This is a genomic window from Pantoea sp. WMus005, assembly GCF_013415305.1.
GTDB lineage: Bacteria > Pseudomonadota > Gammaproteobacteria > Enterobacterales > Enterobacteriaceae > Pantoea > Pantoea rara.
On record NZ_JACBXU010000003.1, the window covers coordinates 173,015 to 228,747 of the forward strand.

A 55,733-nucleotide genomic window follows, 5' to 3' on the forward strand; every position below is an offset into this window, starting at 1 on the left:
CGGTGGCGGTAAAAGATATCTTCTGGCGCCACTGAATACTTCGCTGGCGTAGGAAAGAACGGGAGCGGCTACAACATCCACGATCACCTCCCCTGTTCCGAGGATCGGCGGCGGGACATCCTGAATACGCAGTGGATTACCGAATGATTCGAGTACAGCTGCTTTCATAGTGTTACCTCTCATCTGCTGTAGAGAAGACGACTATAAAAGGGCTTAACGGTGGCGAAAATAGACTAGTTTTATAGGGGTATAAATCACGACCAGGTTAACTCATGCAGCCAAAAAGTGAATTAAGTCATTTCCTGCGTTCGCGCCGCGCCAGGCTCAAGCCTGACAGCAGGGATTTAAGAACCCGTGAAAGGCGTCGCACGCCGGGATTACGGCGCGAAGAGGTCGCAGCAAGAATTGGCATCAGTACAGAATGGTATACAAAAATCGAACAGGGCCGGGTAGACACGCTCTCAGACCGGATCGTCAGCGCGCTGGGCCGGGCGCTGGAGCTTGATAAGGTCGAGGTGCTGCATCTGCAGTCGCTTACTCGCCGGAAAACAGAGACTGAGAACGACGGCGTTATTCCGGAGGGCGTAATCAAACTGATTCGGAGCTTAGCCGAGCCCGCTTACGTCACCAACGCACACTGGGATGTGCTGATATGGAACAGCGCTGCTGCAGAGCTAATCACCGACTTCGGCCAGTTATCGGTCAAAGACAGGAACATCCTGATTTTCATGCTGACAACAGCTGAGGCCCGTGCCCTGTTCGGAGACACCTGGCATAAAGAAGCCCAAAGAATGCTGGGCCTGTTTCATGCTGACTACGATCGAAATGCGCATAACCCCGCATTTCCATCGCTCATTAGCCGGCTTGAGCGAGAGTGTCAGGAATTCAGCGAATGGTGGAACGAGCATGTGATAGCTGCCCCCGTCTCCGGGACAAAATGCCTGACAGGCAAGGATGGCGTGAAGCGAAATTTCAGTTATTCCAGCTTCATGTCGAATGATGCGCCCGCGCTGAAGATGTCGATTTATGTGCCTGAAGGATAATGTTCATCGCGACAGCGGAATCAGGCCGGTCTCCTGATAGGTCATAATCAGGCTATCGAAAAGGTTAATATCCTGACGCGTGCGGGCAATTAATTGCGCACCGGCCACTGCGGTGTAGATCGCAAGCCCGCGCTGAGCATTTTTCCCGGTATTATCAGGTTCCTTTTCATTAAGGACCTGCGTCAGCCACTCAACGTTTGCCTCAACGAAACACTGCACCTCGCGCTTCACTTCCTCCGGCAGATCGTCATATTCCGCTGCCATAAAGCTGGAGAGACAGAGCCGGTTGGCATCTTCCAGCGATATACGGAAAATCTGCGGATAACGCTGCAGCGCCTCATCCGGTAACGCACTTTGTTCGCGGATGGTTTTTAAATTCTGCGCCGTGTCCTGCCAGTATCGGTTAGCGACGGCGGCCCCCAGGTTGGCTTTGCTGGCGAAATGATAATAGATACTGGCATTCTTAATCCCCACCTCATCAGCGATGCTGCGAAAGTTAATCCCGTTATACCCATGATTCTGAGCAGCACTCTTTGCTGCTGCCAGGATAGCTTCACGTGCGTTCAGGCTCATCAGTCGGTTTTCCTTATTGAGGTTTAAACCCATTATAAAGAAAAAATTTTACCTGCCAACTGGTAGACAGAGCTTGACAGGCTAAAAGTCTGGCGCCACTATTTACCTACCAATTGACAGGTAGGTAATTTAATCATGACTGATATCAACAATGCATCTGCAGCTTCTTCACTCCCCTCGATGAAAATCTATGACTGGTATGATGGCCCTTATCCTGCACGGGTAAGAATTGCCCTGGCGGAAAAAGGATTACTTTCTCAGGTGGAATTTATTCCGATCAATCTGTGGAAAGGCGAGCACAAAAAGCCTGAATTTTTAGCGATCAATTATTCAGGAACCCTGCCAGTATTAGCGCTGAAAGATGGAACGCTGATCGCAGAGTGCACCGCGATTACGCAATATCTGGACGTGCTGGATGAAAACCCTGTTCTGACGGGCGTCACGCCGGTAGAAAAAGGCGTTATCCATATGATGACCAAACGGGCTGAAATCGAATTTCTTGATGCGGTCAGCGTCTATTTCCACCATGCCACCGCAGGATTAGGGCCAGAGGTTGAGCTCTATCAGAATGCGGAATGGGGTGAGAAGATGCGTGAAAAGGCCATCCGTGGCATGCACTATTTCGATGGCGTTTTACGCTCACAGCCTTATGTCGCGGGCAATACGTTTACGATGGCCGATATCGCCGTAACCGGCGGCATGATCTTCGCGGCTCTGGTGAACCTTGTTGTACCAGACGAATGTACTGCTCTGAAAGCGTGGTATTCAAACATCCAGCGCCGTCCCAGCTATCAGCAGTGGCAGGCACTGGTTGAAGCGGGCCGCCCTGTTTTCAATCCTTAATTTCAGGATATTGCGTTTACAGGCTCATCTGAATCACCCAGCCTGGCTGAAAAAAACCCCGGAAATGCTTCCGGGGTTTTCTGATTTTAAGACACGCAGATTAGCGGCTTAGCGGTAATACGTTCCCCTGCTGCTCTAGCCTGCATTACGCTCAAAGTGGCTGTTCACAAAGGTTCGGCAGCGTGGCGAGATGGGGTCAAGGAACACCTGCTCCGGCGAACCGGACTCCTCAATCATGCCCTGATGCAGAAACACCGCTTTGTTCGACACGTCACGCGCAAAGCCCATTTCGTGCGTCACGATAATCATGGTGCGTCCCTCCTCTGCCAGGCTGCGTATCACTCGTAATACTTCCCCCACCAGCTCCGGATCCAGCGCAGAGGTCGGCTCATCAAACAGGATCGCTTTCGGCTGCTGCGCCAGCGCCCGGGCTATTGCCACGCGCTGCTGCTGTCCGCCAGAGAGTTGCGACGGCCAGGCGTCGCGTTTTGCATAGAGTCCCACTTTATGCAGCAGCGCTTCGGCTTCTTCAACTGCCTCTTTATGACTGCGCCTCTGGACATGAACCGGCGCTTCGATGATATTTTGCATCACGGTTTTATGCGGCCACAGGTTGAAGCTCTGAAACACAAAGCCGAGCTGCATCCGCATCAGCTTGATACGACGGCGCTGCTCGCGACTTAGTTTTTCATCGGCGTTATCCAGCCTAACGTTGACCTCCCCGACCGCGATTTCGCCCGCCTGCGGCACTTCCAGAAAGGGAATGCAGCGTAATAACGTACTTTTACCCGACCCACTCGCACCAATCAGCGAAATCACATCGCCATCCTGCGCGGTCAGGCTGATGTCGTGCAGCACTTCATGTCCCGCATAACTCTTTCTGAGATGACTCAGCATGATGGTGGGTGCGGTCATGAGTGTGCTCCAAAATAGTAAGGTGATAAGCGTCGTTCCAGCATCGATACCCCTTTGCTGACCAGCATGGTGAGTATCAGGTAGATCACCGCCGCGCTCAGGAACACTTCAAGCGCGCGGAAAGTGGAAGAGACTATTGAGTCAGCAATACCGGTCATCTCCATCAGGCTGATGGTGCTGACCAGCGACGTCGCTTTAATCATCGAGATGATTTCATTGCTGTAGGCCGGTAGCGCCTGTCGAATCGCAATCGGTAAGGTGATGCGGGTAAAGATCTTACAGGACGACATGCCCGAGACTTTGGCAGCCTCCAGGGATTGCTGACTGACCGCGCGCAGCCCGCCACGCAGGATCTCCGAGGTGTACGCCGCATCGTTGAGGATCAGCGCCAGCAAACCACACCAGTAAGGATCGCGCAGCAGCGGCCAGAACAGGCTTTCGCGCACCGCCGGTAAACTGCCGAGGCCGTAATAAACCATAAAAATCTGGATCAGCAGCGGCGTACCGCGAAATAGCCAGACGTAGAAACGACAGAAGAAACTGCCGACGCGCGTCATGCGCAGCAGATTAAGCAGCAGCGCCAGCACGCCCCCGCCCAGTAGCGAGAGCAGCGCCAGGTTGATAGTCAGCGGTAATCCTTTCAGCAACGCCACCAGCGTCTGCTGTAAAAACATCATATCCACGTGGACTCCTTACCCCTTCACGCGCTGTTGACCGCGCATCGCAAACTTTTCCACGTAGCGGAAAACCATATCGGAACAGGTGGTGATAATCAGGTAGATCACCGCACCCACGCTGTAGAAGAAAAAGGACATCTGGGTGGAGTTCGCTGCAGTAGAAACCTGGTTCATGGTTTCCACCAGCCCGGTGACTGAGACCAGCGCCGACTCTTTGATCACTGATTGCCACTGGTTGCCCATGCCCGGCAACGCGGTCCGTAACGCCTGGGGCACGATGATGCGACGAAACATCATCAGCCGACCCATGCCGGTCACGGTCGCGGCTTCCAGCGTCCCGCCCGGAATGGCGTAAAACGCGCCTCGAAACACGCCGCTCTGATAGGCACCGGAGATCAACCCGATGGCGATCGCGCCCGCCACAAACCCGTTCACATCGAACGGTCCCTGCAAGCCCAGCGCGGTGCCCATCGTGGAAACGACCTGCCGTCCACCGAAGTAGAACAGATAGATCACCAGCAGTTCCGGCACGCCGCGAAACAGCGTGATGTAACCTGCCGCCAGTCTCTGCTGCCAGCGCGAACCGGCGATTTGCATCCAGCAGAGTACACTACCCAGCATCGCCCCCAGTAACCAGGCACAGAGCGACACGCTGACGGTGACAGCGGCGGCGTTAAGCAGCACGCCACCCCAGCCCTCATCCCCGAAACCCAGTATCTGCCAGTCAATATTCATCAGCATCAGCGGTTACGCTTTTGGCGCGACATCTTCGCCAAACCATTTCATCGACAGTTTGCTCAGGGTTCCGTCTTTGATCATGGAATCCAGCGCCTGATTCAGCACCTGCTGCAGCTCACTGTTGCCTTTACGCAGACCAATCGCCGATCCTGCACCCAGCACGCCACCCGAGAAACCATATCCGCTGCTGCTGATCGCCTCAGCATGTTTTTTCACAAAAGCATTGAGGTTAGTGCGTGAAGCCATGACAGCATCGACCCGGCCATTCATCAGGTCAGCGAAGGTTTCCGGACCAGCCTGATAGGTGCGGATGGTGGCGACATCACCCAGGTATTTCTGCAGGAAGTCTGCCTGGATGGTGGCGACCTGCACCGCAATCGTTTTGCCTTTGAACGTGGTTTTCAGCTCGTCGATCGCTTTTTTCATGCCGGCGTCGTCATCCGCTGTCACCACCGTCCCGCTGCCAGGTAGCGTGGCCAGCGGGCTTTTTTTCGCGGTCACAAAGCTGGAGATGCTAACGGTGTACTGATGAGTGAAGTCGATCGCTTCCGCGCGTTTTGGCGTTACGGTCACCGCATCGACTACCGCATCATATTTACCGTCAATCAGCCCAGGGATCATGCCTGACCATTTCTGCGCGATGATTTCATATTTAAAGCCTGCGCGTTTTGCCAGTTCCGCCACCATATCCGGTTCATAGCCGACGATTTTGCCGCTCGGGGTGGTCTGGTTAAACGGAGGATAGGCCGCTTCGGTGGCAAACTTCAGGGTGCCAAAATCTTTCGCCTGGCTGAATGCGGAAGTGGCGAGCAGCGCCACGGTCAGAGAAGCCGTGAACAGGTGGTTGCGCATCATCATATAAACCTCATTTAGTTATTATTAAGAGAGTAAATCAATTGCAAGGCGGGTCAGCGCCTGTGTCCCGGCGGTAATGCTGCGTTCATCCGGCTGATAGTCGGAGTTATGCAGATGATCGTCACGGCCCGGCGTGGCCGATCCAATATGAATCTGGCAACCCGGTACCCGTTCCGTAAACAGTGAAAAATCTTCGGCACCAAAGCTGGCGCTGGGCTGGGCTGTGATCGCCTTATCAAACTGGTGCGACAGAATCTCTTCCAGAGCATCAATCAGGCGATCGTCATTCATCAGAGGTGGCACACCACGCTGGAAATTAACCTCAACCCGGACGTTCTGTGCCAGCGCTACGCCTTCGCACATGCGTTTAAACGAGGCTTCCATGGCGGCGCGCACTTCCGGCGATTTGGTCCGGATGGTGCCCTGAAACAGGCAGCTGTCAGGAATGATATTGTGGGTGGTACCACCCTGAATGTGCCCGATGGTCAATACGGCGGAGTGAGCGGGATCGCGTTCCCGCGAGATGATGGTCTGTAGCTGGCTGATGAGATGCACGGTCGCGATGATCGGATCGGTGCCCATGTGCGGACGTGCCGCGTGGGTCGATACGCCATGCACCGTCACGTCGAATTCGTCGCTGGAGGCCGTGCTGGCCCCGCGCGTGAGAGCGACTTCGCCCGCTGCCAGTTCAGGCTTGTTATGCAGGGTTACAGCCCAGTCGATACCCTCAGCCACACCGTCGGCGATCATCGCCTCAGCGCCACTTTCTGGCGTTTCTTCCGCAGGCTGGAATATCAGCCGGACGCGCCCTTTGAGTTGCTGACGATAGTGCGGCAGTATTGTTGCCACTCCCAGCATCGTGGCCGTGTGAATATCGTGACCACAGGCGTGCATTTTTCCGGGATAGCGGCTGGCAAAGGGTAAACCGGTCTGCTCATGGATCGGCAGCGCGTCCATGTCGGCGCGTAACAGCAGTGTTTTGCCCGGCTCTGCGCCGTCAATATCTACCACAACACCAGTGCGGCCAACGCCGGTACGGGGACTGAGTCCCAGTGCCTGTAAATAGTCAGTTACCAGACTGGCGGTGCGCAGCGTATCAAAGCCTAATTCCGGATGCGCATGGATATCACGTCGAATCGCCACTAACTGCGATTCAAGTTCATTAACTCTGGCTTTTATTTCCCCGGCCAGTCGTGCTTTTTCCTGATTCATAGCAGCCCCGGCAATATGCGATCGGCACTCTGTTGCCGACCGTTATTTTAATCTCATCCTGACACTGGATGGTGATGACCGTTTATTTATTCACAGCACGCGACAGAAAGCAACGCATGACAGCCTGCTCTACATACTTAAAAATCAATAAGATAGTGTTATTTATTGGAAACCTGTATGAGATAACAGCGGATCAGCAATAATATTAATAATCCGCCACACGACATTACTTTCCCTACTGTCACTAAGCGGATATTTCGCTTTTATCCGAATAGGAAATAAAGAAGTTTGCCAGTATTTCAGCTAATTTCTCCGGTTGTTCTTCAGGAATAAAATGGCCGCAGTTGAGAACAGTTTCACTGCTGACCTGCTGCGCCACGGCACGTAACGGCGTGGCCATATCGGGTATCGATCCCTGGTCGGCGCTGACGGCCAGCAGCGGTAACGCCAGTTTACTCTTTAGCAGACGCTGGCGATTCTGCTCTGCTGACTGCGCAAATGCGCGGTAAAAAGCCAGTCCCGCCCGCAAGGCGCCGGGTTGCTGAAAAACGCGCAGATATTCACGACGAGCTGCCGCATCAATGCAATGGGGATTGGCTGCTTTGCGGTTAAAAAACCAGTCGAGGTAGATCGCCTCTCTGCCGTTAATCAGCGCTTCCGGTAAATCATCTACGCAGTGAAAGCCAAAATGCCAGGTTTTCCAGGCGCTATCCCCCACCATCGGCAGCCGTTCAGGCAGGGTGATACCGGGAATGCCAGCATCCAGTAACGCGAGACGGCAGACCTTTTCGGTATTGCCCGCTGCCAGTGACCAGGCGACCCACGCCCCGATGTCATGCCCGACCAGATGAAAGCGTTCAATACCCAGCGACTGCAGTAATGTCAGAATGCACCCGGCCACGCTGTCGGTGTCGTAGCCACTCGCAGGAAAATCAGAATCACCCTGCCCTGGCAGGTCAGGTGCAATGACATGGAAATGGCTGGCAAGCGAGGGGATAACCTCCCGCCAGGCGTAACTGCTTTGCGGGAAACCCGCCAGCAGGACCACAGTCTCCTGGTGTTCAGAACCTGCGCTCAGGTAGTGCATTCGCTGTGAACCAATATGAGTAAAGTCGCGTTGGTAGAGTGGATGTGGCTGCATAAAACCTCCGGATAATAGGGAAACGATCACTTCCTTAATAAGTAAAAAATTTAGTCGAGCATTTTCAGTGCCAGGGGAATGATGCTGGCATCGGGCCGGGTAGCCGCAACTTTACCGGCCACCCTCATCCCCAGCACGATGCAGAGCATCAGTGAAGCGGTGGCGTCCCGGTCCAGTGCAGAATTGACCGAACCATCCTGCTGACCCAGGCTGATTATCTGCTGCAGATTCTGCTGGTTGCGTATTAGCGCCGCGCTGACGGCCCCGGCAAGCTCCTCATCCATAGTCTGCAGCTCCACGGCGCTGACAGCCACCAGACAGCCGCGCTCACCTTCGACATCGCGCACGGAATCCACATAAAAATTCAGCAACGCCGCCAGTTGCTCACGGCCATTTTCACATTGCGCCAGCCGCGCGGCTAAAGTGCTATTACGCATTGAGAGATAGCGGTCAAAGACCGTAGCAAATAGTGTGCGCTTGTCGGTGAAGGCTTTATAAATGCTGCCGGTCGTGAGTTGCATAGCCTGGCCCAAATCGCCAATGGAGGTGGCGTGATAGCCCTTTTGCCGGAATACCAGCATCGCGCTGTCCAGTGCCGCATCGGTATTAAACGCCCGTGGTCGTCCCCGCTCTTTATAACGGTTATCGTTCATCGCAAGCACCTTTAGAGAATGATCATTTCCTTTAATATAGACTGATTTGTCCCGCAATCAAAATTTTTTCCCTGCAGCCAGACATTGTATTCAGGTGCGGATATCCCGTTTCAAAACCCTTCCCCATGCCCGGCGTCAGTAAGCTAATCAGCCTGAAGCCGCAGGGCAGCGCGTTCGGTTGCCGCACGGCGCGTGGCGAGAAAATCCGCCATTTTCGCCCGCGCCTGCTCTACTTCCTGTGGCGGTGCGGTCTGCGGCGAACCGCTGGTAAAGGGCGGTTCAGGATCATATTCCATCTGCAGCTGAACCGCTTTAGCGACCGCCTCCCCGGCGATTTCAGCCACCAGCGTCAGGGCAAAATCGATACCCGAGGTGACACCCGCGCCGCTGATACGATTGCGGTCCCGCACCACCCGCTGACTGACCGGCTCAGCGCCCAGCAAGGCCAGCTGATCGATGGAACTCCAGTGCGAAGTCGCACGATATCCCTTCAGCAATCCGGCCGCTCCCAGCACCAGCGAGCCGGTACAGACCGACGTTATCCATTGCGCCTGAATGGCCTGTTGTCGAAGAAAATTCAGCGTAATATCGTCTGACATCAGGGCGATCTGCCCTGGCCCGCCAGGCACACAGATCACATCCAGCGGCGGGCACGCATCAAACGTGGTGGTAGGCAATATCGACAGGCCGCGATCGGAACGAACGGGCTGACGATCTTTCCAGACCAGATGACATTCGACGCCGGGCGTGCGCGCAAATACTTCCCACGGACCGGTGAGATCGAGCTGGGTGACATCAGGGAACAGCAAAAGGCCAATCTGTAGCGGACGATGCATGGGGAAACTCCGGGCGGATGATGAACCCTCATCATGCCGCGATGGACGGTCAGATATCAATCCTGAGCGCATCGGGACACATCGTCTTCACGGCACGCCAGAGAAACGCAGCAGCGCTGTCATGGCCGCCGCCCCCAGAATAACCACAATCAGCGGCGCCCGACGCCAGGCCAGCAACAGGGCAAAGCCTACGCCCGTCACCCTGGCCACACCGGCAAAATGCTGTCCCTCAAATAGCGTGGTAGTCGCTGCTACCGCCAGCAGCAGTATCGTGGCGGCGTCGGAGAGCATCTGCTGGGTGCGCTCGCTGATCGGCAGACGGTTTCCCAGCCTGACGCCAGCAAAGCGCATCAGATAGGTTCCGGCTGCCAGCAAGGCAATCCCGGCGATAATCATTCCCTGATGCGTCATTTGCGCGATCTCCATGTCAGCAGACCCAGTAGCGAGAAGAGTACCGGCATGCCCGCAGGAACCAACGGCGTCGCCAGTAAAGAGAGCAACGCGCCGACGGTCGCCGGGATGCGGGCGCGCCGCTGTCGCAGCGCCGGGAAGATCAGGGCGATCAGGATGGCCGGGAAAACCGCATCCAGACCAATCACCGAGACATCCGGAATAAACTGCCCTATCGCCGCCCCGGTCATCACACTCACCGGCCAGATAAAGCCAATACCGATGCCGCACAACCAGTAGGCGCAGCGACGCTGCGCCAGCTGTGGCTGAGAGATACCGAACACCACGCTTTCATCGTTCATGATGTGACAGCCAAACCAGCCGGACGGGCCTTTTCCTACCAGATCTTTGACCGCAATGCCAAACGGCAGGTGACGCGCATTCACCAGCAGGCCCGCAGCGGCGGCGGTAAAGGGACTGCCGCCACCGGCCACAATGCCGATAAACAGGAACTCCGACGCACCCGCCAGCACCAGCGTTGACAGCGCCAGTGGCACCCAGATCGGAAACCCGTCGGCGGAGGCCAGCGAGCCATAGGATAAACCGACAATTCCATCAGCCAGGCAAACCAGGAAAATCGCTTTGATCACCCCTTTGTCCAGCAATTGCATTTGCGGAAAAAACATCACCCTGTCCCATAATGAACGTATAATCCGATATAATGAACACCGCGACAGCGTTTTACAAGGCGAACGTTATGTTCGATATAAAAAACATTTTGAGTTTCAGGAGTGCGTTTGAATACCCCTATCAGCATTATTGCCAATGCCTTAGTGCGTGAACGTCAGCGAGCGGGTCTGTCATTGGCTGAAGTGGCACGCCGCGCAGGAATCGCCAAATCCACGCTGTCACAGCTGGAAGCAGGTAATGGTAATCCGGGCATTGAGACGCTGTGGTCGCTGTGCGTGACGCTGAATATTCCGTTTTCGCGGTTGCTGGAGCCGGATGCGCGTCGTCTGCAGGTGATCCGCCGTGGAGAAGGTCTGTCGGTTACCGCCGATCTGGCCGATTATCAGGCTGTTTTACTGGCATCCTGCCCGCCCGGCGTCCGGCGTGATATCTATCTGCTGGAAGTCCAGCCCGGCAGCGAGCGCATATCACAACCCCATATTCCCAATACCATTGAGCATATTATTATGGCTAAAGGCCGTGCGCTGGTGGGCCCGGTCGACAGTGCGGTGGAGCTGGACGTGGGCGATTACATTACCTATCCGGGTGATGAGCTGCATATCTTTCGGGCGCTGGAAGCCGATACCCTGGCACTGCTGGTCATTGAACACAGCTGATTACTGCTCAGTGAACTTCTGTTGCGTTTCGGCGGGCGTGAGGTGAGTAATCAGCTGCACTTCACTGCTCAGCGTGATCTCCGGATAATGCTCGCGCATACCCTCAAGCAGCACCGCATCCGGCCATTCAGCCTCCTTCCCCAGCCGAGCGGCCACCTCATTTAAGCGCAGTGTTTCAATACACGTCACCCATACAATGATCGCGTCTGCGGCATCCTGCTCATTCACCAGTTTCAGCGGGCCAGTGACGATATCGCTTTCATGCCAGCGTATCGTTGAGGTTTTCGCGCCGCTTCTGACATCCGGCACAAGACGTGGCACCAGCGTGAGGTGTTGCATCTCTTCTCCTTCTTTCTTAACTCTTTTCATTAACAGACCCGGCAACAGAAATTCCAATTGAAAACAGAATCAATAATGTTATGTTATAACATATACATCATTCACTACTGACAGGTAACAGTATGCCACTCTCCCTTCTGACATCCGAGGATCCCCGTCTGCCGGTTGCGGTTCTCTCTGGCTTTCTCGGTGCGGGTAAAACCACCCTGCTCAATCATATCCTGAACAACCGCGAAGGACGTCGGATCGCGGTGATCGTCAATGATATGTCTGAAATTAATATTGACGCGGCGCTGGTACGCGATGGCGGCGCGCAGCTGTCGCGCACTGATGAAAAGCTGGTCGAAATGAGTAACGGCTGCATCTGCTGCACGCTGCGTGAAGACCTGCTACTGGAGGTGAAACGTCTGGCGCAGGCCGGTCGCTTCGATCATCTGGTGATTGAGTCAACCGGCATCTCTGAACCTCTGCCGGTTGCTGAAACCTTCACATTTGAAGATGAAGAAGGTGAAAGCCTGTCGGCTTATGCCCGTCTGGATAGCATGATTACCGTGGTGGATGGTTTCAACTTCCTGCGTGATTACCGTTCAGTCGATGATCTCCGGTCTCGCGGCGAATCGCTGGGCGAGCAGGATGAGCGTTCAGTGGTTGATCTGCTGGTGGATCAGATTGAGTTTTGTGATTTGCTGGTGCTGAATAAAACTGACCTGCTTAGCCAGGCGGAACAGCATGAACTACAGGGCATGCTGCAAGCGCTTAATCCGCACGCGCTTATAGTAAACAGCGAATTTGGGCAGGTTCCTCTGGACTGCCTGCTGAATACCCGTCGGTTTGATTTTGACCGGGCAGCACAGGCACCCGGCTGGCTGCAGACTCTGCGCGGTGAGCATCACCCGGAATCGGAGGAGTACGGCATTCGCAGTTTTGTCTATCGCGCCCGCCGTCCATTCCATCCGCAGCGTTTCTGGGAGGTTGTTAATCACCAGCTTGATGGAGTTATCCGTTCTAAAGGCTATTTCTGGCTCGCCAGCCGGCCCGACTATGCTGCGATATGGTCGCAGGCGGGTGCTGTGGCTCGCCAGGGTTACGCCGGGCGCTGGTGGGTCAGTGTGCCGCGAATGGACTGGCCACAGGATGCGGATTCGCTCAACTTTATCGCTGAACAGTGGCAGGAGGGCATCGGCGATGCGCGCCAGGAGCTGGTATTTATCGGCATTGAAATGGATGAAAAGCGCATTATTGCTGCACTGGACCACGCACTGCTGACACCCTATGAGATGGCTGCAGGACCTGAACAGTGGCTTACCCTGGCCGATCCGGTGCCCGCGTGGTTTGATGAGGTTGGTGCATGAAGCTGCGGTTGACGTCTTTCTCTGACTTCGTAATAGTGAAGCGAACCGGCAGGTAGCATTTTTCCACTCATCCCTGTTCAGGAGAGACCAGATATGCCACAACGTATTGCCGTAATCGGTGCAGGCGTGCTGGGTTTAGCCGTCGCGCAGTCATTGTCGCGACGGGGCGCACAGGTCACCGTCTTCGATAAAAACTATCCTGGCAGCGGAACCAGCCAGATCAGCTATGCCTGGGTCAATGCCAACGGCAAAGAACCCACCCGCTACCATGATCTTAACGCCCATGCGATAGACGAGCACAAGCGCTGGCAGGCCAGTCACCCGGCATCGCCCCGCTGGCTGCTGGAAACCGGCACGCTGGAGTGGGCAGCCGATGAAGCCTCCCTGCGCCAGCTGGCGCAGCGCGCAGCAAAGCTCACGACACTCGATTATCCCGTAGAGAAACGTAGCCGCGCCGCGCTGCTGGATGCACTGCCCGAGTTGCGGCTTGATCCCCGCGTTCAGCACGCGTGGTTTTTCCCGTCGGAGTGTCTGCTTTATCCCAGCCTGTTTATCGCCTCTCTGCTGGCAGACCTGCGTGCCAGTGGCGGGCAGTTAGTCTGCAACAATGAAGTGACGACGCTGACTGAATCGGCTCAGGGTGTGCATATTACGCTGGCCAGTGGTGATGAATGGCGCGGCGATCAGCTGGTGCTGGCAACCGGCCGCTGGGCACCGGAACTGATAAGCCAGTGCGGGCTTGAACTGGCGATGACCGATGCGAACCGCGCCGATCCGGTTGCCTGCAGCTTTCTGGCCCAGACGCAGCCTCTGCCGGTTTCGCTCAAACACAATCTTATTACTCCGGAACTGAATGTGCGGCCAGATGGCGGCGGCCGCCTGATGCTGCAGGCGCTGGATCTTGATCATCATGCCGATCCGGCGCGGCCGGTCTCGCCGGATGGATTGATCGGCAAAGAGATGCTGCGTCGATTGTATCGGCTGTTTAAAAACACGGAAGGCGCGAGAATTGAGCGGATTGAAACAGGACAGCGATCGCGTCCGGCAGATGGCTTGCCTGCATCAGGCTATATCAGCGCATCATCACGCGTTTATCTGATGGTCAGCCATAGCGGCATGACCCTTGCCCCGTTGCTGGGCAGGCTGGTCGCTGAGGAGATGCTGAGCGGCACAGCGTCACCGATGCTGAGTGCGTTTGCACCGCATCGGTTGCTGCGTCCGCTCAGTGCGGCCGCTAAAGCCGCGCCCGCTTATCTTCCCGCGGCGCAGTAAGAACTAGCGGCGATTCTTCCACACGGTCTGCACGTTACAGAATTCGTGCACACCAAAGTGCGACAGCTCACGGCCGTAGCCGCTTTTCTTCACACCACCAATGGTAACGCGCGGATCGGACGCGCCGTTGCCATTGATAAACACCGCGCCAACTTCCAGCTGCAACGCCAGACGATCGGCAATCTCTTCGTTACCGCTCCAGACGGTGGCGCTGAGGCCGAATTCGCTGTCGTTGGCGATTTCCAGTGCATGCTGTGGATCCCGTGCCACGGCAATGGCGGCGACCGGACCAAACAGTTCCTGTCTGAATGCAGTCATATTGCTGGTGACATCCGCAAGGATGGTCGGCGCATAGTAGTTACCCTGCCCTGCCACTTTCTCGCCACCCAGCACCAGACGCGCACCTTCATTCAGCGTGGCTTTAACCTGTCCATCCAGTTCGTCACGCAGATCGGCGCGAGCCATTGGACCCAGGAAGGTCTTTTCATCCAGCGGATCGCCCATCGTGAGTGCCTGAACAGCTACCGTGAAGCGCTTCTCAAATTCTTCCGCGATGGGTGCTTCGATAATGAAGCGTTTAGCAGCCATACAGACCTGCCCGGTATTCTGGAAACGTCCAGTCACGGCGGACTTAACTGCTTCATCAAGATCGGCGTCCGCCAATACGATAAAGGGATCGGATCCACCCAGCTCCAGCACGGTTTTTTTCAGTGCTGCGCCTGCCTGTGCGGCAATGGCAGCGCCAGCCCGAACGCTGCCAGTAACAGCGACGGCCGCAATACGATCATCTTTGATAGCGACTGAGACACCCTCGTTGTCAACGTTGATCAGGTTAAAACCACCCGTCGGCAGATCGGTTGCGCTGAACAGCTCAGCCATCAGTGTGGCGCTTCCCATGACGTTAGGCGCATGTTTCAGCAGATAGGTGTTACCCGCCAGCAACATGCTCACTGCGCCCCGCAGAACCTGCCACAGAGGGAAATTCCATGGCATCACAGCCAGGATTACACCAATGGGACGGAATCGCTGCCATGCATCGGCAATCTGAGTCGGCTGATCGGCCAGCATCGCAGGGCCATATTCCGCATACCAGTCGCATAAATTCGCGCATTTCAGAACCTCAGCGCGGGCCTGTGCAATGGGTTTACCCATCTCCAGGGTAATCATGCGGGAGAGATCAGATTCGCGCTGCCGCAACTGCTCGCCGAGCTGACGCAATACGCGCACTCGATCAGCCATGCTGCTGTGTTGCCAGACTGCAAAAGCAGATGCGCTTGTTGCCAGCGTTTGTTTCAGCTCTGCAGGGTTCTGTAGTGAATAGCGTGCCAGAATTTCACCTGTTGCGGGGTTACGTGATAGGGCATGTTCAGTCATTGTGCCGTTTTCCTCATTCTGTCAGTGATAGTGAGACGATACGCGCTGTAGTTAATGATGGAAAATGAATAATAGTGAGGAAGTTGTTTATTAATTGAGAATCAAGGTTGTCAGGATTTGTTCAGGCTGACAAATTACAGGAAGCTTTCATGAGGCCTTTTTGCTGGCGGTTGATTCATCTGAAGATTACGTTCTGAAGGAGTTTTCCACTTATACAGTGACCAGATCCTAATAAACGATCCTTAATAGATCATAGAGAGATCCTAAGAGATCCCCGATCGTCGCAGGCCACGCCCCACAAGGGCTGAAAGGGTGATCGTGTTCACTATAATCAGTAAAGTGTTCACTGTAATCAGTACTTTATTCACTGTACCAGGTAGAATGTTCACTGTAAACAGTGCTAATGTTCACTGTAGTCAGAAAACGATCCCTTTCATCCACAGAATGAAGATCTTACGCCATGGCAGATAAAGACAACGAAAACAAAGCGTTACTAGAACCTTTTCTGTCAGTGACAAAAAACAGTGGTGAAGTTATTCAGCTTCATCCCAACAAGAATAATACCGTTCAGCCCGTCGCATTAATGCGTCTCGGACTCTTTGTGCCGACCCTGAAATCGACTGCACGGGGTAAATCCGGTGCAATGGCCTCAACAGATGCGACGAAAGAGCTGAAGAACCTGACGCTGGTAAAAGCGGAGGGCTACGAAAAGATTACCATTACCGGCGCGCGGCTGGATATGGATAACGATTTCAAAACCTGGGCGGGCATTATTCAGTCGTTTTCCCGTTATCCGACTAAAGGCGATACGGTCACCCTGCCGTTTATCGACTTTGTGAAGATGTGTGGCATTCCCTCTGCCAACTCTTCTGCCGCACTGCGTAAGCGCCTGGATGCTTCTCTGCGCCGTATTGCGACTAATACCCTCTCCTTTGAAGGCAACGGCAAGGCGTATCATACTCACCTGGTTCAGTCTGCCTATTACGACCGCGAAAAAGATATTGTCCGCATTCAGGCCGACCCTAAGCTTTTCGAACTCTACAACTTCGATCATAAGGTGCTGCTCCAGCTTCGTGCAATCTCACGCCTCAAGCGTAAAGAGTCTGCACAGGCGCTCTACACCTTCCTGGAGAGCCTGCCGACCAATCCGGCGCCTATCTCGCTGGCTCGCCTGCGTATGCGCCTCAATCTCGGCTCCAAGACCACCACGCAGAACCATGTGGTACGGCGCGCGATGGAGCAGCTGAAAGAGATCGGTTATCTGGATTACTCAGAAGTGAAGCGTGGACGCTCAGTCTTTTTCATCATCCACAGTCGTACGCCTAAGCTTGATGGTATCGGTAATCTGGAGAGCATCGATTCGCTGGATGAGATCGAGTTCGAGGATTAACTCCCCGCGTTCACTGTAGTCAGCAATCCTGCGTTGCAGTGTCACTTTACTGAAAAAGTGACATTGCGGTGTTATGCCCATTCACTGTAATAAGTACTTCTCAGACATTCACTGCAATCAGTAACGTTCACTGTAATCAGTGACTGTAGCGCTGTGATAAAGTCGTTTTCCTTCACCTGCAGATATTCTTTCGCCTGCTATAAGGCCTAGCCAGTAAGTGTGTGCTTACATACATAATTGCTGGTGCTCAGTCTGATGTGGTTTGCTGATTACAGTGAATGTATAGATTACGTTTCCCAACGACGTCTTCTGCTGAATACAGTGAACACTACTGATTATAGTGAATGTCAGTGCTCTGCCCTGTTCAGAGATCAATGCGGTTCGCTGTCTGAGCGCTGGGGCGTGTGACACTGTTACTGATTACAGTGAACGTTTGCTGGCTCCCATCGACATACCCTCTTCATTCCGACGTCTCAAAGGTCAGCCATATCGATTACTGATTACAGTGAACGTTGCGCTGTGACGCTCTGTTCAGGGGAGATGCCTTACTGATTACAGTGAACGCTCTGCTGACTACAGTGAATATTTACTGCGATATGGCGCAATGTAAGGTGTCTGATACTGATTACAGTGAACGTTATAGCGAAGCTGGTGAGTACATGGCGAATATGCAAAGGCTAATCCTGATGTGCCTGTGTCTTGCTGCTTGTATCAGGCTTGTCAGAGTCTGAATCAGCTGAACGGTCATTGTCTGATAGCGACAACTCGGACTCACTGTGGCGCAGAACAGAGCCTGATTATTCTACTGACTCCAGTGAATGTTTGTGGATTCACTCCTCATCTACTGACTACAGTGAACATTATCACCCGCCTGGTTTTACTGATTACAGTGAACGTTTATGGATACGTTATACTGCACTGAGCACCAGTCCCTGTATTTAACAGACCGTAGTCTATTTTCTCATCTGTTCCCGATGCTTTCCTGAACGGATCAGTGTTAATCCGCATATCATTACTGACTATAGTGAACCTTTAACCCGACCCGCTTCCTTATCATGATACTCCGTAAACATGACTACTGATTACAGTGAACGTTGCTTCAACGTGTACTGAACTGAGAAGCACTACTGATTATAGTGAATGTTTGAAGCAGAAAGAGATAGAAATCAGCGCTGCGCCCTGTGGCGCTTGCCTTAACACCCATTAATCCGACTATCTTTAACGCTGAGATCCTTCCCGTAAAATCACCAGATACCACTCTGACTTTGCTGATTACAGTGAACGATTGGTTCTCTCAACGTAGTCTCCTGAGTCCGTCTCCCCTGCTCTCTATCTGTATCCCATTTGTCTGATCGTTTTTAAACCGGTCAACTGACTACAGTGAATGATCTGCTGATTACAGTGAATGTTAATCGCAAATTTTCTGCCTTAATTCTCCGTTTACAGTGAATAATGTGATGAACCTCATCAAAACCCATGTGATTACATAGAAACGCAGATCATGTTGAGAGGATAAATTATTGCCTCATGTGCAGGATTTATGTATAAAGTCATAAATCCTACATGTTTGGAGCAACTATGGCTAACGATGACAAGCAGGTGATGAAGGTTGCACAGCGTTCAGAACGCATGCTGTTAAGCCTCACTGACCAGATTCAGGCGCAAAAGCAGGAACTGCACGAAAATACTTACTATCAGGTCTATGCCAAGGCGGCGTTAGCTAAATTGCCGAAACTGACACGAGCCAGTGTGGATTACGCAGTCAATGAGATGGAGGAGAGTGGCTATCAGTTTGATAAACGCGCCGCGGGTTCATCTGTTAAATATGCCATGTCGATTCAGAATATTATCGATATCTATCATCACCGTGGCGTGCCGAAATATCGCGATCGTCACAGCGATGCCTATACCATTTTTGTCGGTAATCTTAAGGGCGGTGTCTCCAAAACGGTTTCAACCGTTTCACTTGCACATGCACTGCGTGCCCATCCTCATCTGCTGTTCGAAGATTTACGTGTTCTGGTTATTGACCTCGATCCGCAGTCTTCAGCAACCATGTTTTTGAATCACGAGCGCTCAGTCGGTCTGGTAGAAGCAACGGCAGCGCAGGCCATGCTGCAGAATGTCTCCCGTGATGAGCTGGTAAACGAATTTATCGTTCCATCGATCATTCCGGGTGTGGATGTACTGCCCGCCTCGATTGATGATGCATTTATCGCCTCAAGCTGGGATCAGCTCTGCGCTGAGCACCTGCCACAACAGAATGTCCATGCTGTGCTGTACGACAACGTCATTGCCAAACTGAAAAAAGACTACGACTTCATTTTCATTGACAGCGGCCCGCATCTGGATGCTTTTCTGAAGAATGCGATTGCCGCTTCTGACCTGCTGATGACGCCAGTACCACCAGCTCAGGTCGATTTTCATTCGACGCTAAAATACCTGACACGCCTGCCCGAACTCATTGCGATTATCGAAGACTCTGGCGCAACGTGTCGCCTGCAGGGCAACATCGGCTTTATGTCCAAGCTCTCTAATAAAGCTGACCACAAACTCTGCCATAGCCTGGCTAAAGAGATTTTTGGTGGTGACATGCTGGATGCAGCCCTTCCCCGCCTTGATGGTTTCGAACGTTGCGGCGAATCCTTTGATACGGTTATCTCCGCCAATCCTTCCACCTACGTCGGCAGCAGCGAAGCGTTAAAGAATGCACGATCCGCCGCAGAGGACTTTGCGAAAGCCGTCTTTGACCGTATCGAATTTATTCGCCTGAACTGAGGTTTGTATGAGCGCAAAAAGAATCACGATTGGCAGAACCTTCAGCCAGACTCCACTTGAAAATGATACGACTGACAGCCAACACAACCAGACCTTCGTTCTGGCAACGGGCAAGCGCGCCTTGTTTCGTTTTGAACGTATTGCTGCCAGTGAGGTTGAAAGCAAAACTTTTGTCACGATGGAAACCAATGGACGTGACCAGGCAGGTCTGACACCCGACTCACTGCGGGACATTATCCGCACCATCAAGCTGCAACAGTTCTTCCCGGCCATTGGCGTGATGCGCGAAGACCGCATTGAGATCCTCGACGGCTCACGTCGTCGTGCCGCCGCACTCTACTGTAAAACCGGATTGGACGTGCTGATTACCGATGCCGCCATCACACCTGATGAAGCCCGCAGACTGGCGCAGGATATTCAGACGGCCCGGGAACATAATCTGCGTGAAGTGGGCATGCGTCTGTTAACGCTAAAAGACGGTGGACTGTCACAGAAAGAGATTGCTGAGAACCAGGGTCTTTCCCAGGCAAAAGTGACGCGTGCCCTGCAGGCCGCCAGCGTGCCGGCAGAGTTAATCTCCCTCTTTCCTAATCACGCAGAGCTGACCTATCCCGATTACAAAGCGCTATTGCAGGCTGCTGACAAGTTGAATGAGTCTGGACAAAGCATTGAAGCGCTAATCCAATCCATATCCCGCGAAATTGATGTGGTCTGTGCCCGTGAAGGTCTGGCAGAGGACGAGCTAAAGAATCATATTCTGCGATTGATTCGGCAGGGTAGCCAGACGCTGATGAAGGTACCGGAGAAAGACAAAACGCAGGCAACTGCGCTTTGGTCTTTTGCCGATAAAGATCGCTTTGCCCGTAAAAAGGTGCGCGGACGTATGTTCAGTTATGAATTCAACCGGCAGTCGAAAGAGCTGCAGGAAGAGCTGGATAAAGTCATTGCGGAGACCCTTAAAAAATACCTCAACCGTTAACTTGTCACTATTCAAATCAGCCGGCGATGAACGCTGGCTTTTTTTTCTCTTTTTTCAGCCAGGAATTACATACGCGGTAGCATGGGGCCGAATTTCAGGGTGAAATCGCCAGCCTCTTACGGGGTTAATTAATCATAAATTTATGATTAATAAGGATTATATCGACTATCCGGTGATGAAAGAACGATGAAATCGCCATTCAGCGAATCCTTGTCGCCAGATGCTGAAGCAGTCTTTAAACCGCTTACGTGCTGATGACAATAAGTCGCACGGTTCATCTGATGCCATCGCTGACACTTCGCTTAGCTGCAAGCCACCATTTAGCCGCCGCAATAATGCAAGGTAAAATTTTTTGCCGCTGGTTTATAAGTGACCAGTCCCTTCTGGATAACCTGCACTAACTGCGTGCATGCTTCAGACAGGCTGCAGCGCCCTATGAACACCCTGTCATGGAAAACACGTACGCCAACGAAATTTCATATCTAAATTACTGTTTAATAATGTAATTAAAAAGAAATTTCAGGCTGAAATCGCCACGATTTAAGATGTTTAAGCCCCCCGTTTTTTCTTCAGGGGGGAATAAATACGATCAGAAAAGAAGCACAACTCACCTACAATCAGGCCGTGAATAGAGTGTGCAAGAAGATACTCAGAAAATATCCCTCACTTATCCACAGAAAAAGTGGATAACTTTTTTCTCAGGATAAAAATTATTTTATGAAGACGGCTTAGACAGCGTGAAGCTTTGATGGAGAACGCTCTCAGGACCTTGTAATAGAAAGCCGCTTCCAGCGTGCTGGTTTTGTGGCATTGAGAGCGTCAGCTAAAAGGAGAAAGTGCCGACCACTGCAATCAGTAGACAAAACGTCTGGAAGCGAATGCATGTACTTATGAACGATTTTTCAGACCGGATTGTGTGAATGAAGAAGAAAATCGGGCTCTGCCCGGTTTTGCCAGGAGTCAGGCCTCAAGCCATAATGTGATTTGCCTGACCAGGGCATCGGCTGAGATGCCATAGCAGTTATGCAGTGTCGGCAAGTCCCCTGCGGCAAGAAATGCATCCGGCAGAGCAATCGGTTTAAAGCGAGGGGGGCCATATTTATCCGGCACCAGCCGGACCTTACCGCGCAGCAGACGTAGTTAAACTGAACCCTGTCGTTCCGCGATAGCCGTGATCACCAGGCTAATCTTCAGAGCACCGCAGGAATCGATGATTGTCAGGTTCGGCATGCCCTGGATGATAGCCAGATCGTGAGTCGCCTGATGACCTGATACATAACCTGTCGTCAGACCCGGCAGTGCGCAGGCAGTTTTGACATCGTGATTTTATTCGGCGCTAGGTATGCAGATAAAATCATAGGCCTGGCGGGAAGCAAACACGGCATAGGGGTGACAAAAGGCATAAAACCTTCGCGCGCCATTCCTGCTGCAGCGCTCATGAGTCGCTGTTCCACCAATCCTTCTGATAAAAGTGCTGCTTCAAAACTGTGCCCGGCCAGCAGCATAAGGATAATGACACACAGATAAGCCAGACTGGTCAGCAGGCCGTTATGCAGTGGTTCACTGACGCCTGAGTTTCGTAGCAGCGTGAGTAACCAGAAGGTCAGTGCATACTGGCCCATAACCACACAGAAGCAGATCAGTCCCGGCAGCCAGAAATGACGATCGGCGACAAATGCAGGATCAGGTTGCCCGGCACATAGAATGCATAATGCGAATAATACTGGCGTGGCCGCAGTGGTTTGCATCTCAGCAATGACCCCAGCCGGATAAAGAATGGATATTTCATTTTGATCGCCTTTATATGAGTCCTTAAGCGGCAATCTCAGGTCCCGGTCTTATATCTGTAAGTGAATTGCTGGCTCAGGACTATCTGCGCAGTGGGAAACGGGTCAGTGCCCTGTCAGAGCAGGCAACTCTGCCCGTCAGCGCGCGCCATCTGGTCTTGCCGCGCATTGCCCATTTTCTGAACTGGATTCAGAAAGAACTCAAAGCGTGAATTTAATGTTCAAATAAATTTATCCTTGTCACTATTACGCTGGTTTATTTCTTCGGTTGATTATTCCTGCCATAAAAATCGCAATGCTAAAGCTAACTTTAAAATACCGTCTACACTTCTCTTCCCAATCGGTAAATATGTTCCATTTCTATTCCGTATGAAATTTAATCAAACGGATGTTTAACTTATTAATGGCAGGAATATTATGAGTACGAATACACCAGACTCTGGTGAAACGGGCGATCACGCGCCTGCGGATACGGTACGCCAGCGCATCTTTTTAGTGGTGCTTGTCGCCACCATGGGCGCGCTGGCTTTTGGCTATGACACCGGGATTATCTCTGGTGCGTTACCTTATATGACCTCACCACCCGATCAGGGTGGACTTGGACTCAACTCCTTCACTGAAGGGCTGGTCGCCTCTTCGCTGGTGTTCGGTGCCGCTATTGGTTCCTTCCTGAGTGGTTTCTTCTCTGACCGTTTTGGCCGCCGCATTACACTGCGCAGCCTGGCGGTCATTTTTGTGCTGGGTTCTCTGGGAACGGCACTGGCACCTTCCGTCAACGTCATGGTGGCCATGCGCTTCCTGTTGGGAATTGCTGTCGGTGGTGGCTCATCCACTGTACCGGTCTTTATCGCCGAGATTGCCGGACCGCGCCTGCGCGCGCCACTGGTCAGCCGCAACGAGCTGATGATCGTTACCGGACAGCTTATCGCTTATGTCGCCAGTACGCTGCTGAGCTATCTGCTGCATGACGAGCATCTGTGGCGTTACATGCTGGCGATTGCGATGGTGCCGGGATTCCTGCTGTTCCTCGGCACATTCTTCGTTCCTGCGTCCCCTCACTGGCTGGTGGCGGAAGGGCGTCTGAAAGAGGCGAAAAAGATCCTGAAGTATCTGCGCGAAACGCCGCGCGAAGTGCGTCATGAGATGGCGCAGATGAAGAAGCAGGCGAGAGCCGCAGAGCGCGGGCCGGATGCGAAAACCCTGATTCGTGAGAAGTGGGTAATCCGCCTGATGGTGATTGGCGTCGGGCTGGGCTTTGTCGCGCAGTTTACCGGCGTTAACGGCTTTATGTACTACACGCCGATCATCCTGAAGTCGACTGGCCTGGGTACCAGCGCTTCAATTGCTGCCACCATCGGTAACGGTGTGGTTTCAGTTCTCGCGACCTTTGTCGGAATCTGGGCAATCAGCCGCTTCCCGCGTCGCACCATGCTTATCACCGGGTTATGTCTGGTGATCACCGCGCAGATCATGCTGGGCAGCGTGCTGACCTTTATGAGCTCCAGCGTGATGCAGAGTTATCTAGCCCTGGCCTGCATTCTGCTGTTCCTGTTCTGCATGCAGATGTGCATCTCGCCGGTCTACTGGCTGATGATGTCAGAGCTGTTCCCGATGCAGTTGCGTGGCGTATTAACCGGTGGCGCGGTTTCGCTACAGTGGATATTTAACGCTGTAGTGGCGTTCGGCTTCCCGCCGGTCATGGAATATGCCGGTAGCACTACCTTCTTCATCTTTGCCGCAATTAACGTTGGGTCGCTGATCTTCGTGATGGCGATGGTGCCAGAAACGCGAGGCAAGAGCCTGGAAGAGATTGAGTCACACATGAAAGAGAAATTTGGCGAAAAGCCGATAGAGGCTGAAGCCTGATAAATTCCCACCGGATTCGGCCCACCGGCTGAATCCGGTTTTACTTCTTTGACTCTTCGCACCAGGCCCCGCCTTCTCAGTCTCATACCTGACTTAACCAGAAAACATTCACTGTAATCAGCAAATTCCCCGTTCTTTTATTATCCAGCTTTGGCGATTTCAGGCTGAAATCGCCAAAAACCCGCCTGAAAATTTGTCCTACACGCTGCTCGGGATGGAGCATGAAAATATCAACCACGACGGCAGTTGTTGCTGCAATGATGACTGCTGCGCCACTGCATGCTGAATGCACGCCCATCTCTTACTGATGGAATGTATTTACTGACCATATTGCGCAGACCTGGAACAGTCCTCAGCCCACCGGCCTCTGCCTGCCGTTTATCTGCTGGCTCGCCCGCTTCAGGTATGACTTCGCGTGGTTTCGCTATGCATTTTAATTTTTCAGGAAAGGACGTATGACCCGTAAGTGGAAAACCGTTAAACGCAGACTCTGACGGCTGGTGATAGGGGTCCTGGTGCTGTTACTCCTGCTACTGATTTTCCGAATCTATGAAGCAGAGCGCGGGCCGGCGTTACACCGCTGGCACACCTGGATCCCCCATGAACTGATCGTGGAGCAACTCGACAAAGCAGGTTATGCCGATTACCTGAATGCCGAAAATCAGCTGTTTGACGAGATGAAGCAGCAGGTCAGTGACAAACCTGAAGCCGAAGATAAAACGCCGCTCAACCGATACTATTCCGGTAGCGTGATCTATCCTGGCCATTTCACACAGGACTGGAACCGTTCTTATATTCTGCGCCCGATGGGCACGCCGCGTGGTGCCGTTGTGCTGCTACATGGTCTGACGGACAGTCCTTACAGCCTCCGTCATGTGGCAGAAGCTTATCGACAGCAGGGCTATGTGGCGGTGGCGATCAGGTTACCGGGTCACGGCACGGTGCCTGCGGGGCTGACCGATGTTGACTGGCAGGACTGGATGGCCGCCACACGTCTGGCGGTGCGGGAAGCGACCCGTCTGGCAGGCACGCAGACGCCACTCCATCTGGTAGGGTTCTCGAACGGTGGGGCGCTGGCGGTAAAATATGCGCTCGACAGTCTGGGCGATCATTCCCTGCGTCGTCCGCAACAGCTGATTCTGTTATCGCCGATGATCGGTGTGACGAGTTTTGCCCGCTTCGCCGGTATCGCCGGGCTGCCCTCGGTTTTTCCTGCTTTCTCAAAAACCGCGTGGCTGAATATCGTGCCGGAGTTTAATCCGTTTAAATATAACTCTTTTCCCGTTCACGCTGCCCGGCAGACCTATTTACTGACACAGGCGCTGCAGAAAGAGATCCAGCAGTATGCACGTAATCAGCAGCTGTCCGGCTTCCCGCCGGTACTGACTTTCCAGTCGGTGATGGATTCCACTGTCAGTACACCCTCGGTAATACGCTCGTTGTATAACTTTCTGCCGCAGAACGGCAGTGAACTGGTGCTGTTCGATATCAATCAGGCGGTTAGCGTCAGCCCGCTATTTCGTCACTCCTCTTATACGGCGGTTAATCAGCTGTTGCCCGCTGCACGTCGCAATTATGCCTCGACGGTCATCACCAATGCTTCCGCCACTACGCTCAAAATGGTGACGAAAAGCGTGCCTGCGGGTGAGATTCAGGAGCGGATTCAGCCGCTGGCAATCGACTATCCGGCAGGGCTCTACTCGCTGTCACACGTTGCTATTCCATTCCCGGCTGAGGATGGGTTATATGGCAGTGCGCCCGCGAAGAAAAATGAGTTTGGTATCAGTTTTGGGACGTTGTCACTGCGTGGCGAGAGTGCGGTGCTGATTGTCGGTCTGGACTCAATTATGCGTGCGACATCCAACCCGTTTTACCCTTATATGATAAAACGAATCGATCACCATATTGGTTGCAGTGACAAGCCGCACCTGGCGGCCTGCCTGCACAGTTACTGAATCGTACCAGGCCCGCATTGTACGGGCCTGATGTTACAGGGTATTCAGCTTTTCCATCACTTCATCTGACAGTTGCAGACTGGCGCTGGCGAGGTTCTCCTTAAGATGTTCCGGAGAAGAGGTGCCGGGGATCAATAGAATATTGGGCGAGCGCCGCAGCAGCCAGGCGAGTGCAACCTGCATCGGGGTGGCATTCAGGGACGCAGCCACGTCATTAAGCCGATCCGACTGCAGAGGAGAGAAACCGCCCAGCGGGAAAAAAGGCACGTAAGCGATACCCTGTTGCGCCAGCTGATCCACCAGCTCATCATCCTGTCGATGCGCAAGGTTATACATATTCTGCACGCAGACAATCGGCGTCATCGCCCGGGCTTCTGCTATTTGCGTAGCAGTGACGTTGCTCAGGCCAATGTGACGAATCAGCCCGCGTGTCTGGAGTTCCAGCAGCGCCTCAAGCTGTGGTGCCAGCGAGCCCTCTTTAGGTTTAGCCGGATGCAACATGCTGCGGAGGTTCACCACCTCAATCACGTCAAGACCCAGGTTGCGCAGGTTATCTTCTACCGCCTGTGTCAGCGCTTCCGGTTCCATCGAAGCCTGCCAGCCGCCTTTGGCGTCGCGGCGGGCGCCTACTTTGGTGACAATGCAGAGATCCTGCGGATAGGGATGAAGTGCTTTTTTTATTAAGTGGTTGGTTTCGTGCGGGCCGTAAAAGTCGCTGGTGTCGATATGATTGACGCCTGCCGCAATGGCGTTGCGCAAAACCTCTATTGCCCGGGCTTCATCTTTGACCGGGCCAAACACGCCCGGCCCGGCCAGTTGCATCGCGCCATAGCCGAGACGGTTAACTTCACGATCGCCTAACATAAAAGTCATGGTGATATCTGACATGAAAACCTCCTGCGTGAATGTAGATCAATTGTAACGGTGATTTAGCTGTGCAACTATCCGGTGAAATCAGGACAGACTGTACGGGGTAATGCACAATGGCGATCGATATGGCGCTGCTGGATGCCGTAGTCGAGGTGGCAAAAGCGGGAGGATTCAGGGAAGCGGCGCGCGTCGCGGGCAGCAATGCTTCGCGGCTGAGCGATGCGGTACGACGGGCGGAGCAGCAACTGGGGATTCGACTGTTTCATCGCACCACACGCACCGTGGTGTTAACCGAAGCGGGCAGGGCGCTGATAGAGCGTCTTCTGCCCGCAATGAATGAAGTTAACGCCGCGCTGGATGCGTTGAATCGTTACCGCAACACGCCAGGCGGCACGCTGCGGCTGAATGTCCCGGTCAGCGCCACGCGGCTGGTGCTGCCTGCTCTGGTACCAGAGTTCCTGCGGCGTTATCCCGATATCCGGCTGGAAATCGTTGCGGAAAGCAATGTGCAGGACGTTTTTCGTGACGGCTGTGACGCCGGGATTCGCTACGATGAGCGGCTTGAGCAGGATAGGGTGGCGATACCGATTGGCCCGCGTCAGCAGCGGTTCGCGCTGGCGGCTTCCCCGGCTTACCTGGCTGAATATGTCCGACCGGAACACCCACGCGATTTGATTCATCACCGCTGCCTGCGTGGCCGTTATGCCAGTGGCATCATGGCAGACTGGACCTTTAGTCTGGAGGGTGAAGAGATCAGTGTTGAAACCAGCGGGCCGCTGGTGGTCACCGTCGGTGGTGCAATGGATCTGGCGGTGGAGGCGGCCATCGCCGGGACCGGCGTGATCTATCTGTTTGATGAGTGGCTCCGCCCAGCCCTGGACAGCGGCAGGCTGGAACCGCTGCTGCAATCCTGGTGGCTGACTTTTTCCGGTCCATGGCTTTACTACAACGATCGACGTCTGATCCCGGCCCCGCTTCAGGCCTTTATCGACTTTGTCCGCGAAAAAAACTCAGCTATACCAGCTGAACCCCTGCGGAACCCGTGAAAATCCGGCATGTCGCAGCGTGTTAAGCAGCGGTGACTGCGTGACCGGTTCCCCATCCACCGTCTCCAGCGTAAAGCTGGCGGACTTATCCCGTTTCAGCGCCACGCCCAAAGCCGCCACGGCCGCCTCAAGCCGTGCAGGATCATCGCTGAAGGTCAGCAACTCCTTGCCTGATGGCGTCAGATAAAGCATCAGTGCGCCGCCTGCGATCACGATCCGTGCGCCCTGTCGCCGGGTCAGGCGAATGCCGCTGGCGTGGGACGGCCAGCTCAGCATTGCGCCAAAGGGATTCGCCGGATCAATCGCGGTCAGTGACAAAGCCTCGGTTGTGATTTCCGGGTTATCTGCCAGCATCCGCAGCCGTTCAATAGTCAGATTGTCAGCAAACTGCGCACCACCTGCACCGGCCACAAAACGCCCGCGCAGTAGCCGACCGGCATCTTCCATGCCACGTAACACCGGCTGCAGCGCGGGAAATCCGCCAGGGATTTGTTCCGATATTGCACAGCCACGTGTGATCACCCCATAACGGTCGAGTAAATTTTCCACCAGCGACAGAGCCATCCGGGCAGGCGCAATCTCCGTTCTGATAACCCGTGACCAGCGCCCCGCCAGCGTGTTGACCGCCGGACGGCGCGCGGGCAGAGCGCCTGGTGTGAAGCGCTGACCAAAGCGGGTACGCAATGCAGGCGCCGGACGCGAACGGGTCACGCCCGGCGTGGTCAGCAACCCCCGTACCGCAATCCAGCTGTCGGAGCTGACATAGCCCTGCCAGACCAGCTGCCACAGGGCGTCATAGATCTCTGTGGGCTGAGTCTCTTCTTCCATCTGCGCCATGATCTCATGAACAAACCACGAGCCACCGCGGCTCAAAACGTCAATAGTCGCCTGCTGTACAGACGTCAGAGGTTGTGTGGTATCAATCACCGGCAGTGTTTCAGCGGCATATTCAGCGAGGTGCAGCGAGATCAGACCATCGTTCTGCCCCAGCACTTTGTGACCGCACCAGATCACCTCGCCACGGGTTAACAGCTCGTCGAGCATCGCGGGCTGATAGTCGGCTATCCTGGCACGCAGGATTGGCGACTCCCATAGCGAGGCCGGTAACGGCACACCCGCCAGTTGCTCGATCACCCGCAACAGCCCGTTTGTACCCAACAATTCCTCACGCTGAGGGCGAAGCAGACCGTGACGCTCCAGCAGCAGGCTGACCCAGGCGGCGGGTGGAACAGGGCGGGTTGCTTCGCGTGCTGATTGCAGTGAACGTAAGCGCAGCCGTTTAAATATTTCGGGGGAGACCCATGCCATTTCCGATTCACCCGTTGCCGCGCCCATATTCAGCAGGCTGCCCTGCTGATGCAAAGAAAGCAGCACCGCATTCACCACGGCGACACCTGCACCAAAATGCATGGCCAGTTGTCGGGCGGTGAACAGCGTGTGGGTACGGGCAAAACGGTTAATCAGATCGCGCAGTGGATCGGCCTGCGGCGCCAGAAAGGTCGCGGGCAGATTGTCAGGTAACACGACGGCCAGCCCATCGCGCAGGCGGGCCGCGTCTTCAATCACTGACCAGCGATCTTCACCCGCGAGAGTAACCGGAATGATTCGCCGGGCGACAGATAACTGCGCGACTGCTTCTGCGATCTGCGAGTCGTTGCCGCTGAACCGTGCCGCAATACCTGCAACGGAGAGCGGACCGAGGTCGCGCAGTACGTCGATAATGCCTTCTGTATGCTGTGCCTGATAGCGGTCATCGAGGCGCTGTAGTTCTTTCTCAACCTGTTCAACAACGTCAGGTGCCAGTAAATCACGCCTGCGGGTCTGGCCGAGCAGTTCACCCAACAGGTTAGTGTCGAGCGTCAGCAATGAGGCGCGCCGTTCTGCCTGAGGTGCATCGCTGGCGTAGATAAACTCGGCGACGTAACCAAACAGGAGCGGCGCGGCGAAAGGGGAGGGTTGTTCGGTCGTCACCTCAACCATTTTTACGCTGCCCTGTGTCACCTGTTTCATCAAATGGTGAAGCGCAGGCAGGTCGTAGACATCCTGCAGACATTCGCGTGCGGTTTCGATCAGGATTGGGAAATCGTCAAACTGACGTGCGACTTCCAGCAACTGGCCGGCACGCAGTCGTTGCTGCCAGAGCGGCGAGCGCTTACCCGGATTACGTCTCGGTAGCAGCAGCGCGCGAGATGCACATTCCCGAAAGCGGGCGGCAAACAGCGCCGACTGACCGATGCTCTCAGTGACTTCCTGGGTGAGCTGGTCGGCGTCGAACATGAACAGTTCAGCGCCAGGTAACAGCCCCTCGCTGGCAGGAAAGCGGGCCACGATGCCGTCATCGCTGGCCGCAACAGACGCATCAAATCCCATACGTTGCTGGATGCGGGCGGCAATCGCCAGCGCCCAGGGCGCATTGACCCGCTTGCCCCACGGCGAGTGCAGGATCACTCGCCAGTCGCCGATTTCATCACGGCAATGTTCAATCAGCAACGTGCGATCATCCGGCAGCACACCGGTTGCGGCGCGTTGTTCAGCCAGTAAAGCCAGCAGATTGGTGACTGCGCTGAAATTCATTCCCAGCGCCTGCAGCTGTTGCTGCGCATCGTCTGGTGACGCCGCGTTAACCTGACGCAGAAACATCCCGAGGCTGGCACCTGAATCCGCTGAACGGCCAACGCCTTCTCCGCGCCAGAAGGGCAGACGGGCCGGACGGCCGGGCGCGGGTACCACCAGCACCTGATCGTGGGTGATCTGCTGAATCCGCCATGAAGTTGCGCCCAGGGTGATGATGTCGTTGACCCGCGACTCATAGACCATTTCTTCGTCCAGTTCACCGACCCGACGTGATCCCGCCTGCTCTTCACCTTCCGGCAGAATGACGCTGAACATGCCGCGATCGGGAATGGTGCCACCGCTGGTCACGGCCAGATGTTGTGCGCCGGGTCTCGCTGTCAGCAGCCCACTCTGACGATCCCACACCAGCTGCGGCCGCAGCTGAGCAAAGGCGTCCGACGGAAATTTACCCGCCAGCATATCGAGCGTGGCATCAAACAGACGACGCGACAGGCTGCGGAATGGATCGGCCCGGCAGACCTGCGCGTACCACTCATCAGCCTGCAGGGTATCCATTGCCACGGCGGCCAGCGTCTGCTGCGCCAGAATATCGAGCGGATTTCGCGGGGGAGCCAGCGCATCAAGCTGACCCTCGCGCATCGACTTCAGGATCACCGCTGAATCCAGCAAATCGCGTCGGGTGCGCGGAAACAGGATGCCGGTGGAGGTGCCGCCGACCTGATGCCCGGCGCGCCCCACACGCTGCAGGGCGCTGGCGACTGATAGTGGTGCTCCCACCTGAATCACCAGATCCACCGGCCCCATATCAATGCCCAGTTCCAGGCTGGAAGTCGCCACCACGCAGCGCAGACTGCCCTGCTTCAGGGCGGCCTCAATCTCGCCGCGCTGTTCTTTCGAGACGGAACCGTGATGCGAGCGGGCAATAAGATCGTCGGTGTCATTACGCCCTTCATGCTGATCGTCAGCGTTTGTCTGGTGCGCCATGAAACGTGCATTGAGCCGTGCGGTCAGTTTCTCCGCCAGACCACGCGAATTCACAAATACCAGCGTAGCGCGATGAGCCATGACCTGCTGCAGAATGCGCGCTTCAATATGCGGCCAGATTGATCCGCTGGCAGAGGTGGCGTCATCAATCGGGTCATCGGCGCTGGCAATATCGGTCATATCCTCAACCGGTACTTCAATCGTCAGGTGCAGCGTGCGACTGGCGGCCGGATTAACCACCTGAACCGGCTGACAGCCGCCAAGGAAAGCTGCTACCCGCTCAACCGGTCGTACTGTAGCGGACAGCCCGATGCGCTGGGCAGGTTGCGGCAGTAATGCATCCAGTCGCTCCAGACTTAGCGCCAGCTGCGAACCGCGTTTTGATCCCGCTACCGCATGCACCTCATCGACAATCACCGTGGTCACGCCCTGCAGTGTCGTGCGCGCTTTCGACGTCAGCATCAGAAACAGCGATTCGGGTGTGGTAATCAGGATATCGGGCGGGCGTCGCAATAGACGGGCACGCTCAGCGGCAGGGGTATCGCCTGATCGCATGCCGATATTCAGCGTGATCGCGGGCGCATTCAGCGCCTGCCGCTCGGCGTAAACGCCTGCCAGCGGGAGATTCAGGTTGCGCTGAACGTCGGCAGCTAACGCTTTGACTGGCGAAATATAGAGAATACGGGTGGTGGTTTCACGCGTGGGAGCGGGCTGGTCGGTTCTGACCTGAAACAGCGTGTCGATGGCGGTGAGAAAGGCTGCCAGTGTTTTCCCGGAACCGGTAGGCGCGATCACCAGCGCGTGCTCTCCGCCGGCAATGGCCTGCCAGGCCGCTTTTTGTACCGGCGTCGGTGCAGCAAAGGCCGCAGAAAACCAGCGTCGGGTAGCGGGTGAAAACCGCGCTAAGATCACATCAGATTGGGATTTCGACATCATTCTCACGGCAACGCGCAGCCACTGCGCCTGAAATTTATCCGTTGAGTGTAAGTGAAAACCGCCGTTTGTGGATCTGAGTGAACATCGCAGTCGGTATCAATCTTACGCTAGCAGCTCTGACCAATAGAACTGGAGCACCTGCCATTGCCACAACAGGTGTCGTTCAACCCGTCAGTATGAGAAGTGTGCAATCAGACGAGTCAGAACAGAACCGCATTTTAAGTCAGACGTAACGGCGCTGCTGATGGCATATCAGGTTTCAGTTAAGGTGCGGTGAGGGAGGCCACACCGCGCTTACCTGCTGGATACGGATATCAGTAAAGCGTATTTTTTATGCGTGCGGGCAGGGCAGCGTCATACGCTTCGCCATCAATGTCAGAAAGATCTTTGAGTATCGTTCCGGGACTGGGTAGCCTGTTTCGCGCGATTTGTTCAGCAGGATCCCATAATTTAGCGCGAATAATGGCCCGACTGCACTGGAAAAACACACTGTCGACGGTAATACGCAGTACGGTCCTGGGTAATTGATTATTGACGGCGAAGCGCTGGAGCAGCAACGGGTCAGTGTCTATTTCTGCTTTACCATTGATGCGTAACGTCTCGCCAATACCGGGAATGAGAAAAAGCAGCGCGACGCGGTTGTCATGCAAAATATTGCGCAGGCTGTCGATGCGGTTGTTGCCGCGTCTGTCGGGTAACAACAGGGTTTTGTCATCTTCAATGTTGATAAAACCTGCCGGGTCGCCGCGCGGTGAAACATCCAGTCCCTCCGGCCCCGACGTTGCCAGCGCGACTAAAGGCGAGGCGGCGATAAATGGACGATAGGTGGAATGAATGTGGTCGGTCACCTTAGCGATAGAGGGCCGGCCAACCGTGCCGTAAAGACGCTCAAGTTCAGTCAGTTCGGTGATGATGCTGCGCTGTTCAGCCATTATTGCACTTTCCTTTCATCGATCAGATTCCGGGACGTGGAAACGCCACAATTCTGCTACGCCAGTTTTAGCGCAACTCTACCACCATTACCTGCGGGTTCAGAACCGATACGTCACCCGTTGTGATAATGGCCTCGCATGAATGTCCTGACGCCATTGCCGAAAAAGTTTATTACCTGTCATGACTACATTTTGTCCGCTCTATGCCGATAGCAGAAAGACATTACAACCTGATTACATCCACCAGTGAGACTCGCCATTGAAAATTTCAACTCGACTGTATGCCGGCTTTGGCCTGCTCATTCTGCTATTTATTCTCTGCAGCGGTATTGCATTACACGCTCTTAATAATGCCCGAAATGGCATGAACGATGTGGTTAATGTGCAGATGAAACGCTATCAGATGGTGCTTGATATGCGTGGCAGCCTGCGTGATATGGGCATTGCAGTGCGCAATATGGCGTTACTGACCGATACCAAAGCGATGGAGCCGGAGTGGAAACGGTTGCAGACACAGAAGGCGCTTTACATCACCAACCGTGAGAAGCTGGCCCGCATGATGGACGATGCCACGCCCGCCGCCCGCGAGGCATTTAATAAAGGATTGTCGGTAGAAAAGTCCACGCTCGACTCGCTGGAAGAGGCCGGTCGTCTCGGCCTTGCTAATCGTCCTCAGGAAGCCACAACCTACCTGCTGACCGTGACGCGAGCTGCACAGCGTACTCTGCTTGATGCGCTTAATACCCTTTCAACAATCCAGAGTGAGGAGGGGCAGAGAGCGGTGGTGATGAGCAGTGATTCTTCAGCGCGTACCGGCTTCACGCTGATGATTCTGGCGGGCATTTCAATCCTGCTGGCTCTGGCGACTTGTCTGTTTACTGTGCGCACGCTCATGCGTCAACTGGGAGGAGAACCCGCTCAGGCGCAGCGGCTTGCTGCAGCCATCGCCTCTGGCGATCTGACGACTACGGTGGCATTGCGACACGGCGATACCCGGAGCCTGCTGGCCTCACTGGATAGTATGCAGACCAACCTACGCGAACTGGTTTCACGAATCAAAGAATCTGCAGGCTCTGTGGCGCTGGCGGCGGATGAGATTTCCCGCGGTAACACCGAGTTGTCTTCACGCACTGAAGAGCAGGCGGCGGCGCTGCAGGAAACGGCTGCCAGTATGGAACAACTTACCGCCACGGTGAAGAGTAATACGCTGGGTGCACAGCAGACGGCCGGTTCGGCACGTGAAACCGCCTCACTGGCGCGCAGTGGGGAAAATGATGTCCATCAGATGTCCGAAACCATGAATGGTATCTCACTCAGTGCGGCAAAAATTCGCGATATCACCAGTGTGATCGAGGGCATCGCCTTCCAGACCAACATTCTGGCGCTCAATGCGGCCGTTGAAGCCGCAAGAGCCGGAGAAGAGGGACGTGGATTTGCCGTCGTCGCAGGTGAAGTTCGTTCGCTTGCGCAGCGAAGCGCGACCGCAGCACGGGATATCAAATCGCTGATTGAGCAGACGGTCGGCCAGGTAGAGCAAGGCGTCTCGGTGGCCGCCGGCACTGGCCAGAGCATTCTGAAGATTGTGGGTATGGTGAGTGAACTGGCTGAAGCGATGGACAATATTTCCCTTTCCTCGTCCGAGCAGATGCAGGGCATTTCGCAGGTCAGTGTTGCCGTCAGCCAGATGGATGGGGTGACGCAAAATAACGCCGCGCTGGTGGAAGAGTCTTCATCGGCTTCACAGTCACTATCTGAACAGGCACATGCGTTACGTGGCATGGTTGATTCGTTTCGTGTTCACAGTGCAGCTTAACTGCCAGGTGTAAGAAAGGAACGGACGCGAGCAGATAGCGCGTCCGTTTTTTCTGATGGGGTACCGCCATGATTCAGCGGGCCTGGTTGAGATGCGGCATACTTTCCGCGGTTAGCCAACGGTTGAAGAGCCGGAAAAGTTGGTGTCAGAAGAGGCTGCTGCTATAAAGAAGTATCGGATTGGTACCCTAAAGGAGCAAAGGATGATTTGGGAATCAGAGCGATTGCTCTACAGATATACCGTTCGTGAGGATCTCGACGACCTCTTCAGAATCTATAGCGACCCCGACACGCATAAATTCAACCCGCGCGGTCCGTGGCCAGACAGGGAATATGCTGTTCAGTCCCTGGAGCGCACGCTGCAACTCTACAAAGATCAGGGTTTTGGCGACTGGACGATATGTGAGAAAGCGCATCCGGAAAAAATCATCGGCTTTGGTGGCGTCTTCCGAAGCCGGTTCGACGGCCGTCAGACTAACAATCTCGGTTACCGTTTTGAGCCAGCGGCCTGGGGAAAAGGGTATGCGACCGAGCTTTCCCGCAGAGCGATTCGTTACGGATTTGAGGAGGCCGGACTGAGTGTCATCACGGGGGTGACACGCGAGAACCACCTGGCTTCGCGCCGTGTATTAGAAAAAGCAGGCTTAACCTTTTTGAAAAAGGTCGATGATCCAGAGGGGTTTCCTCCCAACCTGATGTTTACCCTTAGCCGAGGCGAATGGCTTGCGGCAGGTAATGCCGTGAACGCATCCCTCTGATCTTTACACCTGTCACTCAGACGTGGCGAAATCTGCGCCACTTTTTCTCACTCAGACCCTTTAAAGCGTCTCTTATCCCGCGATTAACTCGCCGCTGCCTGAATTACTTTATCCATCTTGTTCCGGGGAGGATTTATGGATATTCGTACAATTTTTATTTCAGCAGTCATGGCAGTGAGTCTTTTATGGATCGGCGCATCAGATAACCGTTCGTCACATCTCACCGCCGAGCCAGTTAAGTCCGTCCTGAGTAAACTTCAGCCTTAATGTTATTTGCCGGATAGCACACCTTCTCGCCTGTTCTTTGCTGCGTCAGCGGCCATTTCAGATCAGCGCGCAATAAAGGGCAGGGCGGCTTCTGAGATCAGGTGCTGCAACAGCGCCCGCGCCGGGTCATCGCCCTGATCTGAGCGGGCCAGCGCGATACCCAGATAGCCGGGTTGTGGCAGCCGCTGTGATTCCGTCACCAGCGTTTCCGGCATTCCTGCGCGGGTGCGCAGAGTCATCCCCAGCCCGGCCTGTACTGCTGCCCAAATCCCGCTAAGACTGTGGCTGGTAAACACTATCCGCCATGGAATGCCTGCCTCATCCAGTGCCAGCGTGGCGCGTGTTCGCATTACACAGGGCGCATCAAATGCCACCAGCGGCAGCGCTTCGCCGCGCTGCAGATACCCCGCCAGATCAAACGCAGGATGTTGAATCCAGACCAACGGACACTGACCAATCAACTGTGTGCTCGCCTGTTGTTCTGCCTGCCACAGCAACGCCAAATCCAGCTCATGACGTGCCAGCGCCGTCAGCAGCGGCAGGTTTCTGTCGACGCGTGCGGTCAGCATCACATCCGGATGCTGACGGTTAAACGCACCGAGAATGGCAGGCATCAACGCCTCGCCAAAATCCTCCTGCATCCCGATGCGTATTTCACCCTGCAACGCTTCGCCTTTCACGGCCCGTAACGTCTCATCGTTCAGTGACAGCAGCCGTCTGGCGTAACTCATCAGTTGTTCACCGCTGGGGGTCAGTTGCAGATGCCGCCCTTTTTTCATCACCAGCGCCGTGCCGCACTGCTGCTCCAGTTTTTTAAGCTGCGCACTGACGGCTGAGGTCGACCGGCAAAGATGCTGTGCAGCCAGCGCAAAGCTGCCCGCATCAATGCCTGCCACGAAACTGCGCAGCGCATCTATATCGAGTGACTCCGGTAACTTAGTCATTATCGTCCTGTAAAGGTGGATGGTTAATGCTGATTAATTTGATTTTCAGGACTAAAGGCCTGAGTGACACTCTCACTGACTACTCAGGAGTGTGCAATGAAAAATTCACTGGATCGGGAAACACTGGCGCAGCGCGCGCCAAAACTGGCCGAACTCACTCAGCAGGTGCTGTTTGGTGATATCTGGCAGCGCGACGGGCTGTCACCGCGCGAACGCAGCCTGCTAACGCTGGCAACCTTAACCGCGTTGGGGCGCGTCCAGCAGCTGCCATGGCACATTGATTTTGCCCGTAAGAATGGGCTGACGCAGGATGAGCTGGTGGAAAGCTTCACCCATCTGGCGTTTTACGCAGGCTGGCCGGCCGCCGTCACCGCGCTGGGCTTTCTGGAGGATAACCACTGATGCCCTTCACCCGAATAACGTTGCGTCAGCGCTACAACGAGGCGGCCCTGCATCAGATCTCCATGCTGCTTCAGCAGGCGCTGGTGGAAGAATTTGACGTGCCTGAGCACGATTGTTTTCAGGTGATTGAGATGCTTCCTGCTTCTCAGCGGGTATTTGACCGCCACTATCTCAGCGGTGGGCGCAGCGATAATTTCGTGCTGTTTCAGGTGACGGCAGGCCGACCGCGATCCCGGCAACAGAAGCAGCGGTTTTATCATGCACTCTGTGTGGCACTTCAGGCTGAGATGGCAATTGATCCTGACGACGTGATGATCATTATTCAGTTCAACAGCACCGAAGAGTGGAGCTTTAGCGGCGGCCAGATGCTGGCACTGGAGGCGTTATGATTATCATGCACTATCGTTTTACTCTGCCTGCTGATTACGATATGGGCATCATTGAACAGCGCATCAGGCTAAACGGTGCCCGGCTGGATGGCTTTCCGGGTCTGGTGGCCAAAGCGTATCTCTGTGCCTGCCTTGACGATGGCGGACTGAATGAAAACCGTTATGCGCCGGTCTATTTCTGGCGGGAGGCGAGTGGCATGCAGCGTTTCCTGCAAAGTCATGGCTTCGCGACACTGGTCAGGGATTTTGGCTGGCCGGGCATCGAAAGCTGGCTGACGCTGGAGGGGCAAACCCACATCACGAATCTGGCTGAAGCCCGCTTTATGACGCTGAAGCGCTGGACGATTCCAGCGCATTCCGATCTGACGGCACTGCCGGAAACCGCAGGTTTACGCGCCTGGGATGTGACCCGCTGGCAGGGAATAAACATTGACGCGTCTCAGCATCGACCTTCCGGCGAGCAGGAAGTTTATCGCATCGGTTATCTGGCGCGGGGTGCAGCGGCTGCAGATTTACAGCTGTAGCCGCTGAGAGATCGCGGTTTGCGCCTTAAAGGGCAAAAATAGCTTCAATCTCGATGCGCAGGTCTGTGGAGAAAAGGCCGCTGACCTGAACCAGCGAGCTGGCAGGCAGATGCTCACCATAATGGCGATAAAGCACTTCCCGCAGCGCGGCGATCTCCGTAAAAGAGGTGATAAATATTGTGACTTTCAGCAGCGCGGCGAGGGACGTCTTCTCAGCAGCAGCAACAGCTTTAAGTTGTTCAAAAATAGCCTCTGCCTGTTCAGCGATATCGCCCTGCTGAGCCGCAGTCCCAAAGGCGGTCAGCCCGGAGACATAAAGCGTTGCGCCATGTTTAACGGCGTGGACATACGGTGCTTTGACTTCGCCCAGTTGTGGATAATTCTTACGTTCTGGCAGGGTCATACTTTCTCCTTCACTCTTTGAATGATCAGATAATACTCCCCGCCATCTTTCAGCGCCTCAGCAGTTGCTGGCAGATAACATTATCCTGCGCGGCGCGCTGTTGCTCATCAGTCGTCAGTTGCTGCCAGCGGCCAATGACACTGCGGCCCAGCGCGGGTTTATAAGCAATTTTTTGCAGTGCATAGTCAGAGTTGCCGCCTTCAATAACGTTTTGCATCTGCCGGTCGAGCGGTTGCGCACTGTCATGATCAATTGCGCAGAAAACCGCAACGTAATACGCCTTATCTTCCTCACTGTCGTGAGGGATAATCCACCAGGCAACCAGAGCAAGGATCAGCAACAGGGGAAAGATGTATTTTATTTTAGCCATTGAAGTCACCGGTTGTGTGGCGTTAAGTCAGCCGGATATGGCCAGACGCAGGGCGCGTATCCTGCCACACATTCAGGTCATCGTTAACCCTGTTTAACCGGTGTTAAGGCAATGTTCAACTTGCTGGCGCTTCAATCAGCGTCGCACTGACCTGCACACCTGGCATCATCTGCTGCAAGCCTGTGACCAGATCGTCGCTGGCCTGCTGCAGTGCGGAGAGCGGCATCGCGGGCAGGCTTTCCAGAATGAACCACATCTGACGTGCGCTGGCATCCAGTCGGGTTCGTACACCCTGACGCCAGTTCCAGCGGCGGCAGGTTACGCCTTCATCGTCACGCCAGATCACTTCACCCGGTTCCGGTGACTCGTAAACCACCTCGCCCTCTTTGACGGTATCGAAACGTTCACTGCCGTCAGCAATCACCAGACGCGGCGCGCCAGCATAAGCAGCGATATTTTCACCGCCGACAGGCAGGGCGTAACGAATGCTGATGGCGTTATAGAGATCGACAACCGGATCGATAGCCGGCAATGCGCCATCCCGCAGCACGCGCTTGCGTAATGCTTCAGCAGAACAGGGCGTTCGTTTTGCTTTGGCACCAAAGGCTTTGAACACCTCAGCCCACGCAACAAGATGCGCGTCTGCCCAGACCACATCATCATTTAACACCTGCTGGCAGGCGCTTTTCAGTGCTTCGCTGGCGACCTCCGGTCGGGTGAGCGGTGCAGCCTCCACCACAATACTCATGGCACGAAAGCCTGGGGCGAGCGCGAAAACGGCGGGATCGATTGACGGATGAACAGATAACATCGGATACTCTCTCAGTGACTAATTTATTTCATAGTAATGACCGATGACCAAAAAAGTCAATATAACGACCGATGCAGGCGCCGATGTTGCCAGTGTTAATCAGGCTGTTTCAGACAGCATAAAAAGCTGGCGTAAAAGCCAGAAGCTCTCGCTGGACGAATTATCCCGCCGCGCAGGCGTCAGTAAAGGGATGCTGGTCGAGATCGAAAAAGGCGCTGCCAATCCCAGCATTGCCATTCTCTGTAAAGTGGCTGCCGCGCTGGGCGTCTCGGTGGCCGATATCGTTAACGTTTCGCATGCGCCGGACGCCTGGCTGATAGAGACCAGCGATATGCCGGTATTGTGGCAGGGCGAGCAGGGCGGTAGTGCGAAGATGCTGGCAGGAACACGCGGGCCGGATATGATCGAGCTATGGCGCTGGCAGATGTTTGCGGGCGAGGTGTTCAGTTCAACCGGCCATTCTTCGGGCACGCTCGAACTGCTGCACGTTGAGCAGGGCACGCTGGCACTAACAGTGGGTGAGCAGTCCCTGGTGGTGCAGCAGGGCTGTGCTGCTGTTGCGCGTACCGATATACCGCATGCCTATGCCAGTGCTGATGATCAGCCAGTTATCTTCACCATGACGGTGGCCGAACTCCAGCGCTGACGGTGCTATCCTGCTTCGCCGGGAAACGCCAGCAGCAGTGTTTTCAGCAGCCTCTCCAGCTCGGCGCGTTCTGACGCGGCCAGCGGCGCCAGCACTGCCTCCTGCGTTGCAGTATGAACACGGAGTGCGTCCTCAATCTGTTGCTGCCCGTGAGGCGTCAGCCCTACCAGCATACTGCGCTTGTCATCCGGTGCGGCAACACGTTCAATCAGTTGCTGCTGTTCAAGCCGGTTCAGGCGATTTGTCATCGCGCCGGAGGTCACCAGTAGCGCCTGGTAGAGCTGAGTGGGCGACAGGCGATAGGGTGAGCCCGCCCGTCGCAGCGTCGCCAGCACATCAAATTCCCCCTCCTGAAAGCCAAACGACGCCAGTGCCTGACTGCGCGCTTTCGCCAGATGTTTCATCAGACGCAGCACTCTGCCGAAGATTCGCATGGAAGAGGCATCAAGATTGGGCATCGCGTTGTCCCACTGACTGACAACGAAATCAATATGGTCATGCATAAATCACCTGTAGATGCTGGGGTTATGTTGTCGGGTTGTGCTAAGCCTCTTAACAGAGTGCGCTATTTATCTTAACGTTAAGATAAATAGTGACAGCTCGCTGCTGTCATCGTCAATCCTCAGTCAGGGCCCCGATGATGAAAAATAAAATGTTATTCCCCCTTCTCTTTGCCGCGATCGTTTTTCTTGTTGGGCTGAACCTGCGGCCAATGCTGGCTATTATCGGCCCGCTGTTTCCGGTGTTGCAACAGCATGCCGGTCTGTCGGGCACGTCGTTCAGCCTGCTGACCACGCTGCCGGTGGCGATGATGGGCCTGGCCGCACTTTCTGGCCCGTGGCTCACCGCCCGTATCGGGCCGGTAACAGGCATCGCCGCCGGGTTGCTCTGTCTGACGGCTGCCTGCCTGTGGCGCGGTATTAACCTGACCGCCTTTCAGCTGATGCTTACCGCGCTGGCGGGAGGCGCCGGAATTGGCGTGATACAGGCGCTGATGCCCGCGCTGATTCGGCAACGTTTTGCTGAAGCTGCAGCGACGCTGATGGCACTGTTCAGCACCGGGATTATGGCGGGCGCGGCACTGACCGCAGCCAGTGCCGAACCGCTGTTCTCATGGCTGGGCCTTCAAACCACACTGACGATCTCCGGCGGGTTAGCGCTGTTGACGTTTCTGATCTGGCTGATCTCGGTCAGACGGACATCGCCGATTAATGTAGCCCCGGATGCGACGACACTGACTGTGCCGCGGACTGTGCTGCTGACACTGTTTTTCGGCATTGGCACGGGAGCCTACACGCTGGTGCTGGCCTGGCTGCCGCCATTCTATATTCAGCTGGGCTGGAGTGCGCGTCACAGCGGCTATCTGCTCGCGGCGCTGACCTTAACCGAAGTGGTAGCCGGCTTCATCGTCTCGGCGACATTACATCGTTTTCCCGATCGTCGCCCACTGCTGCTTGGCGTGCTGGCCCTGTTGCTGGCGGGGCTGCTGAGTCTGGTATTTTATCCGGACACGATGCCGGTTTTCTCTGCGCTGTTGCTGGGTTCAGGCATCGGCGCACTCTTTCCGCTGTCGCTGATTGTGACGCTGGACCATGCGCGAAGCGCAAGAGAAGCGGGGGTTTTGCTGTCCAGGGTGCAGGGTGGGGGATACCTGATTGCGGCGCTGATGCCGCTGGTGGCGGGCTGGGTGCGTGACAGCGGTGCGTCACTGAACCAGGCCTGGCTGATTATGAGCGCTGGCGTAGTGTTGCTGATGGTGATGGCCTGGCGCTTCAGACCTGAGATCAGGGCAGCCTGAATAAAGCCGTTGCTGAACACGGCCGATCTGGCATGCTGAAGTGAACCCCCTGAACCCGGAGCGCAGTGTGAAAGTCATTGGTTTGTTAGGCGGCATGTCGTGGGAGTCTACCGCGCTCTATTACCGCATTCTCAATCAGCAGGTTAAACAGCAACTGGGTGGACTGCACTCGGCGGAGCTGGTGCTCTACAGCGTCGATTTTCAGCGCATCGAATACCTTCAGGCAGCGGGCGAGTGGCAGCAGGCGGGCGAGATCCTGGCTGAAGCGGCATGTAATCTGGAGCGGGCTGGCGCGCAGTTTATCGTGCTCTGTACCAACACCATGCATAAAGTGGCCGCGCAAATCAGCGCCGCTACAGACATCCCGCTCCTGCATATCGCCGACGCCACCGGACGCCGCATTCAGCGGGCTGGCGTCTGTAAAGTCGGGTTACTGGCAACGCGATTCACCATGGAACAGGATTTTTATCGCGGGCGACTTCAGCAGCACTTTGGCCTTGAGGTCATCACGCCAGATGAAGCGGACCGTCTGTTGGTGCATGAGGTGATTTACCAGGAACTTTGCCTGGGCGAAATCAATCCTGCCTCGCAACGTCGTTACAGGGAGATCATGCAGAAGCTGGTGGCGCAGGGCGCCGAGGCCATTATTCTGGGCTGCACTGAAATTACACTGCTGGTGGATGCTACGGATGCCAGCGTGCCGCTGTTTGATACCACGCAAATCCACGCGGAAGAGGCGGTGCTCCAGGCTCTGTCTTAATGTTTATCCTCAATAAGGGAATCGCATGAAAATAGACAATCTGCCGTTTGGCCTGACGCAATGGGATCAGGTTGAAGAGACCATTCATCCAGGCGACCAGGGAAAGGCGACGTGGCGAACCGTAGAATTTAACGATATCCGGGTTCGCATGGTCGACTATTCGCCCGGCTATGTGGCCGATCACTGGTGCATAAAGGGCCATATTTTGCTCTGCATGGCGGGCGAGCTTCACACTGAACTGGCCGATGGACGCCGTTTCGTACTGACACCGGGCGTCAGTTATCAGGTGGCGGACGATGCTGAACCGCATCGTTCGTTTACCCCCACCGGCGCGCAGCTCTTTATCGTTGACTGAGTTTGCTATCCGCCTCTTTTGTGGTCATCTGCTGGTGAATCATCGCGTCGTTGACACTTTTAAAAGTAAACTGAATCTGCTTTATAAAAATCAGCAAAATTAATGGCTTATTTCATCAGAGTTATCTGGTTCTGACAGGAATAATTCTCATCAGGTTGTATGCTTGAAGCCTTATAAGACCGTTTTGTATTCACCTGATGTGGGGAAGCCTGTGCTGATAAAAAAGAAGAAAGTTCGTTCGCATACCGAAGACCGACTGCTGGCGCTGGTGCTGGCCACTACCGCCGGCATCCTGAATGCTATGGCGCTGGGCGCGTTTGGATTTTTCCCGTCGCATATGACGGGTAACACCTCGCAGATCTCCCAGGAAGTGACCACCAGCGACCTTCACACCATGTTGTTTTTAATGGCACTGATTATTGCCTTTGTGCTGGGCTGTACCGTTGCGCGGCTGGCTGTGGTTGTCGGGATCAAACATAAGTTGCGCACCATTTTCTGTCTGATCATTATGGCGGAAGGGGCGGCGCTCACGGCGGCATCGATCTTTGAGATCGTGTTCTATCGGCCAAGCTTTAATGGGGAAGTGCTGGTGATGCTGGGCTTTTTAATGGGGATTCACAATGCGACCTCAACGCAGCTCTCCAACGGCCGCGTCAGATCCACACACATTACCGGTACGCTGACCGATGCTGGCATTGCGCTGGGTTCCTGGATCTTTGCCCACACGTCGCATGCAGTGCATATGGAAACCGACGATCGCCGTTTTTTCCAGAAAGTGCTGCACACCCATCTGACGACAGTATTCTCCTTCCTGAGCGGCTGTATAGCCGGTCTGCTGCTGTTTAAAGCCTATGGCTTCAACGCAATGGTTGGCCTGGGTGTGTTTCTTATGCTGGTGGCGCTGACAGCTATCGCCGTCACCGTGCAGCGCACCCGAAGAAGTCTCTACTGATCAAGCCAGTCCCGGGGCGGCTTTCTCCCTGGGGCTGGGCCGTTATCGTGTGCTATGACGACATGATGAGCATCATGTTAGCGGAATGTTGATACGTGCATTCGGGCAAACTATTTTTATCTCATCAGCCACTGTACGGGCTGAGCTACTCTCAATCAGCGTTTTGAATCGGAACTGTTGATTAATGCCTGCTGATGAGCAATCCGTTGTGTTCGCAAGATTGACAGCTGTGCTGTAAGCGTTGTAACAACGGTTCACGTCGGACACTTCAGTTTTACACTGGCTAAAAATTCTAAAGGCCGTATCAGGATGACCGGTCAGATAGTCAATTTCAGAATTGTGTTTAAGTCTGCTCAGCCCTGGCACGACCAGAAATCCGGATAAAAGCGTTAATGCCATTAAAAGTAAGATAAAAGATTTATAAGTCACCGATTTTTCCTGTCGAAATTCGGATGCAGTAAAACGAAGCATTTAGCTTTAATGCTAACAAATTTGTTTAAACTGAACGGCAATAAAAGGGTTAAAATTTGTCTGGGGATATTTACGCGCCCTGGTCGCTTACGTCAGACACTCAGGCTGAGCAGTAAGCGCGCACTTAACATTTTACTGAAAGAGGGGGCGGGCAAAATGCCCGCTGCCCTTTAGCGCTGATATTGCTGATCGCTGACGTGCTCCAGCCAGTCAACTGGCGAGCCATTCAGTGACTCAGCGATAGCAATGTGTGTCATGGCATTATCCGGCGTTGCGCCATGCCAGTGCTTCACATTTTCCGGGATCCAGACGATATCCCCGGTATTCATCACCTGAATGGCTTCACCTTCACACTGAATCCAGCCCTGTCCCTGCGTGACGATCAGGGTTTGCCCCAGGGGATGAGTATGCCATGCGGTGCGTGCGCCCGGTTCAAAGGTCACCGTCGCACCGCCCACGCGGGCAGGTTCGGATGCCTGAAATGGCGCATCAATCCGGACTGTGCCGGTAAAATATTCGGTGGGCCCTTTGCGTGAAGGTTGGGATCCGCTGGCGATAATTTTCATAACTGATTCCTGCTGTTAAGGGTGAGTAAAAGTGTAACCTGTGGATCGGCGGGTGATTAGCCAGCGCGGTGCGTATAGGGCTATAAGCAGGGTTTATTAATAAGAACGCGTTTCAGGCCGTCATGTTATATCGGGTAATGATATTGATTTTAGAGTAAGGCGCAGGCGGTGCTGACGCTGGCAGAAATCCATGAAACTCCAGTAGCGTTCTGAAGGCATACAGCGCATCAAGCTGTAAATTATGCTCAATCAGCGCATCAATTTTACCAGCCTGCAGCAGGGCACAATTCTCCTGATCGAGATCGTGACCGATACAGGCATTCACCTGGCGCTTTTGTTCTGCAAACGCACGCAGTATCCCTGGATTACCGCCTCCGACAGTGTAAATCGCGTCTGCGTCCGGATGGTTTTGCAAAAACTGCATCACTGAATGATGCATCCTGTCATCAATGCCATAACCGCCTGCGACCACGCTCACCTTATGCTGGGGCGCAAACTGTTGCATCGCTCGCTGAAACCCCTGGATCCTCTCCTGTTCGCCTATAAAATCCCGGCAGCCGGTTACCGCCACGATATGAGATGGGCTAATCCGCAGCCATTTTGACATCAGAAACGCCGCCACTTTACCGGCATCAAAATTATCCATGCCGATATAGCGCAGTCGCGCGCTGCCAGGCAAATCGCTCATCATGGTAACCACCGGAACACGGTGTTTCAGCAGCGATTCGAGGGTGAGGTTCAGCTCTTCGGAACAGGCCGCCTTGAGAATGACGCCGTGACTGTGACACGCTTTTTTGTTCAACAGCGCCTTAATTGATTCCGCCGTAAGATTCGCCCCGAAATGGAAACGCAGCTGAAGTTTAAAGGCGGTGAAACTGGCGATCTGACTGCTGAGCGCCTCACGTATCAGTGGCTGAAAGCGGTCAGGTGTATGCATGATCACGTCGAAATAGATCGTTCTTCCTCTCGCGAGCCCTGCTTTTTGCATCAGTTCCAGATCCGCTATCGCCTGCTGAATTCGATGCTGTGTCCTGGCAGGCACGTTGCCGCGCTGATGCAGGGCGCGGTCAATGGTCGCAAGGCTGAGCCCAGACTGGGCTGCGATCTGTTTCAGGGTGAATTTAGCCATGTGCTACTCGTGATACCAGTGAATGAAGATAGTTTTATCATAGTGCTGGCCATTGTCTGATGATCATTTGACAACGGCAGGTCAGAACCTGTCAGACCGGGAAGCCTGCGTGCTGGTGACCGGGATAAACGGTAATCGAAAGACTGTAATAAATACATTTAGCCAGGTTTCTGCTTCAGGATATTGAAATCAGATTACCGTCAGATTAGGCATGAAATAGATTGCAGCGGTTATAACCTCGTTTTAGCCATTTACAGGTTCAGGGCAATGTCAGGAAAAAATAAAGCCAGATAATATTCCGGGTCTGTATAATTAATAATCTCTTTGCCGCTTCGCTTATATTTATGTCATGACGGCTTTTTTGTTTTTTACCTCCTGCTGATGATAGACTGTATATGCATACACCGTCGGGAGGTCGTGTGAAGTACGACAACGATAACGAAATCCGCGCGCTGGTTGGTGCGGTAGTCAGTGATTTGATCAAGGCGGGAGAGCCGGTTCATTTTCACGATATTACGGACGCCTTGTTTCGCCTGAGCGAAGAAACCCGTGACAGCAGGCTGAAAGCACTGTGTCAGGAAGCGATAAGCTTTTTTACCCGCAAGATGCATTAAGATTGACAGGACGACTATTGAGTACACGCACAGTCTGCCAGGCAATCTTTTTATGTCGACAGGAACAGAGGGATTGAATAAGGGTGGCAGCTTGAAAAGGGCTTTTCTGTCAGTCTGTTGTTTCTTTTTTATTCAGCACGTCAGTTTAAAATCTGAATAAAAAATTCAGTCAGAACCTTCTGCGTATTGTTGATTGTCAGTCGCGGCTTTCAGATTAAGAAATGCCTGATTTCAACAGTCACAATTATTAAGCCTGAATGATTATTACCTGAAAGGTTTGTATAAAAGCAGTATCGCCAGAATAAAATGCCTTACAGTTCCTGTAGGGGCAGGATAATTTTCTAATCCGATTTTTTAGGTGGCCTGCAGAGTTTATCGCTAAAGTCACGGCAGTTTAAAAAGGGCCGAGGCGGGCAGGGTATCCTGCGTTAAACGCAATAACGCAGGATGAGATGTCAGATGCCGGTATCGTCTGGCGTACGGCCAACCACGATTTCCAGCGTTTTGCGCAACACATCCAGCCTGACCACATCTGAGGTGCATTCCAGTTCCGCGATCAGATACAGGATGATGGATTTATTGGTTACACGCCCCTGATCAGCAACAATGTCACGAATCACTGCACCCAGCAGTTCGGTTTCCGGCGCAAGCTGATCGCCTGCACTGCGAAAATAGTCAATGATTGAAATATCTGATGAAGAATGTTGCATGATTTTTCTTTCTCTGAGGAAAATGAGTCAGATGCAATGGTTGAAGTCAAAACGAGCGTTGATGCTGTTTTCGTTTTGCCCAGGCCGTTTTAAATAATTCTATGTGGATCTGCCGCTTCGCTTAAAGGTAGCCGCGTATATCAGGCACGCATTGCGCTTAATCAGTGTTTTTTCGAACCGTCAGGCGGACCATCACTGTTCATACGATGAGTGTTTTTATCACGTTCAGTACCGTCAGCCTGCACGCGTTTGCGTGCGGCTACCATGCCATTTCGGACTTCAGTGATGGCTTTGCGAATAACAGACACTTTCGCGTTGTCATCAGCATCAGCGGCCATCAGTTCGAGCTGTGCGATTAAGGCATTACTGGAAACGGGTTTGTCTGACTTGAGCAATGTCAGAACGGCTTCACCGATCATGACATCTGTCAGTTTCTCATCTTCACTTCTGTACATACTGGCTTCTCTGATTGCGAATCAATGGCCATGCTGCGGATCCGTATACCTGAGCGGGTGCGACTTAGCACACCTTATACGGGAAGCAGTACTGGGCTTTTTACTACGGTAAATCTTCCTGGATAAAGGCTGAAACAGCGTACTGATTAACACCTGCGACTGTAAGTAGAATCAATCCTCGCGGCGAAAGAGCATCGCGATTAATTCCTGCAGATGGCTCTCTTCTTCAGGTGTAGCGGCAAGTTCGAGACGACTCAAGAGTTTACTGCAAATCGTTTTACGACTAAGGCTATGACCTGCGCGCAGAATTTCGACCACAACCGAACCCAGCGTCTCCTGTTGCGAAGGTGAGTTGGCCTGATTGAAGTAACGGGCAATATCGCTGATAGGTTCCGGGGTTTGTCCGTTCTGACGCATGTTGTTGTCCTCAGGTGGTTTAAATGTATGCACTCTGGCTGCGCAAGTTATACATCACTAAGCGCGCAAGTTATACATCTTTCCAAAAAGTTGTACAAGATTTTGGATTTTTGGAAGAATTATTTTTGTGCAAAAAATGCTATAGCTTGTAAAACAAGATGTTACGAGGATTTTGGAGCGAGGAAGAAATTGTACCATATTCTTGTACCGTTAACACCCCGCCAGCACTCAAGCCTGAATATTAAGGCCAGCAGGGGGTTATCTACTGCGTCAGTGTTTGAAAAAGATATCATCAGCAGAGACGGGAGCGGCAGGCTCTTTGCCCAGAGTACTGGAAAGCCAGTTTGCCGGGGCGGTTGTACGCGAACTGATCGTTTTGAATCCCATCAGCCATTGACGCGCATGCTGCATCTGCTCAAGGCGATGCTCATTTACTTCAGACTCAGCCATAACCTGTAGCTCTTTAATCAGCAGTTCAACATTAACTTCCTGACCAGCATTAAACAGGTTCATTGCGGCTTCGCCAATGATGACATTCGCTTTTTCGTCGCTGGAAAAATACAAAATATCCTCCTGGGTGATTGCGGTAAGTAACATTAACTGTAGCAAAAAAATTCACAATGCTTAATCAATTCAGCCTATCAATAAGATTATTTTAATTGTCGAACTTCTGTGCGACTGACGCATGTGGAGTCTGGTGACAAATTCCACGCCGTAAATGGAAAATTGTGGCGGGTCTGTTTTTTAATCCTGTTTTTGCCCTCCAGCTCACCCAACCGGGATAAGAGGGCTGGGAAAATCCGCTTTTCACCCTGCGGCACCTTTCAACAAGCGCTCCGCTGTTAAATTTAAATCATTACACATCAATAGTTAAGAACCCGTATTTACAAAACTTCACACCCGAACTTCACTGCTGAAGAAACTTCACAACCCTGCGCTAGCGCAAATGTATAGCCTGTGCTATAAAAATTAGCATATGCTATTTATGTTCTCTTTTTAATCACCTCTGGAGATCGCCCGATGGTCCCGATAACTAAAATCACCACTCTCTTACTGAGTGCGCTACTGACAACCCTGATGACAGCCAGCAGCTATGCAGCAGAAAAATTTAAGATAGTGACGACCTTTACCGTGATTGCTGACATGGCAAAGAACGTAGCGGGTGATGCAGCAGAGGTCACATCCATTACCAAACCCGGTGCTGAAATACACGAATATCAGCCGACGCCCGGCGATATCAAACGGGCGCAGGGCGCGCAATTAATCATGGCGAACGGGCTGAATCTCGAACGCTGGTTTCAGCGTTTTTATCAGCATCTGGACGGGGTGCCGGAAGTCCTGGTCTCCGCAGGGATCAAACCCATGGGCATTGGAGAGGGGCCTTATAATGGAAAACCGAACCCGCACGCCTGGATGTCTCCTGACAATGCGCTGATCTATGTCGATAACATTCGCGATGCGCTGGAGAAATATGACCCGGTTCATGCGGATACCTATCGGCAGAACGCCGCCGTTTATAAGCAAAAAATTACCGCTGCATTGGATCCGTTACGTCAGCAGATTGCCGACATCCCGGAAAATAAACGCTGGATGGTGACCAGCGAAGGCGCCTTCTCTTATCTGGCTCGTGACCTGGGCATGAAAGAGCTCTACCTGTGGCCGATCAATGCTGACCAGCAGGGCACACCGCAGCAGGTGAGAAAAGTCATCGACCAGGTGAAGAAACAGGCTATCCCGGCAGTGTTCAGTGAAAGTACGGTGTCGGACAAGCCAGCCCGTCAGGTCGCACGGGAAACAGGGGCGCATTACGGTGGTGTACTCTACGTCGACTCCTTAAGCAATGCGCAGGGACCTGTGCCGACCTATCTTGATTTGCTCAGGGTTACCACAGAGACGCTGGTGCAGGGCATTAAAGCGGGAGAGAAAGCGCAATGACAGACACCATCGTGGTTTCCGATGTCACCGTGACCTATCGGAACGGTCACACTGCGCTGCATGACGCCAGTTTTAGCGTGCCAGGCGGATCCATTGCAGCACTGGTGGGTGTTAATGGATCAGGCAAGTCCACGCTATTCAAAGCGCTGATGGGATTTGTCCGGCTCGCCAGCGGCAGCATCTCTGTGTTAGGCATGCCGACACGGCAGGCGCTGCGGAAAAGCCTTGTAGCTTATGTCCCGCAGTCGGAAGAGGTCGACTGGTCGTTTCCGGTGCTGGTGGAAGATGTGGTGATGATGGGCCGCTACGGTCACATGGGCTTGCTGCGCCGACCTAAACCGCACGACCAGCAGATTGTCAGTGAGGCGCTGGCGCGCGTCGATATGCTGGATTATCGGCATCGCCAGATCGGTGAACTCTCTGGCGGGCAGAAAAAAAGGGTATTTCTGGCGCGTGCCATTGCTCAGCAGGGCAGCATTATCCTGCTTGATGAGCCATTTACCGGCGTAGATGTGCAGACCGAGGCCAGAATCATCAGCCTCCTGGATGAGTTGCGCGACGAAGGCAAAACTATGCTGGTCTCTACCCATAATCTGGGATCGGTCACAGCGTTCTGCGATTACACGGTGATGGTAAAAGGCACCGTTCTGGCAAGCGGTCCGACCCGGACCACTTTTACCGCCGCCAATCTTGAGCGTGCGTTCAGCGGTGTATTGCGGCATGTGATGGTGAAAGGGCTGGACGATCAGATTATCACCGACGATGAGCGGCCTTTTATTGCCCCACGCGCCGCACCTGAAGACGGGAACTGATCATGGAACTGCTACTGGAACCCTTTGGTTATCACTACATGCTCAACGCGATGTGGGTCTCCGCCATGGTGGGCGGCCTCTGCGCGTTTCTCTCCTGTTATCTGATGCTCAAAGGCTGGTCGCTGATTGGTGATGCGCTTTCACACTCTATCGTACCGGGCGTAGCGGGCGCTTACATGCTGGGTCTGCCGTTTGCGCTGGGGGCGTTTCTCTCGGGTGGGCTGGCGGCGGGCAGTATGCTATTGCTGAATCAGCGCACGCGCTTAAAAGAAGATGCAATTATCGGCCTGATCTTCTCCTCTTTCTTTGGTCTCGGTCTGTTTATGGTGTCGCTCAATCCGACTGCAGTGAACATTCAGACCATCGTGCTCGGCAATATTCTGGCGATCGCACCCGCCGATATTCTCCAGCTGGCTCTGATTGGCGGGCTGTCGATCATCATTCTGCTGTTTAAGTGGAAAGATCTGATGGTCACCTTTTTTGATGAAAATCATGCACGCGCCATCGGTCTGCGGCCTGAACGCCTGAAAATTCTTTTCTTTACTCTGCTGGCGGTCTCAACCGTGGCGGCGCTGCAAACCGTCGGCGCGTTTCTGGTGATCTGTCTGGTGGTGACGCCCGGCGCGACGGCCTGGCTGCTCACCGACCGCTTTCCACGTCTGCTCATGATTGCTGTCGCCATTGGCAGCATCACCAGTTTTCTCGGTGCGTGGGCAAGTTATTACCTTGATGGCGCAACGGGCGGAATCATCGTGGTGGCGCAGACGTTGCTGTTCCTGCTGGCGTTTGTTTTTGCGCCGAAACATGGCCTGCTTGCTAACCGGCGTCGTGGACGTCAGCAGCCCGAAAAGGAGCCTGGCTGATGTGGATCCTTGAACCTTTCCAGTTTGCGTTTATGAACAGCGCGTTACTGATCGCGCTGGTGGTGGCGATCCCCTGTGCGCTGCTGTCAGTATTTCTGGTGCTGAAAGGCTGGGCGCTGATGGGCGATGCCATGAGCCATGCAGTATTCCCTGGCATTGTGCTCGCCTGGATGGTGGGACTGCCGCTTGCGGTGGGTGCGTTTGTTGCGGGTCTGTTCTGCGCAGTTGCCAGTGGCTTTTTACAGGACAACAGCCGTATTAAACAGGACACCGTGCTGGGCATCGTATTCTCCGGCATGTTCGCGGTGGGGCTGATCCTCTACATCGCCGTGAAACCTGAAGTGCACCTCGATCACATTCTGTTTGGCGACATGCTGGGCATTACCGGCGCGGACATTATTCAGACATCCTTAATCGCAGTGTTAGTTGTGTTAGTGATTGCGGTGAAGTGGCGTGATTTTATGCTGTTCAGTTTTGATCCGCAGCAGGCGCAGGTCTCTGGCTTACCCGCACGTTTACTGCATTACGGGCTGCTCTGCATGGTTTCGCTGACTATTGTCGCGACCCTGAAAGCGGTGGGGATTATCCTGTCAATTTCTCTGCTAATTGCGCCTGGCGCTATCGCGGTGCTGCTTACCCGACGTTTTTCACATGCGCTGCTGGTGGCGGTCCTGGTATCGGTGCTGGTGTCGTTAAGCGGAGTTTATCTCTCGTTCTTTATCGACAGCGCGCCTGCGCCGACCATCGTTGTACTGTTTGCGCTGGTATTTGTTGTTGCAATGGTAATTTCGGGACGGAAAACCTGTCGGCTGGAGCGTCTTAAACTTCGCGAAAGCGGCAGGTCTGGGTGAGGTGATGACCAATATGAAAGCGGTGAGCTGGAGTCGATGAAATCGCAGACCACAGGGCAGGTGGGCTTACCTATGCTCTTTGTTTTCGTGCATTTCATTGATTTTAAAAGTGAAATTCGCTTAACGCTGGATGCAGTGCTGATGTCCACTTTGTGCCAGAAGCGGACATTCATTAGCTCTTTTATTATAACTTGACGCACAATTTCAGCGGTTTTCTTGTCGCAGTTGGTTGTGTTGATCGAGTTCATAATCGATAAACGCACCGATCATAGCCCGGTAGACCTTTTCGATAATCACTGTGGGAAGTCCTGCTTCAGTCGCCTGTTTACTTACCTTATCGATTACCTGCTGGACGCGGTCTGGAGCACGCACGGCTGAATGGTCACTTTTGAAAGCTGCTGCAGCTTTAACACACTGGCTGCGTTGCGCGATCATTTTAACCAGTTCACTGTCAATCTGATCGATACGGTTCCTAACATCCTCAATTGACGAAAAATTCATTGCAATCCACCTGACTAGTACATGAGTGTGATAGGTTACATAAATCTTCGATTCAAAACAGTTTTAAATTTCTAAAGTCTGTCTGAAAGAACGATAAACGAAAGAATTCAATCAAGAATATGTGGTTATTGAGAGTGCGATAAAAGAGATAGAACGAATGACTGCTCCTCGCTCATAGCGGACATTAGCCCGACGTCAGTCCGCTTTGTGCCAGAAGCGGTCTTGATTTTGACTCATCAATGCAGATAGTAGCGTTCAGTTGTGTTAAAAAATTGCTTCAAGACAGCTATATTCAGTACCTGATGGAGCAGAAATGAGAACGCAAAAAAGATGCATGGGTTATGTGGCCATCGTAGTCGACGACTATGACCGCGCAATTGAGTATTACACAGACAAGCTGGGCTTTACGCTGGTTGAAGACACGCCGCAACCCGGTAAGCGCTGGGTCGTTGTAACGCCAAATCCGGAAAGCGATTGCAATCTTCTCCTGGCCCGTGCTTCAAACGAGCGACAGGAAGGCTTCATTGGCAACCAGTGCGGCGGCCGGGTATTCCTGTTCCTGCAGAGTGACGACTTCTGGCGCGACTATAACGCCATGAAAGCGAAGGGCGTCCACTTCTGCCAGGAGCCGCGAGAGGAGGAATACGGGATGGTCGTTGTGTTTGAGGACATCTACGGCAACCGTTGGGATCTTTACCAGAACAGGCAAAATTAAATCACTGAGGGTCAGATTGACCATACGCAATCGGCCCCAATACCACATACGCTTTTTGCTCAAAGCGGACGGGCATGCCTCAACAGCTTACCATTACTTTTACCAGGCAAGCCGCGCAGCGCTGCGACAGTAGAATGTAATAGTTACAGTATACTAGTGCGATTTAATAACAGGTGCGGATTAGGCCGGCGAACCGGCCTGAGGCATTATCAGATGGCGCAATAAACGCGCGCTTCACGTGGCGTGTAGATACCAAACGTCACCACGCTCAGTAAGCCATTAACAAACGTCTGCTGCACTTCAACCCGGTTAACTTTTTCCTGGCCGCCGCATACCTGTGCCGCATCAATGCTCTTACGCTGACCGATACCTGAAACAAAGAACGGCTGGCTGGTTGTTTTCGTCGCTGCGCCAACCTGATTCTGTTTCATTACGAAAGTCTGCTGCGCACAGCCGGTTAAACTCAGAGCCAACAACGCCGCAACACAAAGCTTGTTCATAAATATCCTTATCGCCTTAAATGAAAAAATAAATGCTGAGTGAAATCATCACTCAGCCAGCAATCAGGTTATCGACAACGAAAGCTGAAACATGAGAAAGATTTTTTAAGTACGCCTGACGGATAGGTTTTGCTGAATAGTACAGCAATAAAAAAAGCCCCTGCAGAGCAGGGGCTTTTTATGTCTACCGCAGCGTTTCCGCTTAGCGGGTCAAATCGTCGAAGAACTTTTGACGCCATCGAGAAAGCATTTTTGAATGCGGACTGTTCTTCTCGCTTGCCGCAACACCAAAGCTCAATTCCCGCTCACGCAGCAGCGATTTATGCAGCGGACCCTGGCCTGCCGTC

Annotated in this window: 60 protein-coding genes (1 of these 60 cut by a window edge); 27 read left to right on the forward strand and 33 right to left on the reverse strand. The window is 53.8% G+C overall.

Going from position 1 to position 55,733, the window contains the following annotated elements:
* On the reverse strand, positions 1–168 hold the 5' end (the start) of the coding sequence (locus HZZ01_RS13525; RefSeq protein ID WP_179898113.1) for an alcohol dehydrogenase catalytic domain-containing protein. 912 nt of this gene lie to the left of the window's left edge; the window shows 168 of its 1,080 coding nt (coding positions 1–168); its start codon is at positions 166–168; the stop codon falls past the left edge of the window.
* 104 nt (positions 169–272) lie between these two features.
* Here HZZ01_RS13525 and HZZ01_RS13530 point away from each other — a divergent pair, with 104 nt between their 5' ends.
* Positions 273–1,043 carry a helix-turn-helix transcriptional regulator gene (locus HZZ01_RS13530; RefSeq protein WP_179898115.1) on the forward strand — a complete coding sequence of 257 codons (771 nt, stop codon included), beginning with the start codon at positions 273–275 and terminating at the stop codon, positions 1,041–1,043.
* A gap of 3 nt (positions 1,044–1,046) precedes the next feature.
* Here the strand turns inward: HZZ01_RS13530 and HZZ01_RS13535 are convergent, their stop codons facing one another.
* Complete coding sequence (locus tag HZZ01_RS13535) at positions 1,047–1,616, reverse strand: TetR/AcrR family transcriptional regulator (RefSeq protein ID WP_179898117.1); 570 nt, start codon at positions 1,614–1,616, stop codon at positions 1,047–1,049.
* Between the two features lie 135 nt (positions 1,617–1,751).
* Here HZZ01_RS13535 and HZZ01_RS13540 point away from each other — a divergent pair, with 135 nt between their 5' ends.
* Positions 1,752–2,459: a glutathione S-transferase gene (locus HZZ01_RS13540; protein ID WP_218928195.1), complete on the forward strand. Its 708-nt coding sequence runs from the start codon at positions 1,752–1,754 to the stop codon at positions 2,457–2,459.
* A gap of 135 nt (positions 2,460–2,594) precedes the next feature.
* On the opposite strand, the gene HZZ01_RS13545 is transcribed toward HZZ01_RS13540, so the two are convergent.
* From HZZ01_RS13545 to HZZ01_RS13590, 10 genes are all read right to left on the reverse strand, one after another.
* On the reverse strand, positions 2,595–3,374 hold the full coding sequence (locus HZZ01_RS13545) for an ABC transporter ATP-binding protein (protein WP_179898119.1): 780 nt from the start codon (positions 3,372–3,374) through the stop codon (positions 2,595–2,597).
* On the reverse strand, positions 3,371–4,057 hold the full coding sequence (locus HZZ01_RS13550; RefSeq protein ID WP_179898121.1) for an ABC transporter permease subunit: 687 nt from the start codon (positions 4,055–4,057) through the stop codon (positions 3,371–3,373). The genes HZZ01_RS13545 and HZZ01_RS13550 overlap by 4 nt, the downstream gene beginning before the upstream one ends.
* 9 nt (positions 4,058–4,066) lie before the next feature.
* Positions 4,067–4,792 (reverse strand): ABC transporter permease, encoded by a 726-nt coding sequence (locus HZZ01_RS13555; protein ID WP_179898123.1) that lies wholly within the window; start codon positions 4,790–4,792, stop codon positions 4,067–4,069.
* A gap of 6 nt (positions 4,793–4,798) precedes the next feature.
* Positions 4,799–5,647 carry a transporter substrate-binding domain-containing protein gene (locus HZZ01_RS13560; protein WP_179898125.1) on the reverse strand — a complete coding sequence of 283 codons (849 nt, stop codon included), beginning with the start codon at positions 5,645–5,647 and terminating at the stop codon, positions 4,799–4,801.
* A gap of 21 nt (positions 5,648–5,668) precedes the next feature.
* Entirely contained in the window at positions 5,669–6,856 is a 1,188-nt protein-coding gene (locus tag HZZ01_RS13565; RefSeq protein WP_179898127.1) for a M20 family metallopeptidase, read from the reverse strand.
* A 244-nt stretch (positions 6,857–7,100) separates the two neighbouring features.
* Positions 7,101–7,997, reverse strand: a complete 897-nt coding sequence (locus HZZ01_RS13570; protein WP_179898129.1) for an alpha/beta fold hydrolase — start codon at positions 7,995–7,997, stop codon at positions 7,101–7,103.
* Positions 7,998–8,047: 50 nt separating this feature from the next.
* On the reverse strand, positions 8,048–8,650 hold the full coding sequence (locus HZZ01_RS13575; protein ID WP_179898131.1) for a TetR/AcrR family transcriptional regulator: 603 nt from the start codon (positions 8,648–8,650) through the stop codon (positions 8,048–8,050).
* Between the two features lie 143 nt (positions 8,651–8,793).
* Positions 8,794–9,486, reverse strand: coding sequence for a DJ-1/PfpI family protein (locus tag HZZ01_RS13580; protein ID WP_179898133.1), 693 nt, complete (start codon positions 9,484–9,486; stop codon positions 8,794–8,796).
* An 87-nt stretch (positions 9,487–9,573) separates the two neighbouring features.
* Positions 9,574–9,897: an AzlD domain-containing protein gene (locus HZZ01_RS13585; RefSeq protein ID WP_179898380.1), complete on the reverse strand. Its 324-nt coding sequence runs from the start codon at positions 9,895–9,897 to the stop codon at positions 9,574–9,576.
* On the reverse strand, positions 9,894–10,562 hold the full coding sequence (locus HZZ01_RS13590; RefSeq protein WP_179898135.1) for an AzlC family ABC transporter permease: 669 nt from the start codon (positions 10,560–10,562) through the stop codon (positions 9,894–9,896). The genes HZZ01_RS13585 and HZZ01_RS13590 overlap by 4 nt, the downstream gene beginning before the upstream one ends.
* Before the next feature lie 111 nt (positions 10,563–10,673).
* Between HZZ01_RS13590 and HZZ01_RS13595 the strand changes: the two genes are divergently transcribed.
* Positions 10,674–11,222 carry a helix-turn-helix domain-containing protein gene (locus tag HZZ01_RS13595; protein WP_090964925.1) on the forward strand — a complete coding sequence of 183 codons (549 nt, stop codon included), beginning with the start codon at positions 10,674–10,676 and terminating at the stop codon, positions 11,220–11,222.
* On the opposite strand, the gene HZZ01_RS13600 is transcribed toward HZZ01_RS13595, so the two are convergent.
* Entirely contained in the window at positions 11,223–11,561 is a 339-nt protein-coding gene (locus HZZ01_RS13600; protein ID WP_179898136.1) for an ASCH domain-containing protein, read from the reverse strand.
* A 122-nt stretch (positions 11,562–11,683) separates the two neighbouring features.
* On the opposite strand from HZZ01_RS13600, the gene zigA reads away from it, so the two are divergent.
* Both zigA and HZZ01_RS13610 read left to right on the forward strand, forming a co-directional pair.
* Positions 11,684–12,913 (forward strand): zinc metallochaperone GTPase ZigA, encoded by a 1,230-nt coding sequence (gene zigA / locus HZZ01_RS13605; protein WP_179898139.1) that lies wholly within the window; start codon positions 11,684–11,686, stop codon positions 12,911–12,913.
* 93 nt (positions 12,914–13,006) lie between these two features.
* Positions 13,007–14,185 carry an FAD-binding oxidoreductase gene (locus HZZ01_RS13610; RefSeq protein WP_179898141.1) on the forward strand — a complete coding sequence of 393 codons (1,179 nt, stop codon included), beginning with the start codon at positions 13,007–13,009 and terminating at the stop codon, positions 14,183–14,185.
* A 3-nt stretch (positions 14,186–14,188) separates the two neighbouring features.
* On the opposite strand, the gene HZZ01_RS13615 is transcribed toward HZZ01_RS13610, so the two are convergent.
* Positions 14,189–15,559, reverse strand: coding sequence for an aldehyde dehydrogenase family protein (locus HZZ01_RS13615; protein WP_179898143.1), 1,371 nt, complete (start codon positions 15,557–15,559; stop codon positions 14,189–14,191).
* A gap of 460 nt (positions 15,560–16,019) precedes the next feature.
* On the opposite strand from HZZ01_RS13615, the gene HZZ01_RS13620 reads away from it, so the two are divergent.
* The 3 genes from HZZ01_RS13620 (at position 16,020) to HZZ01_RS13630 (ending at position 20,706) form a co-directional block, all read left to right on the forward strand.
* The gene (locus HZZ01_RS13620; protein ID WP_003855845.1) at positions 16,020–16,949 is read left to right on the forward strand and encodes a RepB family plasmid replication initiator protein; all 930 of its coding nucleotides are present in this window, start codon (positions 16,020–16,022) and stop codon (positions 16,947–16,949) included.
* 1,578 nt (positions 16,950–18,527) lie between these two features.
* Positions 18,528–19,727: an AAA family ATPase gene (locus HZZ01_RS13625; RefSeq protein ID WP_090965539.1), complete on the forward strand. Its 1,200-nt coding sequence runs from the start codon at positions 18,528–18,530 to the stop codon at positions 19,725–19,727.
* Between the two features lie 7 nt (positions 19,728–19,734).
* On the forward strand, positions 19,735–20,706 hold the full coding sequence (locus tag HZZ01_RS13630) for a ParB family protein (protein ID WP_179898144.1): 972 nt from the start codon (positions 19,735–19,737) through the stop codon (positions 20,704–20,706).
* A 1,286-nt stretch (positions 20,707–21,992) separates the two neighbouring features.
* On the opposite strand, the gene HZZ01_RS21020 is transcribed toward HZZ01_RS13630, so the two are convergent.
* Positions 21,993–22,529 (reverse strand): hypothetical protein, encoded by a 537-nt coding sequence (locus HZZ01_RS21020; RefSeq protein WP_255434232.1) that lies wholly within the window; start codon positions 22,527–22,529, stop codon positions 21,993–21,995.
* 381 nt (positions 22,530–22,910) lie between these two features.
* On the opposite strand from HZZ01_RS21020, the gene HZZ01_RS13645 reads away from it, so the two are divergent.
* Entirely contained in the window at positions 22,911–24,359 is a 1,449-nt protein-coding gene (locus HZZ01_RS13645) for a sugar porter family MFS transporter (protein WP_179898145.1), read from the forward strand.
* A gap of 82 nt (positions 24,360–24,441) precedes the next feature.
* Here the strand turns inward: HZZ01_RS13645 and HZZ01_RS13650 are convergent, their stop codons facing one another.
* Entirely contained in the window at positions 24,442–24,657 is a 216-nt protein-coding gene (locus HZZ01_RS13650) for a hypothetical protein (RefSeq protein ID WP_179898146.1), read from the reverse strand.
* 199 nt (positions 24,658–24,856) lie between these two features.
* On the opposite strand from HZZ01_RS13650, the gene HZZ01_RS13655 reads away from it, so the two are divergent.
* The gene (locus tag HZZ01_RS13655; RefSeq protein WP_255434248.1) at positions 24,857–26,314 is read left to right on the forward strand and encodes an alpha/beta fold hydrolase; all 1,458 of its coding nucleotides are present in this window, start codon (positions 24,857–24,859) and stop codon (positions 26,312–26,314) included.
* 33 nt (positions 26,315–26,347) lie between these two features.
* Here the strand turns inward: HZZ01_RS13655 and HZZ01_RS13660 are convergent, their stop codons facing one another.
* On the reverse strand, positions 26,348–27,202 hold the full coding sequence (locus tag HZZ01_RS13660) for an aldo/keto reductase family oxidoreductase (protein ID WP_179898147.1): 855 nt from the start codon (positions 27,200–27,202) through the stop codon (positions 26,348–26,350).
* 95 nt (positions 27,203–27,297) lie between these two features.
* On the opposite strand from HZZ01_RS13660, the gene HZZ01_RS13665 reads away from it, so the two are divergent.
* A complete protein-coding gene (locus HZZ01_RS13665; protein ID WP_179898148.1) occupies positions 27,298–28,230 on the forward strand; it encodes a LysR substrate-binding domain-containing protein in 933 nt (310 codons plus the stop codon).
* On the opposite strand, the gene HZZ01_RS13670 is transcribed toward HZZ01_RS13665, so the two are convergent.
* Both HZZ01_RS13670 and HZZ01_RS13675 read right to left on the reverse strand, forming a co-directional pair.
* Complete coding sequence (locus HZZ01_RS13670) at positions 28,195–32,724, reverse strand: ATP-dependent helicase (RefSeq protein ID WP_179898149.1); 4,530 nt, start codon at positions 32,722–32,724, stop codon at positions 28,195–28,197. The two genes, HZZ01_RS13665 and HZZ01_RS13670, sit on opposite strands and share 36 nt — an antisense overlap.
* 314 nt (positions 32,725–33,038) lie before the next feature.
* Positions 33,039–33,656 carry a pyridoxamine 5'-phosphate oxidase family protein gene (locus HZZ01_RS13675; protein WP_179898150.1) on the reverse strand — a complete coding sequence of 206 codons (618 nt, stop codon included), beginning with the start codon at positions 33,654–33,656 and terminating at the stop codon, positions 33,039–33,041.
* Between the two features lie 259 nt (positions 33,657–33,915).
* Here HZZ01_RS13675 and HZZ01_RS13680 point away from each other — a divergent pair, with 259 nt between their 5' ends.
* Both HZZ01_RS13680 and HZZ01_RS13685 read left to right on the forward strand, forming a co-directional pair.
* Positions 33,916–35,469 (forward strand): methyl-accepting chemotaxis protein, encoded by a 1,554-nt coding sequence (locus HZZ01_RS13680; RefSeq protein WP_179898151.1) that lies wholly within the window; start codon positions 33,916–33,918, stop codon positions 35,467–35,469.
* 202 nt (positions 35,470–35,671) lie between these two features.
* The gene (locus tag HZZ01_RS13685) at positions 35,672–36,226 is read left to right on the forward strand and encodes a GNAT family N-acetyltransferase (protein ID WP_179898152.1); all 555 of its coding nucleotides are present in this window, start codon (positions 35,672–35,674) and stop codon (positions 36,224–36,226) included.
* 329 nt (positions 36,227–36,555) lie between these two features.
* Here the strand turns inward: HZZ01_RS13685 and HZZ01_RS13690 are convergent, their stop codons facing one another.
* The gene (locus HZZ01_RS13690; RefSeq protein WP_179898153.1) at positions 36,556–37,437 is read right to left on the reverse strand and encodes a LysR substrate-binding domain-containing protein; all 882 of its coding nucleotides are present in this window, start codon (positions 37,435–37,437) and stop codon (positions 36,556–36,558) included.
* Between the two features lie 96 nt (positions 37,438–37,533).
* On the opposite strand from HZZ01_RS13690, the gene HZZ01_RS13695 reads away from it, so the two are divergent.
* The 3 genes from HZZ01_RS13695 to HZZ01_RS13705 are packed head-to-tail and all read left to right on the forward strand — an operon-like array spanning position 37,534 to position 38,752.
* Positions 37,534–37,839, forward strand: coding sequence for a carboxymuconolactone decarboxylase family protein (locus HZZ01_RS13695; protein ID WP_179898154.1), 306 nt, complete (start codon positions 37,534–37,536; stop codon positions 37,837–37,839).
* A complete protein-coding gene (locus tag HZZ01_RS13700) occupies positions 37,839–38,228 on the forward strand; it encodes a tautomerase family protein (RefSeq protein WP_179898155.1) in 390 nt (129 codons plus the stop codon). Before HZZ01_RS13695 ends, HZZ01_RS13700 begins: the two co-directional genes overlap by 1 nt.
* Entirely contained in the window at positions 38,225–38,752 is a 528-nt protein-coding gene (locus HZZ01_RS13705; protein WP_179898156.1) for a DUF4865 family protein, read from the forward strand. Before HZZ01_RS13700 ends, HZZ01_RS13705 begins: the two co-directional genes overlap by 4 nt.
* Before the next feature lie 25 nt (positions 38,753–38,777).
* Here HZZ01_RS13705 and HZZ01_RS13710 read toward each other — a convergent pair whose 3' ends face one another.
* The 3 genes from HZZ01_RS13710 to HZZ01_RS13720 all read right to left on the reverse strand — a co-directional run bounded on the left by HZZ01_RS13710 (position 38,778) and on the right by HZZ01_RS13720 (position 40,336).
* Positions 38,778–39,155 carry a RidA family protein gene (locus HZZ01_RS13710; protein ID WP_179898157.1) on the reverse strand — a complete coding sequence of 126 codons (378 nt, stop codon included), beginning with the start codon at positions 39,153–39,155 and terminating at the stop codon, positions 38,778–38,780.
* 49 nt (positions 39,156–39,204) lie between these two features.
* Complete coding sequence (locus tag HZZ01_RS13715; RefSeq protein WP_179898158.1) at positions 39,205–39,525, reverse strand: hypothetical protein; 321 nt, start codon at positions 39,523–39,525, stop codon at positions 39,205–39,207.
* Positions 39,526–39,640: 115 nt separating this feature from the next.
* The gene (locus tag HZZ01_RS13720) at positions 39,641–40,336 is read right to left on the reverse strand and encodes a B3/4 domain-containing protein (protein ID WP_179898159.1); all 696 of its coding nucleotides are present in this window, start codon (positions 40,334–40,336) and stop codon (positions 39,641–39,643) included.
* Positions 40,337–40,379: 43 nt separating this feature from the next.
* On the opposite strand from HZZ01_RS13720, the gene HZZ01_RS13725 reads away from it, so the two are divergent.
* Complete coding sequence (locus HZZ01_RS13725) at positions 40,380–40,982, forward strand: helix-turn-helix transcriptional regulator (RefSeq protein ID WP_179898160.1); 603 nt, start codon at positions 40,380–40,382, stop codon at positions 40,980–40,982.
* 5 nt (positions 40,983–40,987) lie between these two features.
* Here HZZ01_RS13725 and HZZ01_RS13730 read toward each other — a convergent pair whose 3' ends face one another.
* Positions 40,988–41,485, reverse strand: coding sequence for a MarR family winged helix-turn-helix transcriptional regulator (locus HZZ01_RS13730; protein ID WP_179898161.1), 498 nt, complete (start codon positions 41,483–41,485; stop codon positions 40,988–40,990).
* A 137-nt stretch (positions 41,486–41,622) separates the two neighbouring features.
* Between HZZ01_RS13730 and HZZ01_RS13735 the strand changes: the two genes are divergently transcribed.
* The 4 genes from HZZ01_RS13735 to HZZ01_RS13750 all read left to right on the forward strand — a co-directional run bounded on the left by HZZ01_RS13735 (position 41,623) and on the right by HZZ01_RS13750 (position 44,847).
* Entirely contained in the window at positions 41,623–42,780 is a 1,158-nt protein-coding gene (locus HZZ01_RS13735; protein WP_179898381.1) for an MFS transporter, read from the forward strand.
* Between the two features lie 67 nt (positions 42,781–42,847).
* Positions 42,848–43,540, forward strand: a complete 693-nt coding sequence (locus tag HZZ01_RS13740; RefSeq protein WP_179898162.1) for an aspartate/glutamate racemase family protein — start codon at positions 42,848–42,850, stop codon at positions 43,538–43,540.
* Between the two features lie 25 nt (positions 43,541–43,565).
* Positions 43,566–43,895, forward strand: coding sequence for a DHCW motif cupin fold protein (locus tag HZZ01_RS13745; protein ID WP_179898163.1), 330 nt, complete (start codon positions 43,566–43,568; stop codon positions 43,893–43,895).
* A 211-nt stretch (positions 43,896–44,106) separates the two neighbouring features.
* Positions 44,107–44,847, forward strand: coding sequence for a YoaK family protein (locus HZZ01_RS13750; RefSeq protein WP_179898164.1), 741 nt, complete (start codon positions 44,107–44,109; stop codon positions 44,845–44,847).
* A gap of 72 nt (positions 44,848–44,919) precedes the next feature.
* Here HZZ01_RS13750 and HZZ01_RS13755 read toward each other — a convergent pair whose 3' ends face one another.
* The 3 genes from HZZ01_RS13755 to HZZ01_RS13765 form a co-directional block, all read right to left on the reverse strand.
* A complete protein-coding gene (locus tag HZZ01_RS13755; protein ID WP_179898165.1) occupies positions 44,920–45,276 on the reverse strand; it encodes a hypothetical protein in 357 nt (118 codons plus the stop codon).
* 212 nt (positions 45,277–45,488) lie between these two features.
* Positions 45,489–45,884 (reverse strand): cupin domain-containing protein, encoded by a 396-nt coding sequence (locus HZZ01_RS13760; protein ID WP_179898166.1) that lies wholly within the window; start codon positions 45,882–45,884, stop codon positions 45,489–45,491.
* Positions 45,885–45,996: 112 nt separating this feature from the next.
* Positions 45,997–47,013 (reverse strand): substrate-binding domain-containing protein, encoded by a 1,017-nt coding sequence (locus HZZ01_RS13765; protein WP_179898167.1) that lies wholly within the window; start codon positions 47,011–47,013, stop codon positions 45,997–45,999.
* Positions 47,014–47,432: 419 nt separating this feature from the next.
* Here HZZ01_RS13765 and HZZ01_RS13770 point away from each other — a divergent pair, with 419 nt between their 5' ends.
* The gene (locus HZZ01_RS13770) at positions 47,433–47,627 is read left to right on the forward strand and encodes a hypothetical protein (RefSeq protein ID WP_010246886.1); all 195 of its coding nucleotides are present in this window, start codon (positions 47,433–47,435) and stop codon (positions 47,625–47,627) included.
* 455 nt (positions 47,628–48,082) lie between these two features.
* On the opposite strand, the gene HZZ01_RS13775 is transcribed toward HZZ01_RS13770, so the two are convergent.
* The 4 genes from HZZ01_RS13775 to HZZ01_RS13790 all read right to left on the reverse strand — a co-directional run bounded on the left by HZZ01_RS13775 (position 48,083) and on the right by HZZ01_RS13790 (position 49,773).
* Positions 48,083–48,337, reverse strand: a complete 255-nt coding sequence (locus HZZ01_RS13775) for a biofilm/acid-resistance regulator YmgB/AriR (RefSeq protein WP_179898168.1) — start codon at positions 48,335–48,337, stop codon at positions 48,083–48,085.
* A gap of 161 nt (positions 48,338–48,498) precedes the next feature.
* Positions 48,499–48,792 carry a hypothetical protein gene (locus HZZ01_RS13780; protein WP_179898169.1) on the reverse strand — a complete coding sequence of 98 codons (294 nt, stop codon included), beginning with the start codon at positions 48,790–48,792 and terminating at the stop codon, positions 48,499–48,501.
* A 171-nt stretch (positions 48,793–48,963) separates the two neighbouring features.
* On the reverse strand, positions 48,964–49,209 hold the full coding sequence (ycgZ, locus tag HZZ01_RS13785; protein ID WP_179898170.1) for a regulatory protein YcgZ: 246 nt from the start codon (positions 49,207–49,209) through the stop codon (positions 48,964–48,966).
* Between the two features lie 270 nt (positions 49,210–49,479).
* Complete coding sequence (locus HZZ01_RS13790; protein ID WP_179898171.1) at positions 49,480–49,773, reverse strand: hypothetical protein; 294 nt, start codon at positions 49,771–49,773, stop codon at positions 49,480–49,482.
* Between the two features lie 456 nt (positions 49,774–50,229).
* Here HZZ01_RS13790 and HZZ01_RS13795 point away from each other — a divergent pair, with 456 nt between their 5' ends.
* The 4 genes from HZZ01_RS13795 to HZZ01_RS13810 are packed head-to-tail and all read left to right on the forward strand — an operon-like array spanning position 50,230 to position 53,670.
* The gene (locus HZZ01_RS13795; RefSeq protein WP_179898172.1) at positions 50,230–51,144 is read left to right on the forward strand and encodes a metal ABC transporter substrate-binding protein; all 915 of its coding nucleotides are present in this window, start codon (positions 50,230–50,232) and stop codon (positions 51,142–51,144) included.
* The gene (locus HZZ01_RS13800) at positions 51,141–51,956 is read left to right on the forward strand and encodes a manganese/iron ABC transporter ATP-binding protein (RefSeq protein WP_179898173.1); all 816 of its coding nucleotides are present in this window, start codon (positions 51,141–51,143) and stop codon (positions 51,954–51,956) included. Before HZZ01_RS13795 ends, HZZ01_RS13800 begins: the two co-directional genes overlap by 4 nt.
* A 2-nt stretch (positions 51,957–51,958) precedes the next feature.
* A complete protein-coding gene (gene sitC / locus HZZ01_RS13805; RefSeq protein WP_090965044.1) occupies positions 51,959–52,819 on the forward strand; it encodes an iron/manganese ABC transporter permease subunit SitC in 861 nt (286 codons plus the stop codon).
* Complete coding sequence (locus HZZ01_RS13810) at positions 52,819–53,670, forward strand: metal ABC transporter permease (RefSeq protein ID WP_179898174.1); 852 nt, start codon at positions 52,819–52,821, stop codon at positions 53,668–53,670. Before sitC ends, HZZ01_RS13810 begins: the two co-directional genes overlap by 1 nt.
* Positions 53,671–53,874: 204 nt before the next feature.
* Here HZZ01_RS13810 and HZZ01_RS13815 read toward each other — a convergent pair whose 3' ends face one another.
* The gene (locus HZZ01_RS13815) at positions 53,875–54,171 is read right to left on the reverse strand and encodes a chorismate mutase (RefSeq protein ID WP_179898175.1); all 297 of its coding nucleotides are present in this window, start codon (positions 54,169–54,171) and stop codon (positions 53,875–53,877) included.
* A gap of 313 nt (positions 54,172–54,484) precedes the next feature.
* Here HZZ01_RS13815 and HZZ01_RS13820 point away from each other — a divergent pair, with 313 nt between their 5' ends.
* On the forward strand, positions 54,485–54,886 hold the full coding sequence (locus HZZ01_RS13820) for a VOC family protein (protein ID WP_179898176.1): 402 nt from the start codon (positions 54,485–54,487) through the stop codon (positions 54,884–54,886).
* Positions 54,887–55,095: 209 nt separating this feature from the next.
* Here the strand turns inward: HZZ01_RS13820 and HZZ01_RS13825 are convergent, their stop codons facing one another.
* Positions 55,096–55,386 (reverse strand): Bor family protein, encoded by a 291-nt coding sequence (locus HZZ01_RS13825; RefSeq protein ID WP_010259114.1) that lies wholly within the window; start codon positions 55,384–55,386, stop codon positions 55,096–55,098.
* Between the last annotated feature and the right edge of the window lie 347 nt (positions 55,387–55,733).

Bases quoted from the DNA above. Each gene is read 5' to 3' on its own strand.
- HZZ01_RS13825 (WP_010259114.1), bottom strand. From the start codon at position 55,386: ATGAACAAGCTTTGTGTTGCGGCGTTGTTGGCTCTGAGTTTAACCGGC.
- HZZ01_RS13580 (WP_179898133.1), bottom strand. From the start codon at position 9,486: ATGCATCGTCCGCTACAGATTGGCCTTTTGCTGTTCCCTGATGTCACC.
- HZZ01_RS13615 (WP_179898143.1), bottom strand. From the start codon at position 15,559: ATGACTGAACATGCCCTATCACGTAACCCCGCAACAGGTGAAATTCTG.
- HZZ01_RS13730 (WP_179898161.1), bottom strand. From the start codon at position 41,485: ATGCATGACCATATTGATTTCGTTGTCAGTCAGTGGGACAACGCGATG.
- HZZ01_RS13625 (WP_090965539.1), top strand. From the start codon at position 18,528: ATGGCTAACGATGACAAGCAGGTGATGAAGGTTGCACAGCGTTCAGAA.
- ycgZ (WP_179898170.1), bottom strand. From the start codon at position 49,209: ATGCGTCAGAACGGACAAACCCCGGAACCTATCAGCGATATTGCCCGT.
- HZZ01_RS13555 (WP_179898123.1), bottom strand. From the start codon at position 4,792: ATGCTGATGAATATTGACTGGCAGATACTGGGTTTCGGGGATGAGGGC.
- HZZ01_RS13660 (WP_179898147.1), bottom strand. From the start codon at position 27,202: ATGTCAGATATCACCATGACTTTTATGTTAGGCGATCGTGAAGTTAAC.
- HZZ01_RS13705 (WP_179898156.1), top strand. From the start codon at position 38,225: ATGATTATCATGCACTATCGTTTTACTCTGCCTGCTGATTACGATATG.
- HZZ01_RS13780 (WP_179898169.1), bottom strand. From the start codon at position 48,792: ATGTACAGAAGTGAAGATGAGAAACTGACAGATGTCATGATCGGTGAA.
- HZZ01_RS13610 (WP_179898141.1), top strand. From the start codon at position 13,007: ATGCCACAACGTATTGCCGTAATCGGTGCAGGCGTGCTGGGTTTAGCC.
- HZZ01_RS13685 (WP_179898152.1), top strand. From the start codon at position 35,672: ATGATTTGGGAATCAGAGCGATTGCTCTACAGATATACCGTTCGTGAG.
- HZZ01_RS13650 (WP_179898146.1), bottom strand. From the start codon at position 24,657: ATGGGCGTGCATTCAGCATGCAGTGGCGCAGCAGTCATCATTGCAGCA.
- HZZ01_RS13675 (WP_179898150.1), bottom strand. From the start codon at position 33,656: ATGGCTGAACAGCGCAGCATCATCACCGAACTGACTGAACTTGAGCGT.
- HZZ01_RS13560 (WP_179898125.1), bottom strand. From the start codon at position 5,647: ATGATGATGCGCAACCACCTGTTCACGGCTTCTCTGACCGTGGCGCTG.
- zigA (WP_179898139.1), top strand. From the start codon at position 11,684: ATGCCACTCTCCCTTCTGACATCCGAGGATCCCCGTCTGCCGGTTGCG.
- HZZ01_RS13690 (WP_179898153.1), bottom strand. From the start codon at position 37,437: ATGACTAAGTTACCGGAGTCACTCGATATAGATGCGCTGCGCAGTTTC.
- HZZ01_RS13720 (WP_179898159.1), bottom strand. From the start codon at position 40,336: ATGTTATCTGTTCATCCGTCAATCGATCCCGCCGTTTTCGCGCTCGCC.
- HZZ01_RS13700 (WP_179898155.1), top strand. From the start codon at position 37,839: ATGCCCTTCACCCGAATAACGTTGCGTCAGCGCTACAACGAGGCGGCC.
- HZZ01_RS13715 (WP_179898158.1), bottom strand. From the start codon at position 39,525: ATGGCTAAAATAAAATACATCTTTCCCCTGTTGCTGATCCTTGCTCTG.
- HZZ01_RS13540 (WP_218928195.1), top strand. From the start codon at position 1,752: ATGACTGATATCAACAATGCATCTGCAGCTTCTTCACTCCCCTCGATG.
- HZZ01_RS13735 (WP_179898381.1), top strand. From the start codon at position 41,623: ATGAAAAATAAAATGTTATTCCCCCTTCTCTTTGCCGCGATCGTTTTT.
- HZZ01_RS13745 (WP_179898163.1), top strand. From the start codon at position 43,566: ATGAAAATAGACAATCTGCCGTTTGGCCTGACGCAATGGGATCAGGTT.
- sitC (WP_090965044.1), top strand. From the start codon at position 51,959: ATGGAACTGCTACTGGAACCCTTTGGTTATCACTACATGCTCAACGCG.
- HZZ01_RS13630 (WP_179898144.1), top strand. From the start codon at position 19,735: ATGAGCGCAAAAAGAATCACGATTGGCAGAACCTTCAGCCAGACTCCA.
- HZZ01_RS13570 (WP_179898129.1), bottom strand. From the start codon at position 7,997: ATGCAGCCACATCCACTCTACCAACGCGACTTTACTCATATTGGTTCA.
- HZZ01_RS13585 (WP_179898380.1), bottom strand. From the start codon at position 9,897: ATGACGCATCAGGGAATGATTATCGCCGGGATTGCCTTGCTGGCAGCC.
- HZZ01_RS13530 (WP_179898115.1), top strand. From the start codon at position 273: ATGCAGCCAAAAAGTGAATTAAGTCATTTCCTGCGTTCGCGCCGCGCC.
- HZZ01_RS13795 (WP_179898172.1), top strand. From the start codon at position 50,230: ATGGTCCCGATAACTAAAATCACCACTCTCTTACTGAGTGCGCTACTG.
- HZZ01_RS13670 (WP_179898149.1), bottom strand. From the start codon at position 32,724: ATGATGTCGAAATCCCAATCTGATGTGATCTTAGCGCGGTTTTCACCC.
- HZZ01_RS13590 (WP_179898135.1), bottom strand. From the start codon at position 10,562: ATGTTTTTTCCGCAAATGCAATTGCTGGACAAAGGGGTGATCAAAGCG.
- HZZ01_RS13545 (WP_179898119.1), bottom strand. From the start codon at position 3,374: ATGACCGCACCCACCATCATGCTGAGTCATCTCAGAAAGAGTTATGCG.
- HZZ01_RS13645 (WP_179898145.1), top strand. From the start codon at position 22,911: ATGAGTACGAATACACCAGACTCTGGTGAAACGGGCGATCACGCGCCT.
- HZZ01_RS13600 (WP_179898136.1), bottom strand. From the start codon at position 11,561: ATGCAACACCTCACGCTGGTGCCACGTCTTGTGCCGGATGTCAGAAGC.
- HZZ01_RS13820 (WP_179898176.1), top strand. From the start codon at position 54,485: ATGAGAACGCAAAAAAGATGCATGGGTTATGTGGCCATCGTAGTCGAC.
- HZZ01_RS13725 (WP_179898160.1), top strand. From the start codon at position 40,380: ATGACCAAAAAAGTCAATATAACGACCGATGCAGGCGCCGATGTTGCC.
- HZZ01_RS13810 (WP_179898174.1), top strand. From the start codon at position 52,819: ATGTGGATCCTTGAACCTTTCCAGTTTGCGTTTATGAACAGCGCGTTA.
- HZZ01_RS13775 (WP_179898168.1), bottom strand. From the start codon at position 48,337: ATGCAACATTCTTCATCAGATATTTCAATCATTGACTATTTTCGCAGT.
- HZZ01_RS13665 (WP_179898148.1), top strand. From the start codon at position 27,298: ATGGCGATCGATATGGCGCTGCTGGATGCCGTAGTCGAGGTGGCAAAA.
- HZZ01_RS13565 (WP_179898127.1), bottom strand. From the start codon at position 6,856: ATGAATCAGGAAAAAGCACGACTGGCCGGGGAAATAAAAGCCAGAGTT.
- HZZ01_RS13710 (WP_179898157.1), bottom strand. From the start codon at position 39,155: ATGACCCTGCCAGAACGTAAGAATTATCCACAACTGGGCGAAGTCAAA.
- HZZ01_RS13575 (WP_179898131.1), bottom strand. From the start codon at position 8,650: ATGAACGATAACCGTTATAAAGAGCGGGGACGACCACGGGCGTTTAAT.
- HZZ01_RS13760 (WP_179898166.1), bottom strand. From the start codon at position 45,884: ATGAAAATTATCGCCAGCGGATCCCAACCTTCACGCAAAGGGCCCACC.
- HZZ01_RS13620 (WP_003855845.1), top strand. From the start codon at position 16,020: ATGGCAGATAAAGACAACGAAAACAAAGCGTTACTAGAACCTTTTCTG.
- HZZ01_RS13765 (WP_179898167.1), bottom strand. From the start codon at position 47,013: ATGGCTAAATTCACCCTGAAACAGATCGCAGCCCAGTCTGGGCTCAGC.
- HZZ01_RS13535 (WP_179898117.1), bottom strand. From the start codon at position 1,616: ATGAGCCTGAACGCACGTGAAGCTATCCTGGCAGCAGCAAAGAGTGCT.
- HZZ01_RS13695 (WP_179898154.1), top strand. From the start codon at position 37,534: ATGAAAAATTCACTGGATCGGGAAACACTGGCGCAGCGCGCGCCAAAA.
- HZZ01_RS13815 (WP_179898175.1), bottom strand. From the start codon at position 54,171: ATGAATTTTTCGTCAATTGAGGATGTTAGGAACCGTATCGATCAGATT.
- HZZ01_RS13800 (WP_179898173.1), top strand. From the start codon at position 51,141: ATGACAGACACCATCGTGGTTTCCGATGTCACCGTGACCTATCGGAAC.